The following is a 43263-nucleotide window of genomic DNA, read 5'->3' as shown; positions in this document are numbered from 1 at the left end:
GAAGAGAACCCGCACCAGCTGCAGCAGCTCATCCGCCTGCCGGGTCAGCAGTATGATGAGGAGTCCGGCCTGTATTACAACCGCCACCGCTATTATGACCCGCTGCAGGGGCGGTATATCACTCAGGATCCGATTGGGCTGAAGGGGGGATGGAACCTGTATACATATCCGCTGAGCCCGGTGAATGGCATGGATCCATTGGGATTATATGAATTTAAATCAAAAAATATAGATGATATTGGAATATTTGCATTGGCAATGTGTAATGGAGAATCAATTAACGAGATTAAAGAATATGGTGGACTAATATGTAAGAAGCAAGGTGAATATTTTCCCATGAATCCGATAAGTTCAAATGATAATGATAGTGTAGACTTGCGAAATATAAAATGCCCTGAAGGTTCAGAGAGAGTAGGCGATTATCACACTCACGGTTTTTACTCTGACGATAAAGGAAATAAAGTAACAAAAGAAAATGATGTTTATGATAGTCTAAATTTTTCAAGCAAAGATTTAACGAATTCTTATATGAATGGAATGGGAAAAAAAGAATACAGTAGTTACTTGGGAACACCAAATAACACCTATCTAAAATATAATCCCAAAGCTAAAGGGAATGGAGTTACAATTATCAGGCAAGGGAGTAATTAAAATGAAGGCAATACAATGTTGTTATTTCCTTGCTTTAGTCTCCAGTCATTTAATGGCTGGAGTTATGAGTGATGACAATGTATTTTTAAGTAATTCGGATTTAGCTGCTTTATATTGTGTGGCTAAAATATTTCCAGATGGAGAAAATATTTTAATATATAAAGTAAATATAATTAATGCTAGTTCAAAAAAAGATGTATTTTTTTATGAAAGCCCAACATCAACCCACAATGACATAATGGGGGGCGGGGGAATGTCATATGCCTATGAATATGATGTAAAATATAATATATGTCATTTGAGAAAAAAGAGCAGAATGAGGTAAAAATCTTTGGCTGTGTATTCAGTCTGGTAATCATCCAAGGAAAGCTCATCAGAAGGGTGATGACTCCAATTAGTAGAACATATATTTTCGATAAAAGCACCGATGACTTTTTCATGAAGTTCTACAGAACTCGAGAAACAGATGGTTTTGCGGGCCAGACGTTTGATTCGGGTTCTCAGGGTCAGATTGTTACGCTCAATGTGCTGAGTAAAAATCTTACCAGTCAGATGCTTCTCCTTTGGTAACTCTCTAGCGTAACTACCCCATTCGTCAGTGGTCAACATGCCGATGGTAAAAGGGTAAGCAGCGCCAGCAATTCACGACAGGTTTCATCAGTCCGGGGGCCAAAAGTGTAGGCCAGAACACCACCAGTTTTCGTGTTGTACACGTACCAGAGCCAGTGCTGTCGCGCTTTACTGCCGACAAAGCTCCATTGCTGACTAAGTTCGCAGATGAGTGCCACATCAGCATGAGCGACCGGGGATGACGTTATTCTTCGTGGCGAGAGTTTTTTAAAGTTCGGATGACTGTATTAATGCCGATTTTCAGCGTACGGGCAGTATAGCGAACCCCGGCACCGTTGAAAGCCATTTCAGCGATTTGGTCTTTAACTCCCGGTTTACGGGGCTCGTAACAGTAACTGAGCTGAAATACCCGGTGACAGTCACGGCCGCGGAATCGATCATGTCTTTTGGGGTTCTGCCCGTGACGGTAAACCTGAACGGACTGGCAACGGGGACAATGAAGGTTAACTGTGACCATGAAACAACCTTAAAAGCGAGTATTATATCCTTAATTCAACTAATTGGAGGCATCACCGTTTACCGGAGCGACAGCTTGCGGAAAGGTCGTGCAACTACAAAGCAACAAACAGACTACGGCGGGAATTATTTTTTTTATCATCCATTACCACGAAAACAGCGGCCATTCTTTGGCGACCGTGGTGAGTTGTGGCGCGTCGAAAACGGCTTGTGGTGAAACTACCGTTTCCTCAAGCGGAATATTTTTGCCGTAGCGTTCTTTGAGCTTCGCCTGGACCAGCGGGTTGCTGAGATCAAACTCTTTCAACTTCTGCTGTTCGCCCACGCGCATTCCCAGCGCATTCTGATAAACCTTCCACACCACTTCCGAACAGTACTGGCGATCGTCGCTCCATGAGAAGCTGAAATCGTACGGTTTGCCGAGATAACGTTTCGCCGTTTGCGCCAGTTTTTGCTGTTGTTCAACACTCAGTCCGCCTTCAACGCGGCGAACAACGTATTTGCCCTTTTCACCATGGGCAATCCACTGCTTGAGCGGGGTGTATTTCACCGGGCCGACCGCTTCAAAAACGTAGGGCTTTTTGTTACGCATCACCAGCATACCGGTGTGGCTGTAATCGGAATGGGTCGCCAGTTGGATCGCTTTACTTTGCGATGAGCGAGAGATTTGAAAGATGATGTCGCCAGTTTGCGGCTGCCAGGCAAAGGCAGGCACAGAAACCAGCAGGCTGAGGATCAGTAGCCTGATTTTCATCGTTAAACGTCCTTGTATGAAAAAAGCGGCAGGTTAACTCCGCGCCGCTCTTTTCCGCTTTAGTATTCCCACGTCTCCGGGTTAATCCCCATCTCACGCATGATCTCTTTTGCCGCTTCCGGGATTTCGTCGCTGCGCTCTTTACGCAGATCGGCATCATCCGGCAAAGGTTGCCCGGTAAAGGCATGCAGAAACGCTTCGCACAGCAGCTCGCTGTTGGTAGCGTGACGCAGGTTGTTCACCTGACGACGCGTGCGTTCATCGGTGAGGATTTTTAACACCTTAAGAGGAATGGAAACCGTAATCTTTTTGACTTGTTCACTCTTCTTGCCGTGCTCAGCGTATGGGCTGATATATTCGCCGCTCCATTCAGCCATGAGATACTTAATCCTCTTCGTCAATAAATTGAGACCAGACCACACAATTTATGTGGGTACTGACCGTAAACCCGCATAGTTTACCGTACAGGCGTTACCGTGACATCGTGTAATGCATCTGTCGGCGTGATAATGCATATAATTTTAACGGCTATTTGGGATTTGCTCAATCTATACGCAAAGAAGTTTAGATGTCCAGATGTATTGACGTCCATTAACACAATGTTTACTCTGGTGCCTGACATTTCACCGACCAAGCCCAGGGAACTTCATCACATGACGCGTAAACAGGCCACCATCGCAGTGCGTAGCGGGTTAAATGACGACGAACAGTATGGTTGCGTTGTCCCTCCCATCCATCTTTCCAGCACCTATAACTTTACCGGATTTAATGAACCGCGCGCGCATGATTACTCGCGTCGCGGCAACCCAACGCGCGATGTGGTTCAGCGTGCGCTGGCAGAACTGGAAGGCGGTGCTGGTGCAGTACTTACTAATACCGGCATGTCCGCGATTCACCTGGTAACGACCGTCTTTTTGAAACCTGGCGATCTGCTGGTTGCGCCGCACGACTGCTACGGCGGTAGCTATCGCCTGTTCGACAGCCTGGCGAAACGCGGTTGCTATCGCGTGTTGTTTGTTGATCAAGGCGATGAACAGGCATTACGGGCAGCGCTGGCAGAAAACCCCAAACTGGTACTGGTAGAAAGCCCAAGTAATCCATTGTTACGCGTCGTGGATATTGCGAAAATCTGCCATCTGGCAAGGGAAGTCGGGGCGGTGAGCGTGGTGGATAACACCTTCTTAAGCCCGGCATTACAAAATCCGCTGGCATTGGGTGCCGATCTGGTGTTGCATTCATGTACGAAATATCTGAACGGTCACTCTGACGTGGTGGCTGGCGTGGTGATTGCTAAAGACCCGGACGTTGTCACTGAACTTGCCTGGTGGGCAAACAATATTGGCGTGACGGGCGGCGCGTTTGACAGCTATCTGCTGCTACGCGGGTTGCGAACGCTGGTGCCGCGTATGGAGCTGGCGCAGCGCAACGCGCAGGCGATTGTGAAATATCTGCAAACCCAGCCGTTGGTGAAAAAACTGTATCACCCGTCGCTGCCGGAAAATCAGGGGCATGAAATTGCCGCGCGTCAGCAAAAAGGCTTTGGCGCAATGTTGAGTTTTGAACTGGATGGCGATGAGCAGACGCTGCGTCGTTTCCTGGGCGGGCTGTCGTTGTTTACGCTGGCGGAATCGTTAGGGGGAGTGGAAAGTTTAATCTCTCACGCCGCAACCATGACACATGCAGGCATGGCGCCAGAAGCGCGTGCTGCCGCCGGGATCTCCGAGACGCTGCTGCGTATCTCCACCGGTATTGAAGATGGCGAAGATTTAATTGCCGACCTGGAAAATGGCTTCCGGGCTGCAAACAAGGGGTAAAAATGAGTGTGATTGCGCAGGCAGGGGCGAAAGGTCGTCAGCTGCATAAATTTGGTGGCAGTAGTCTGGCTGATGTGAAGTGTTATTTGCGTGTCGCGGGCATTATGGCGGAGTACTCTCAGCCTGACGATATGATGGTGGTTTCCGCCGCCGGTAGCACCACTAACCAGTTGATTAACTGGTTGAAACTAAGCCAGACCGATCGTCTCTCTGCGCATCAGGTTCAACAAACGCTGCGTCGCTATCAGTGCGATCTGATTAGCGGCCTGCTACCCGCCGAAGAAGCCGATAGCCTCATTAGCGCTTTTGTCAGCGATCTTGAGCGCCTGGCGGCGCTGCTCGACAGCGGTATTAACGACGCAGTGTATGCGGAAGTGGTGGGCCACGGTGAAGTGTGGTCGGCGCGACTGATGTCTGCGGTACTTAATCAACAAGGGCTGCCAGCGGCCTGGCTTGATGCCCGCGAGTTTTTACGCGCTGAACGCGCTGCGCAACCGCAGGTTGATGAAGGGCTTTCTTACCCGTTGCTGCAACAGCTACTGGTACAACATCCGGGTAAACGTCTGGTGGTGACCGGGTTTATCAGCCGTAACAACGCCGGTGAAACGGTGCTGCTGGGGCGTAACGGTTCCGACTATTCCGCGACACAAATCGGTGCGCTGGCGGGTGTTTCTCGCGTAACCATCTGGAGCGACGTCGCCGGGGTATACAGTGCCGACCCGCGTAAAGTGAAAGATGCCTGCCTGCTGCCGTTGCTGCGTCTGGATGAGGCCAGCGAACTGGCGCGTCTGGCGGCTCCCGTTCTTCACGCCCGTACTTTACAGCCAGTTTCTGGCAGCGAAATCGACCTGCAGCTGCGCTGTAGCTACACGCCGGATCAAGGTTCCACGCGCATTGAACGCGTGCTGGCCTCCGGTACTGGTGCGCGTATTGTCACCAGCCACGATGATGTCTGTTTGATTGAGTTTCAGGTGCCCGCCAGTCAGGATTTCAAACTGGCGCATAAAGAGATCGACCAAATCCTGAAACGTGCCCAGGTGCGTCCACTGGCGGTTGGCGTGCATAACGATCGCCAGTTGCTGCAATTTTGCTACACCTCAGAAGTGGCCGACAGTGCGCTGAAAATCCTCGACGAAGCGGGATTACCTGGCGAACTGCGCCTGCGTCAGGGGCTGGCGCTGGTGGCGATGGTCGGGGCGGGTGTCACCCGTAACCCGCTGCATTGCCACCGCTTCTGGCAGCAACTGAAAGGCCAGCCGGTCGAGTTTACCTGGCAGTCCGATGACGGCATCAGCCTGGTGGCAGTACTGCGCACCGGCCCGACCGAAAGCCTGATTCAGGGCCTGCATCAGTCCGTCTTCCGCGCAGAAAAACGCATCGGCCTGGTATTGTTCGGCAAAGGCAATATCGGTTCCCGCTGGCTGGAACTGTTCGCCCGCGAGCAGAGCTCGCTTTCGGCGCGTACCGGCTTTGAATTTGTGCTGGCAGGCGTGGTGGACAGCCGCCGCAGTCTGTTGAGTTATGACGGGCTGGACGCCAGCCGCGCGTTAGCCTTCTTCAACGATGAAGCGGTCGAGCAGGATGAAGAGTCGCTTTTCCTGTGGATGCGCGCCCATCCGTATGATGATTTAGTGGTGCTGGACGTTACCGCCAGCCAGCAGCTGGCTGACCAGTATCTTGATTTCGCCAGCCACGGTTTCCACGTCATCAGTGCCAACAAACTGGCGGGAGCAAGCGACAGCAATAAATATCGCCAGATCCACGACGCCTTCGAAAAAACCGGGCGTCACTGGCTGTACAACGCCACCGTCGGTGCGGGCTTGCCGATCAACCACACCGTGCGCGATCTGATCGACAGCGGCGATACTATTTTGTCGATCAGTGGGATCTTCTCCGGCACGCTCTCCTGGCTGTTCCTGCAATTCGACGGTAGCGTGCCGTTTACCGAGCTGGTGGATCAGGCGTGGCAGCAGGGCTTAACCGAGCCTGATCCGCGTGACGACCTCTCCGGCAAAGACGTAATGCGCAAGCTGGTGATTCTGGCGCGTGAAGCGGGTTACAACATTGAACCGGACCAGGTACGTGTGGAATCGCTGGTGCCTGCTCATTGCGAAGGCGGCAGCATCGACCATTTCTTTGAAAATGGCGATGAACTTAACGAGCAGATGGTGCAACGGCTGGAAGCGGCCCGCGAAATGGGGCTGGTGCTGCGCTACGTGGCGCGTTTCGATGCCAACGGCAAAGCGCGTGTGGGCGTGGAGGCGGTGCGTGAAGACCATCCGCTGGCATCACTGCTGCCGTGCGACAACGTCTTTGCCATCGAAAGCCGCTGGTATCGCGATAACCCGCTGGTGATCCGTGGGCCTGGCGCGGGGCGCGACGTCACCGCCGGGGCGATTCAGTCGGATATCAACCGGCTGGCACAGTTGTTGTAATTTCAGAAATTTAATAATGTCCGGTACTCATGTTTTCGGGTCTATGGTTTCTAATGAAATATATTGAATTATCATAGGATTAGGCCGGATGAAGCGTTTACGACGAATCCGGCAAGAAGCAATAAGTACATGGTTAGTTAATATTTGCAGTCCGGTTTGCTTTGCATACCGGATTTTCTTTTTCTTACCATCCTGAAGTTTTTTCATCTTCCCTGATTTTTCCTCACCATCATTGGTCATTTTTCGGTTGACGCCCTTCGGCTTTTCCTTCATCTTTACATCTGGACGTCTAAACGGATAGATGTGCACAACACAACATATAACTACAAGCGATTGATGAGGTAAGGTATGAGCTTTTTTCACGCCAGCCAGCGGGATGCCCTGAATCAGAGCCTGGCAGAAGTCCAGGGGCAGATTAACGTTTCGTTCGAGTTTTTCCCGCCGCGTACCAGTGAAATGGAGCAGACCCTGTGGAACTCCATCGATCGCCTTAGCAGCCTGAAACCGAAGTTTGTATCGGTGACCTATGGCGCGAACTCCGGCGAGCGCGACCGAACGCACAGCATTATTAAAGGCATTAAAGATCGCACTGGTCTGGAAGCGGCACCGCATCTTACTTGCATTGATGCGACGCCCGACGAGTTGCGCACCATTGCACGCGACTACTGGAATAACGGTATTCGTCATATCGTGGCGCTGCGTGGCGATCTGCCGCCGGGAAGTGGTAAGCCAGAAATGTATGCTTCTGACCTGGTGACGCTGTTAAAAGAAGTGGCAGATTTCGATATCTCCGTGGCGGCGTATCCGGAAGTTCACCCAGAAGCAAAAAGCGCTCAGGCGGATTTGCTTAACCTGAAACGCAAAGTCGATGCCGGAGCCAACCGCGCGATTACTCAGTTCTTCTTTGATGTCGAAAGCTACCTGCGTTTTCGTGACCGCTGTGTGTCGGCGGGCATTGATGTGGAAATCATTCCGGGCATTTTGCCGGTATCTAACTTTAAACAGGCGAAGAAATTTGCCGACATGACCAACGTGCGTATTCCGGCGTGGATGGCGCAAATGTTTGACGGGCTGGATGACGATGCCGAAACCCGCAAGCTGGTGGGCGCGAATATTGCCATGGATATGGTGAAGATTTTAAGCCGTGAAGGAGTGAAAGATTTCCACTTCTATACGCTTAACCGCGCTGAAATGAGTTACGCGATTTGCCATACGCTGGGGGTTCGACCTGGTTTATAAATAGTGTGGCTTTTGTGAAAATCACACAGTGATCACAAATTTTAAACAGAGCACAAAATGCTGCCTCGAAATGAGGGCGGGAAAATAAGGTTATCAGCCTTGTTTTCTCCCTCATTACTTGAAGGATATGAAGCTAAAACCCTTTTTTATAAAGCATTTGTCCGAATTCGGACATAATCAAAAAAGCTTAATTACGATCAATTTGATCTACATCTCTTTAACCAACAATATGTAAGATCTCAACTATCGCATCCGTGGATTAATTCAATTATAACTTCTCTCTAACGCTGTGTATCGTAACGGTAACACTGTAGAGGGGAGCACATTGATGAGCACGTCAGACGATATCCATAACACGACAGCCACTGGCAAATGCCCGTTCCATCAGGGCGGTCACGACCAGAGCGCGGGGGCGGGCACAACCACTCGCGACTGGTGGCCAAATCAACTCCGTGTTGACCTGTTAAACCAACATTCTAATCGTTCTAACCCGCTGGGTGAGGACTTTGACTACCGCAAAGAATTCAGCAAATTAGATTACTACGGCCTGAAAAAAGATCTGAAAGCCCTGCTGACAGAATCTCAGCCGTGGTGGCCAGCCGACTGGGGCAGCTACGCCGGTCTGTTTATTCGTATGGCCTGGCACGGCGCGGGGACTTACCGTTCAATCGATGGACGCGGTGGCGCGGGTCGTGGTCAGCAACGTTTTGCACCGCTGAACTCCTGGCCGGATAACGTAAGCCTCGATAAAGCGCGTCGCTTGTTGTGGCCAATCAAACAGAAATATGGTCAGAAAATCTCCTGGGCCGACCTGTTTATCCTCGCGGGTAACGTGGCGCTGGAAAACTCCGGCTTCCGTACCTTCGGTTTTGGTGCCGGTCGTGAAGACGTCTGGGAACCGGATTTGGATGTTAACTGGGGTGATGAAAAAGCCTGGCTGACTCACCGTCATCCGGAAGCGCTGGCGAAAGCACCGCTGGGTGCAACCGAGATGGGTCTGATTTACGTTAACCCGGAAGGCCCGGATCACAGCGGCGAACCGCTTTCTGCGGCAGCAGCTATCCGCGCGACCTTCGGCAACATGGGTATGAACGACGAAGAAACAGTGGCGCTGATTGCGGGTGGTCATACGCTGGGTAAAACCCACGGTGCTGGTCCGACATCAAATGTAGGTCCTGATCCAGAAGCTGCACCGATTGAAGAACAAGGTTTAGGTTGGGCGAGCACTTACGGCAGCGGCGTTGGCGCAGATGCCATTACCTCTGGTCTGGAAGTAGTCTGGACCCAGACGCCGACCCAGTGGAGCAACTATTTCTTCGAGAACCTGTTCAAGTATGAGTGGGTACAGACCCGCAGCCCGGCTGGCGCAATCCAGTTCGAAGCGGTAGACGCACCGGAAATTATTCCGGATCCGTTTGATCCGTCGAAGAAACGTAAACCGACGATGCTGGTGACCGACCTGACGCTGCGCTTTGATCCTGAGTTCGAGAAGATCTCTCGTCGTTTCCTCAACGATCCGCAGGCGTTCAACGAAGCCTTTGCCCGTGCCTGGTTCAAACTGACGCACAGGGATATGGGGCCGAAATCTCGCTACATCGGGCCGGAAGTGCCGAAAGAAGATCTGATCTGGCAAGATCCGCTGCCGCAGCCGATCTACAACCCGACCGAGCAGGACATTATCGATCTGAAATTCGCGATTGCGGATTCTGGTCTGTCTGTTAGTGAGCTGGTATCGGTGGCCTGGGCTTCTGCTTCTACCTTCCGTGGTGGCGACAAACGCGGTGGTGCCAACGGTGCGCGTCTGGCATTAATGCCGCAGCGCGACTGGGATGTGAACGCAGCAGCCGTTCGTGCTCTGCCTGTTCTGGAGAAAATTCAGAAAGAGTCTGGTAAAGCCTCGCTGGCGGATATCATCGTGCTGGCAGGTGTGGTTGGCGTTGAGAAAGCCGCAAGCGCCGCTGGTTTGAGCATTCATGTACCGTTTGCGCCGGGTCGCGTTGATGCGCGTCAGGATCAGACTGACATTGAGATGTTCGAACTGCTGGAGCCAATTGCTGACGGTTTCCGTAACTATCGCGCTCGTCTGGATGTTTCCACCACCGAGTCACTGCTGATCGACAAAGCCCAGCAACTGACGCTGACCGCGCCGGAAATGACTGCGCTGGTGGGCGGGATGCGCGTACTGGGTGCCAACTTCGATGGCAGCAAAAACGGCGTCTTCACTGACCGCGTTGGCGTATTGAGCAATGACTTCTTCGTGAACTTGCTGGATATGCGTTACGAGTGGAAAGCGACCGACGAATCGAAAGAGCTGTTTGAAGGCCGTGACCGCGAAACCGGCGAAGTGAAATACACTGCCAGCCGTGCGGATCTGGTATTTGGTTCTAACTCTGTCCTGCGTGCGGTGGCTGAAGTTTACGCCAGCAGCGATGCTCACGAGAAGTTTGTTAAAGACTTCGTGGCGGCATGGGTGAAAGTGATGAACCTCGACCGTTTCGACCTGCTGTAATCTGACCTTCTTCAGCGACTGCCTTTCAGGCAGTCGCTGAAGTTTCTTTACCGGCGTATAGTGTCCACAGGAAAACTACACACTGGATCTCTCATGTCTGCCGCAGGAAAGAGCAACCCACTGGCAATCAGTGGCCTGGTTGTGCTCACACTTATCTGGAGTTATAGCTGGATTTTCATGAAGCAAGTCACCAGCTACATCGGTGCCTTCGACTTTACCGCCTTACGCTGCATTTTCGGTGCTCTCGTTTTATTCATCGTCCTTTTATTACGTGGTCGCGGAATGCGCCCGACACCGTTTAAATACACCTTAGCCATTGCCCTGTTACAAACCTGCGGGATGGTTGGCCTGGCGCAGTGGGCGCTGGTCAGCGGCGGAGCGGGGAAGGTGGCGATCCTGAGCTATACCATGCCGTTCTGGGTGGTGATTTTCGCCGCGGTGTTTCTCGGTGAACGCCTGCGACGTGGGCAATATTTCGCGATTCTGATTGCCGCTTTCGGCTTATTTTTGGTGTTGCAGCCGTGGCAACTCGATTTCTCTTCGATGAAAAGTGCCATGCTGGCAATCCTCTCCGGTGTTAGTTGGGGGGCGAGCGCGATTGTTGCTAAACGTCTGTATGCCCGTCATCCGCGCGTGGATTTATTGTCGTTAACATCCTGGCAGATGCTCTATGCGGCGCTGGTGATGAGTGTGGTCGCTTTACTGGTGCCGCAACGTGAAATTGACTGGCAGCCCACCGTGTTCTGGGCGCTGGCCTACAGCGCGATTCTGGCGACGGCACTGGCGTGGAGCTTATGGTTGTTTGTATTGAAAAACTTGCCTGCCAGTATTGCCAGCTTAAGCACACTGGCCGTTCCCGTTTGCGGCGTACTCTTTTCCTGGTGGCTGCTCGGCGAGAATCCGGGGGCCGTTGAAGGTAGCGGTATTGTGCTGATTGTGATGGCACTGGCGCTGGTGAGCCGTAAGAAAAAAGAAGCCGTTAGTGTAAAAAGCATCTGAATTTTTTCTTCATGTGGGGCGATCGCTTATTTAACAAAATAACGATAATGCCCCACCATGCGCCAGCTAAACAGCACATCTTCTTCCTGCGCACCTGCGCCAATGTTATGTATCACCAGCGGCGTACCGTCGCGGGCGAAGCCATCTGAAACCACCCCAATATGTGCCAGCCCGTTATCTAATCGCCAGGAGACAATATCGCCCGCTTGATAGTCACTGGGGTTCTTGCTGATGGGGCGTGTTTTATCGTGGCGGGTAAACCAGGTTTCCAGATTAGGCACCCGACGGTGATCGATGTTGCTGTCCGGGCGCTTTAACTGCCATTTTTGCGGGTACTCGGCAAAATTCTTCGCCATATCTTCGTGCACCAGTTTCTGCAAATCGACCTTCTGGCTGCGCAATGCACGGATCACCACATCGGAACATACCCCGCGTTCTTGCGGGACATCACCGCCAGGATAGGTAAGCTGCACATACGCCGGATCGTAAAATAGCGTGCTGCCGATTTGCTGTCTGGCACCGTCTGCGATGGTAAGGTTGGTATTGGCCTGGATTTGTACCACGGTTGGTGGAACGGCGGGAGATTTTAAGGAGTGGCTGGTAAATGCCGTTAGCAGGCTGACCAGCACCAGTGAAGCTTTCATCTGTTTCGTCCGTGAAAATAAGAGTCACAGATTCGACCTTCCGGGATAACGATTGTTCTGTAGAGAAAATGTCCAGAAGCGGATAAAAAACTCCTGAACAACGTAGGAGTTTCAGATTACTGGCACAGAGTGCCGGATGCGGCGTGAACGTCTTATCTGGCCTAAAAAGCACGCAAATTCAATATATTGCAGAGATTACGTAGGCCTGATAAGCGTAGCGCATCAGGCAATTTTGCGTTCAAACTCCCGGACAAGCCGGGAGTTTGGAGTAGGTTATTCCCACTCTTGCAGGAAACGTTGTCCATACTGGTCAGCTACCAGCAGTGCGGCGTAAACCTGATCTGGCGTCGCGCCGCCAGGCATGTTGTGAATGGTTTCACCTTCTGCACATGCCGCTTCTGCCACAATTCGCATTTTCGCCGGGACATCTTCTTTAATATCCAGTTGAGCGAGAGTTATTGGCAAACCTACCGCATGGCTAAGGGCAGCTACGGTTTCGATTTCCTCCACCGGCGCATTTTCCAGAACCAGCTGCGTCAGCGTACCGAATGCCACTTTTTCACCGTGATAATAGTGATGCGCGTCCGGGATAGCGGTCAGGCCGTTATGCACTGCGTGCGCCGCAGCCAGACCACCACTTTCAAAACCAACACCGCTTAAATAGGTGTTCGCTTCAATCACGCGCTCCAGCGCCGGAGTCACTACATGCTGTTCGGCGGCAAGCATCGCTTTTTCGCCTTCTTCCAGCAGAGTGTTGTAGCACAGTTCTGCCAGTGCCAGCGCCGCCTGGGTACACTTGCCGCCCGCCATAGTGGTAGCGCCGCTACGGGAACAGGCGCGTGCTTCAAACCAGGTTGCCAGCGCATCGCCGATACCCGCCGCTAACAGACGTGCAGGTGCGCCAGCGACGATTTTGGTGTCGACAATGACCATATTCGGGTTATTTGGCAACAGCAGATAGCGGTCAAACTCACCCTCATCGGTGTAGATAACAGACAATGCGCTGCACGGTGCGTCGGTAGAGGCGATAGTCGGTGCGATCGCTACCGGAACACCCATGAAATGTGCCAGTGCTTTGGCAGTATCGAGAGTTTTTCCGCCACCGATACCGAGAATTGCGCCACACTGCGCAGTCTCCGCGATGCCACGCAGACGGTCGATCTCATTTTGCGAACATTCACCGCCAAACGGCGCAATTTCTACTACCAGTCCAGCATCTTTAAAGCTTTTCTCGACAGTGGATTGAGCAAAACCTAAAACAAATTTGTCACCCACCACTAACCAGCGTTCTGCCAGCGGCTTCAGGTATTCGCCCAGACGATTAATCACATCAGCGCCCTGGATGTATTTACCCGGTGATTGAATAATGCGGTCCATAATTGCTCCTTTAGAGATGAGTAGTGCCAAATGCGGCATTCCAGTCGTGTTCGAACTTCTCTATAGCTGACTCTACCGCAGGGGTGTTGAGCATTTGTTGCGCTACATCTAAGGGCAGGGTGATGGACTCACATCCTGCCAGTAAACAGTCCAGCGCCTGACGCGGCGTTTTAAAGCTGGCCGCCAGCACCATGCTTTCTGGTGCGTGCATTTCTAACAGCGCTTGCAGCTCCTGAACCGTACGAATGCCGTCCCCCCCCTGGGCATCTACGCGGTTAACATACGGAGCAACGTATTTTGCCCCTGCCAGCGCGGCCAGTAACCCTTGTGCAGCACTGTACACTGCGGTGCCAAGCGTAGTAATACCCTCTTTTTTCAGCATCTTAATGGCGGCCAGACCTTCGGAAGTCACCGGGATTTTCACCACAATGCCCGGAATGGCGTCGCGCAGACGCTTCGCTTCTTCCACCATCCCCTGCGCGTCGCGGCTCATGGTCTGAGCAAACAGAATGCCCTCATCACCAATCGCTTTTTGCAGACGCGGCAGCACTTCCCATATGGACTCCTTGCTGGCAGCGATAATGCTCGGGTTAGTTGTCACCCCGGCAATCGGGAATATGCGTGCCAGACGTTCGACTTCTGCGACGTTAGCGGTGTCCAGATACAGTTCCATGATGTTTCCTTTTACAGTTCCAGTTCATGTTGCAGCAGGCTGGCGATAGCGTCGGCAGAGGCGGCGTTAACCAGCGCGTTACGGAATTCTTCGTGCATGATGCGGCGAGCGAGGCGCGAGAAAATGCGCATATGCTGATCGCCCGCAGCGTGTTTGTTCAGGGTTAACATAATGATGAATTGCGCTTCATCATCGCCCCAGCGCACCGGCGCTTGCAGACGCGCTACGCTGATGGTGGATTGCTCAATGTGTTCTGATTTGCTGTGGGGAATGGCAAAACTAAAGCCCAGACCGGTAGAGAAAACGGCCTCGCGCGCCCACAAGTCGGCTTCCAGTTTACGCGGATAGCGGCAGCGGCCCGCCAGCAGCAGGTTATCGGTCATGCCTTTGAGTACTTCTTCTTTGCTGCGCCAGTCGCTTTCCAGTGTGATGCACTCGGCGGTGACCAGCGGTGCGTCTTGTTGGGTCATGCGGAATTGCGCCAGCAGGTGTTCCACTTCCAGCGAAGTACGGCAGGCCATTGCCTGGTTGAGCAACTTGCGGCACTCACGGCTATCAAGTTGCGCCATCCGCGCTTTCGCCGCCGGAATTGATGGTGCGCTCATGCTGAGTTCATCCAGCCCTAAGCCGACCAGCAACGGCAGCACGGAACCTTTCGCTCCCAGCTCACCGCACAGACCAATCCATTTGCCCTGGCGATGCACCGCTTGCACGGCGTAATCGAGCGCCCGCAAGAATGCCGGATTCAGGCTGTTGTAGTGACGAGTAACCTTAGCGTTATCGCGATCCACTGCCAGCAGATATTGCGTCAGGTCATTACTACCAATACTAAAGAAATCAATCTCTTCGCAGCATTGATCGATGATGAACATCACCGACGGCACTTCCAGCATGATGCCGAGCTGGATCTTCTCATCAAACGGAATGTGTTCGTTACGCAGTTGCTGTTTGGCTTCCGCCAGTTTTTCTTTCACCCATAAGATCTCTTCCATTGAGGAGATCATCGGGATCATGATTTTCAGGCTGCCGTGAGCAGAGGCACGGAGGATCGACCGTAGTTGTGTGGTGAACAGCGAGGCGTATTCTTCATAAATACGCACCGCGCGATAACCGAGGAACGGGTTAGCTTCTGCCGGAATGTTCAGATAATCAACGGGTTTGTCACCGCCAATATCCATAGTGCGCACAATAATGCTGCGTCCGTTGGCGGACTCCAGCGCTTGACAAAAAATGTTGTACAACTCGCTTTCGCCCGGTGCGCTGGTGCGATCCATATAGAGCATTTCAGTGCGGAACAAACCGACGCCTTCCGCACCATTGCCGAATGCGGCCTGCGCTTCCACGGAGTGAGCGATGTTAGCGGCAATTTCAATGCGGATACCGTCAGCGGTACGGGCTTGTTGGGTCAGCCAGACACGCTGTTGCTCACGAAGGGCGTCCTGTACGCGGGCTTCTTGCTGATAATAACGAGCTACGGCTTCCCCTGGCTCAACCACAATCGCCCCGGCGTTGCCGTCGATATAAATCGTTTGATGCTGCCACGGAGTAAGGGCATCAATATCTACACCAACCAGTGTCGGAATGTTGAACGAACGGGCAAGAATTACGGTATGTGAGGTGGTGCCGCCACTTTTCAGTAACAGACCTTTGAGGTGATTTTTATCCAGTTCGAGGAACTGGCTGGGGGTCAGTTCATCAGCCATACAAATGGCGGGCTGCGTCAGTTTGCCCGGTGCCGGGAAGCGTTGCTCACCGTAGATTTGCTGGAGTAACTGGAAGCAGACGTCGCGTACGTCCAGGGCACGTTCTTGCAGGTAGCTGCTGCTGGAACGGGCGAACTCTTCGCAAAAGTGATTCGCGCTGGCAACAATTGCTTCGGCGCAGCTTAATCCGGCGCTGACGCCTGCCAGTAAATGTTCGTGCAGGGAAGTATCGCCAGCCAGGGATCGGTGCGCTTCCAGAATCGCGCTGGTGGCACCGTCGCTATCCAGCAGACGAAACTCAATGTTTTTCAGTACCAGCGTCAGGCCGTTTTCCAGTGCGGATTGCTCGGCGTCAACGTCTTTGGCTGCGGGAAGATTACCCAGCGCATTGAGATCTAAAGAAGAGATCGGCGTCAGAATGCCGCCTGCGCTACCGCTGCACACGGTGCGGGCGCGGATAATTTGCGGATTCAGATTGGTCAGTGAAACCGGCAGTGGTTCCAGTTCGTCAGATTTAACTTCCGCCAGCGGCGCATCGCAGTGGGGGAATTCATCGCGCAGCCATTGGCTTAAACGCTGGTGCGCTTCCTGTTCGTCGGCCCCGGAAATCAGTAACTGGCAGTTATCGCCCGCCAGCGTGTCGGTGCCAATCAGCGCAAGGGCGCTTTTGGCGTTGCCCTTGCGGTCAGTGCGCAGGTTATGCCACTCAATTTGTGATGAAAAAGTATTACACAGCGTTTCAACGTGGCTTGCCGGACGTGCATGTACGCCGTTAGGTAGCTCACAAATAAATTCCACAATCAGGGCCATTGCCTCTCTCCCGGTACGGTTTTCTGTTTACAGGATAAGAGCGCACGGCAACGGCCTGCCATGTGACAAATCTGCCAAAAGCTGGACAAATGTAATGTAACCGTCAATTTGCGACGCGTCTCACAAGACGCCGTTTTGCGGCATGCTTCCGGATTATCGCAAGTTATGAGGCGGATCGCATTTTTGTACTGATATTACAAAAGTCCAGTAAATGGCCTTTTTATCCACTGTTTGCTCCGCCTGCGATTGCCTATTGTTTCCTCCATCAAAAATATGGACATGGGCTTTCGCAAGCCCGGGAGCAGCTTATGAATGAGTTGATGCAGATCCTGAAAAATGCCCGTCAGCACTTAATGACGGGCGTTTCACACATGATTCCCTTCGTGGTATCGGGCGGTATTTTGCTGGCGGTTTCCGTCATGTTGTATGGCAAAGGCGCAGTGCCGGATGCCGTAGCCGATCCGAATCTGAAAAAACTGTTTGATATCGGCGTTGCAGGTTTGACGCTGATGGTGCCTTTCCTCGCCGCTTACATTGGTTACTCCATTGCAGAGCGTTCTGCGCTGGCTCCGTGCGCTATCGGTGCCTGGGTTGGTAACAGCTTTGGTGCGGGCTTCTTTGGTGCGCTGATCGCCGGGATTATCGGCGGCATAGTGGTGCATTACCTGAAGAAAATTCCGGTGCATAAAGTTCTGCGCTCGGTGATGCCTATCTTCATCATTCCTATCATCGGCACACTGATTACCGCAGGCATCATGATGTGGGGCTTGGGCGAGCCTGTAGGGGCGTTGACCAACAGCCTGACTCAGTGGCTTCAGGGGATGCAGCAGGGCAGCATTGTTATGCTGGCGGTGATCATGGGTCTGATGCTGGCGTTCGATATGGGCGGTCCGGTTAACAAAGTGGCCTATGCCTTCATGCTGATTTGCGTTGCTCAGGGTGTTTATACCGTGGTGGCCATTGCTGCCGTGGGTATTTGTATCCCGCCGCTGGGGATGGGGCTGGCGACGCTGATTGGTCGTAAAAATTTCTCCGCAGAAGAGCGCGAAACCGGTAAAGCGGCGCTGGTGATGGGGTGCGTTGGGGTTACTGAAGGGGCGATTCCTTTCGCCGCTGCCGATCCGCTGCGTGTTATTCCTTCCATCATGGTCGGTTCAGTTTGTGGTGCAGTAACTGCGGCGCTGGTCGGTGCGCAGTGCTATGCAGGCTGGGGTGGTCTGATTGTGCTGCCGGTGGTTGAAGGTAAGTTGGGTTATATCGCAGCAGTGGCTGTCGGGGCGGTTGTGACGGCTGTTTGTGTGAACGTGCTGAAAAGTCTGGCGCGTAAAAATGGGGCTTCGACTGATGAAAAAGAAGACGACCTGGATTTGGATTTTGAAATTAATTAATTGAGGAACGAGCCATGACGAAAATTATTGCAGTAACCGCATGTCCTTCAGGTGTTGCCCATACCTATATGGCGGCAGAGGCGCTGGAAAGTGCCGCGAAAGCGAAAGGCTGGGAAGTGAAAGTAGAAACCCAGGGCTCGATTGGTCTGGAAAACGAACTGACTGCGGAAGATGTGGCGAGCGCCGATATGGTGATTCTGACCAAAGATATCGGCATCAAGTTTGAAGAGCGTTTTGCTGGCAAGACCATTGTGCGCGTCAACATCAGCGACGCGGTAAAACGCGCTGACGCCATTATGAGCAAAATTGAAGCTCACCTGGCGCAAACCGCTTAAGTTCTTCTCCCGCTCGCAAGGGCGGGTTCGCTTTCCCACAGGAGTTCCTCATGACGAATCGTATCTCTCGCCTCAAAACTGCACTGTTTGCCAATACCCGTGAAATCTCGCTGGAGCGTGCGCTGCTTTATACCGCCAGCCATCGGCAAACCGAAGGCGAACCGGTGATATTGCGCCGGGCGAAAGCAACAGCGTATATCCTTGAACATGTTGAAATTTCGATTCGTGATGAAGAACTGATTGCCGGTAACCGCACGGTGAAACCGCGCGCCGGGATTATGTCGCCGGAAATGGACCCTTACTGGTTGCTGAAAGAGTTGGACCAGTTCCCGACGCGTCCGCAGGACCGCTTTGCTATCAGCGAAGAAGATAAACGTATCTACCGTGAAGAGTTGTTCCCGTACTGGGAAAAACGTTCGATGAAAGATTTCATCAACGGGCAGATGACGGATGAAGTAAAAGCCGCGACCAGCACGCAGATTTTCAGCATCAACCAGACGGATAAAGGCCAGGGGCACATTATTATTGATTACCCGCGCCTGCTGAATCACGGGCTGGGTGAGCTGGTAGCGCAAATGCAGCAACATTGTCAGCAACAGCCGGAGAATCACTTTTATCAGGCAGCGCTGTTACTGCTCGAAGCCTCGCAGAAACACATTTTGCGTTACGCCGAACTGGCGGAAACGATGGCGGCAAGCTGCACTGATGCCCAGCGTCGCGAAGAACTGCTGACTATTGCGGAGATCTCCCGCCATAACGCCGAACATAAGCCGCAGACGTTCTGGCAGGCGTGCCAGTTATTCTGGTACATGAACATCATTCTGCAATACGAATCCAACGCCAGTTCGCTGTCTTTAGGGCGCTTCGACCAGTATATGTTGCCGTTCTATCAGGCATCTTTAACCCAGGGCGAAGATCCGGCGTTCCTGAAAGAACTGCTCGAATCTTTATGGGTGAAATGCAACGACATTGTGCTGTTGCGCTCCACCAGCAGCGCGCGTTATTTCGCAGGTTTCCCGACTGGCTATACCGCACTGCTCGGCGGGTTAACCGAGAACGGACGTAGCGCGGTGAACGTGCTTTCGTTCCTCTGCCTCGATGCCTATCAAAGCGTACAATTACCGCAACCGAACCTAGGGGTGCGCACTAACGCCTTGATCGACACGCCGTTCCTGATGAAAACCGCAGAAACCATTCGCCTCGGCACCGGTATTCCGCAAATCTTTAACGATGAAGTGGTGGTGCCAGCGTTCCTCAACCGTGGCGTTTCGCTGGAAGATGCGCGCGACTATTCCGTAGTGGGCTGTGTGGAATTATCTATTCCCGGCAGAACCTACGGCTTGCATGACATCGCGATGTTTAATCTGCTGAAAGTGATGGAAATCTGCCTGCATGAAAATGAAGGCAATGCTGCGCTGACTTATGAAGGTTTACTGGAGCAGATCCGCGCCAAGATCAGCCACTACATCACCCTGATGGTTGAGGGCAGCAATATTTGTGATATCGGCCATCGCGACTGGGCACCTGTACCGCTGCTCTCGTCTTTTATCAGCGATTGTCTGGAAAAAGGTCGCGATATTACCGATGGCGGCGCGCGTTATAACTTCTCCGGCGTACAGGGAATTGGTATCGCCAACCTGAGCGATTCTCTCCATGCGTTGAAAGGGATGGTTTTTGATCAACAGCGTTTAAGTTTTGACGAATTGCTGTCGGTATTAAAAGCCAACTTTGCAACGCCAGAAGGCGAAAAAGTCCGCGCTCGCTTAATTAACCGCTTTGAGAAATACGGTAACGATATCGACGAGGTGGATAACATTAGCGCCGAACTGTTGCGCCACTACTGCAAAGAAGTGGAAAAATACCAGAACCCGCGCGGCGGTTACTTCACGCCGGGATCGTATACCGTTTCTGCTCACGTCCCGTTGGGATCGGTGGTTGGTGCGACGCCAGACGGTCGTTTTGCCGGGGAACAACTGGCAGACGGCGGCTTGTCACCCATGCTGGGCCAGGACGCACAAGGGCCAACAGCGGTACTGAAGTCAGTCAGTAAGCTCGATAATACGCTGCTGTCTAACGGTACGTTGCTGAACGTGAAATTCACTCCGGCGACCCTGGAAGGTGAAGCGGGATTACGCAAACTGGCCGACTTCTTACGGGCGTTTACCCAGCTTAAGTTGCAGCATATTCAGTTTAACGTGGTGAACGCCGACACGTTGCGGGAAGCGCAACAGCGCCCACAAGATTATGCCGGGCTGGTGGTGCGCGTTGCCGGATACAGCGCCTTCTTTGTCGAACTGTCGAAGGAGATCCAGGATGACATCATCCGTCGGACAGCGCATCAGCTGTAACGTTGTGGAAACGCGCCGCAATGATGTGGCGCGCATTTTCAACATTCAGCGTTATTCACTGAATGACGGCGAGGGCATTCGTACGGTGGTCTTTTTTAAAGGCTGTCCGCATCTTTGCCCGTGGTGTGCTAATCCGGAGTCGATCTCCGGCAAAATCCAGACGGTACGCAGAGAGGCGAAATGTCTGCACTGTGCGAAATGTTTGCGTGATGCGGATGAATGCCCCTCCGGGGCGTTTGAACGGATTGGTCGCGATATCAGCCTTGACGCGCTGGAACGGGAAGTGATGAAAGATGACATTTTCTTTCGCACGTCCGGCGGCGGCGTCACGCTTTCTGGCGGCGAAGTGTTAATGCAGGCGGAGTTTGCTACCCGTTTTTTACAGCGGCTGCGGTTGTGGGGCGTGTCATGCGCCATTGAAACTGCCGGAGACGCGCCAGCCAGCAAGCTGTTACCGCTGGCGAAATTGTGCGATGAAGTGTTGTTCGATTTAAAAATTATGGACGCGACTCAGGCGCGGGATGTGGTGAAGATGAACCTGCCACGCGTGCTGGAGAATCTGCGTTTGCTGGTGAGTGAGGGCGTCAACGTGATCCCGCGTTTACCGCTGATCCCTGGTTTCACGCTCAGCCGGGAGAATATGCAGCAGGCGCTGGATGTACTGATCCCGCTGAAAATCAGGCAGATCCATCTGTTACCGTTTCATCAGTACGGCGAACCGAAATACCGCCTGCTGGGGAAAACATGGTCGATGAAAGAGGTGCCTGCGCCGTCGTCAGCCGATGTGACAACGATGCGCGAAATGGCAGAACGGGCCGGATTTCAGGTTACCGTGGGAGGTTAAAATGGCATACCTGGTGGCAGTAACCGCCTGCGTAAGCGGCGTGGCGCATACATATATGGCGGCGGAACGGCTGGAAAAGTTGTGCCTGTTAGAGAAGTGGGGAGTCAGCATTGAAACTCAGGGCGCGCTGGGAACGGAGAATCGTTTAGCGGACGAGGATATCCGTCGGGCGGATGTTGCTCTGTTGATTACGGATATCGAGCTTGCCGGTGCCGAGCGATTTGAACATTGCCGCTATGTGCAATGCAGCATCTACGCATTCCTGCGTGAGCCGCAGCGGGTAATGAGCGCGGTGCGCAAAGTGCTTTCTGCGCCGCAGCAAACCCATCTTATTCTGGAGTAGTCGGTTTTTCTGTCAGTTGGCTGTGGTACTGCCGGCGATATTCCGACGGCGAGCGTTCGGTGTTTTTACGAAACAGACGGCAGAAGTAGTTGCTGTCGACAAAGCCGCAGGCGTGCGCCACTTCTTTTACCTTCAGGTCATAGCCTTTCAATAACGTCTTAGCGTGCTCCAGTCGCGTGTGATTCAGGTATTCGTTAAAACCAATGGCCCCCGTTTTTTGAAACAGGTGCGAGAGATAGTTTGGTGAAATATAGAATGCCTGTGCGACAGATTCGCGGGTAAGCGCGGAGGCATAGCGTTCGTCGATATAATCGCGAATAGCTTCGAATAGTGCCTGGCTGCGTGAGGCGGTCTGGATTTGGCTGCCAAGCAAATCGCGGCAGTGGCTAAGCAGGCTGGCGACGATAAGCCTTGCCGTTTGCTGCTCCTGCGGCTGCATTTGCATTTCATTGAGCGTTTGTAGCAGAAAAGAACCTATGCGTGGGCCGCGTCGGGCGACGTGTTGCTTCGCCAGATTTTGATATTGTTTGCCATCCCATTGCACGACGCTGAAGCCGAGTTGCTGTTTGCCAAACAGCACGCTAAAGGTAGTAGCGGGGGCTTGCCATTGTGGAAAATTCCAGCCACCAGCGGCAACGTACAGCACATCGCCGGGAACTAACGTTGCTCCAGCGCCGGTATCAACAAACTCACCTTCCAGCACAATTTCCAGCCGTGGAAAATCGACCTGATACGCAAGATCGGGCACCGGGCCGTTACTGCTGGCAAAGTAAATCTGGCGCAGGGACAGCGGGCCGTTGATCAGGCGGGAGAGCAGATAGCTGACGTCGTGATACATGTTATTCCCTTAGGTATGTAGACGGGAAAACAGTAACTGGCCTTATTAAAAAAGGCCACCTGAAAAGTGTGGCCTGAGGGGAGTTCGATGTAAACATTGCGGCAGTTGTATTGCCGGATGTGGCGTAAACGCCTTATCCAGTCTACCGCCGCGATCTGTAGGCCGGATAAGACGCGTCAAGCGTCGCATCCGGCAAATAGCGCCTGGCTGATAATTACTGATTACCCACCTGATCGCCATACGGCAGTGTGTCGTAATCGATCAGCGCGTTTTTCTTGTACGGGTTACCAATCCAGCGGGTAGTTTCTTTGAACTGCGGATTCACCACTGAACGGGTTGGATCGTAACCGTCGTAAGATAAGCCCGCCAAATCTGACCAGGTGTGGATCAGTTCCGCCAGGCTGTATTTACGATCGACATCCTGTGAGAAATCACGCGGATGAGTCGCTTGCCATTTTTCCGACGTCCACAGCAGGAACGGAATGGTGTACATATGACGCGTCGGGTTGTCCTCATTACGCCCCTGGGTTTTATGAGGCGGCGTGTCGTAAACCTCTTCACCGTGGTCAGAGAAGTAAACCAGGAATCCGTTCGGGTCTGCCGCTTTAAAGTCTTTAATCAGGCTGGCAACCACATGATCGTTATACAGGTTAGCGTTGTCATAATCGTTATATGACTCCAGCTCTTCCGCGTTTAATCCCGGCGGAATATGATCGGTATTGCCATCAAACTTGCCCTGATTTTCCGGGTAGCGGTATTTGTATTTGATATGCGTACCCAGCAGATGAACGATGATCAGTTTCTTCGGCGCAGGGTCCTTCAGCACTTCCTGGAACGGCTTCAGCACGTTGGTGTCGTATTCACGCGCACTCTGTGTACGTTGCTGGTTCATGTAGTACTGCTTGTCGGTCTGGCGCGAAAATACCGTCAGCATGGTATTGCGGGCGGTCATCGTCTGCTGGTTGGTGATCCAGAAGGTTTTATAACCCGCCTGTTTCATCATGTTCATCAGCGACGGCTGCGTCAGATACAGATCCGGGTTCTTTTCATTGGCAAAGGTCAGCGCCTGTTGCAGGATTTCAATGGTGTACGGACGAGACGTAACTACGTTATTAAACACGGTTAGATTCGGATCGGTTTTATGCAGCGCATCCAGCTCCGGCGTGGTTTCACGCGGATAACCGTACAGACTCATGCGTCCACGCTGGGTTGACTCGCCAATCACCAGCACTAAGGTGCGCGGTTCGTTACCCGATTCATCTTTGAAATTAGCCAGCGGCGGCAAGGCATTATTTTCATTCAGTAGCTTTGTTAGCGAGTTTAGTTGCTGACGATACTGATAATAGCCGGTCAGGAATTGCCACGGTGCGGCAGGCTCCATACGCGAGGCCAGGTTATCCAACGTTTTCTCAAACGGCTTGTTTTTGATAAACGTATTCATGGCGATCGGATGCAGAATCAAGCCATAAAGCAGGGCAAAAGAGACAACATAACGCCACGGCTTTGGAATATAGACCGGGCGCAGGCGTGTCCACAGCAGAACTGCCACCGCCGTATAGGCCAGCGCGATAAGCACAATTTTCAGGCTGAAATACTGGCTTAAATACTCGCTGGCTTCGTTGGTGTTGGTTTCGAACATCACAAACAGAACGCTCTGCGAGAACTCCTGACCGTAGATGACGTAGTAGCACAGCGCCGCCAGAGAGGCCGCCCATAGCACCACGCCGATCACTGCGGCAATAATTTTGATCCGCTTCGGAAAGAGGAATACCGGGATCAACCACAGCGAGCTGAATAACAGCGAGTCGCGAATGCCGTTGGTGCCACTATAACCACTGATGTAAATAATGGCCTGTAGCAGAGTAGAGAAAAACCAAAAGTAGAGCAGTGCCCAACCCAGGGCTTTCCAGCTAAAAAGAGGTTTAGCCTGGACTTCTGTGGAATGCATAGTAAGAACCTGTCTTGAAAAAATATCGCCGAATGTACCGACAATTCCTTAAGGATATCTGAAGGGATATCCAGAATTTGAATAAAATGCAGACAGAAATATATTGAAAACGAGGGTGTTAGAACAGAAGTATTTCAGAAAACCCTCGCGCAAAAGCACGAGGGTTTGCAGGAGAGGAAGATTAGCCGGTATTACGCATACCTGCCGCAATCCCGGCAATAGTGACCATTAACGCTTGTTCGACGCGAGGATCCGGTTCCTGGCCTTCTTTTTCTGCCTGGCGGGAGCGGTGCAGCAACTCGGCTTGCAATACGTTCAGCGGGTCGGTGTAAATATTCCGTAGCTGAATAGACTCTGCAATCCACGGCAGATCGGCCATCAGATGGGAATCGTTGGCAATTGCCAGCACCACTTTGATGTCTTCTTCTTGCAGATTGCGTAACTCTTTACCTAACGGCCACAGTGCTTTGTCTACCAGGCGTTGGTCATAGTATTCCGCCAGCCACAGATCTGCTTTGGCGAATACCATTTCCAGCATGCCGAGACGCGTCGAGAAGAATGGCCAATCGCGGCACATAGCCTCCAGCTCGCTCTGTTTGCCATCTTCGACCACTTTTTGCAGCGCTGTACCTGCACCCAGCCAGGCGGGGAGCATCAGACGGTTTTGCGTCCAGGCAAAAATCCACGGAATGGCGCGCAGCGACTCGACGCCGCCGGTCGGGCGACGTTTCGCCGGACGTGAACCCAACGGCAGTTTGCCCAGTTCTTGTTCCGGTGTAGCGGAGCGGAAGTAAGGCACAAAATCTTTGTTTTCACGTACGTAGCCACGGTAGAGATCGCAGGAGATGACTGATAGTTCATCCATAATGCGACGCCAGCTCTCTTTCGGCTCAGGTGGTGGCAGCAGGTTGGCTTCCAGAATCGCCCCGGTGTAAAGCGACAGGCTGCTGACGGTGATTTCTGGCAGACCATATTTAAAGCGGATCATCTCGCCCTGTTCAGTCACGCGCAGGCCACCTTTCAGGCTTCCTGGCGGTTGTGACAGCAGCGCCGCATGAGCAGGTGCGCCGCCGCGACCAATGGAACCGCCGCGACCGTGGAACAACGTCAGCTCAATACCCGCTTTTTCGCAGGTTTTGATTAATGCATCCTGTGCCTGATATTGCGCCCAGGAAGCTGCCATCACGCCCGCATCTTTTGCTGAGTCGGAATAGCCAATCATCACCATCTGTTTGCCCTGAATCAGGCCGCGATACCAGTCGATATTCAGCAGCTGGGTCATGACATCGTTGGCGTTGTTCAGGTCATCGAGGGTTTCAAACAGCGGAGCAACCGGCATTGCAAACCCGATACCCGCTTCTTTCAGCAGCAGGTGGACAGCCAGCACGTCGGACGGCGTTTTCGCCATCGAGATCACGTAGGCGGCAATGGAGCCTTGCGGCGCTTCGGCAATCACCTGGCAGGTATCGAGCACTTCGCGCGTTTCGGCGCTTGGTTGCCAGTTGCGCGGCAGAAGCGGACGTTTGGAGTTCAGTTCGCGGATCAGGAACGCCTGTTTGTCGGCCTCTGACCAGCTTTCGTAGTCGCCGATACCGAGGTAGCGGGTCAGCTCGCCCAGCGCTTCGGTATGGCGGGTGCTCTCCTGACGGATATCAATACGGACCAGCGGTACGCCGAAACATTTCACGCGGCGCAGGGTGTCGAGCAGATCGCCGTTGGCGATAATACCCATGCCACACGCCTGAAGTGACTGGTAGCAAGCGTAGAGCGGTTCCCACAGTTCTTCGTTTTGTGTCAGCAGGCCTTCTGGTTTTGGCAGTTCTTCGCCTTTCAGGCGCGCTTCCAGCCATGCCTGTGTCGCCATCAGGCGAGAACGCAGGTTTTTCATCAGATAGCGATACGGTTCTGCGGCACCTTCTTCGCCAACCAGCGCCAGCAGTTCAGGGGTCGCTTCAACCATCGACAGTTCAGAAACCAGCACCTGAATATCTTTCAGGAACAAATCGGTGGCTTTCCAACGGCTGAGCAGCAGGACGTGGCGGGTGATATCGGCAGTGACGTTTGGGTTGCCGTCGCGGTCACCGCCCATCCACGAGGTAAAACGTACCGGAACAAATTCGACGGGCAGTTTGTAGCCGAGGTTCTCTTCCAGTTGTTCGTTCAGTTCGCGCAGGTAATTCGGTACGCCTTGCCACAGGCTGTTTTCTACTACGGCAAAGCCCCATTTGGCTTCATCTACCGGGCTTGGACGCAGCTTACGGATTTCATCGGTATGCCATGACTGGGCGATCAACTGGCGCAGGCGGCGCATCAGCTGGTTGTGTTCGTAGTCAGCGATATCTTTGTTATCGAGCTGTTTTAAACAGGCGTTCACTTCCACCATTTTGTGGATCAGTGTACGACGGGTAATTTCGGTTGGGTGAGCCGTGAGGACCAGTTCCAGCGACAGCGATTCCACTGCTTTTTTGATGGTGTCTTCGCTCAGTTCCGGCTGGTTTTTCAGTTTACGCAGGGTGCGGGCGATCACTTCCGGGTTGCTGGCAGCTTCGCCTTTCGGCGAAATGCTGTGGTATTGCTCGGCGGTGTTGGCCAGGTTCAGGAACTGACTAAACGCACGCGCAACGGGCAGCAGCTCGTCGTTCGACAAATTTTGTAAGGTGGTGAGCAACTCCTGGCGGTTAGCATCATTGCCAGCGCGTGAAGATTTGGACAACTTACGGATAGTTTCTACGCGTTCAAGAATGTGTTCTCCCAACGCATCCTTGATGGTTTCTCCCAGCACTTTGCCGAGCATACTGACATTACTACGCAATGCGGAATATTGTTCGTTCATATTACCCCAGACACCCCATCTTATCGTTTGATAGCCCTGTATCCTTCACGTCGCATTGGCGCGAATATGCTCGGGCTTTGCTTTTCGTCGTCTTTTATAAAGCCACGTAAAAGCGGTGACGTCAAATGCTGCGAAATCGCTTCAGCAAACGAATAAATAGCAGGAATTTACGTCATTAAATTCACGACGCTTTAAATAAGCGTAACTTATGGGAATGTTAAAAAATCGCCTCAAGTAACACCAAAGGTGTAGGTCGGATAAGATGCGCAAGTATCGCATCCGACATTATTGCGGCACTGGAGTTTGGCAACAGTGCCGGATGCGGCGCGAGCGCCTTATCCGGCCTACGTTTTAATGCCAGCAAAAATGGTGAATCACCTGGGTGATCAGTTCGCGGGTGGGCTTGATAAACCTCGTCTCCAGATATTCATCAGGCTGATGGGCTTGATTGATTGAACCCGGCCCCAGAACCAGCGTCGGGCATAACGTTTGAATAAACGGCGCTTCGGTACAGTAATTCACCACTTCGGTCTTTGCTCCGAGCAATTTCTCAACCACTTCAACCAGTTGATGATTTGGCGGGCATTCATAGCCAGGGATCGGCGGATGCAGCTCGTCGACCGTCAGACGACCCGGCCAGCGTTCGCTCACCGGAGCCAATGCATCGTTGAGCAAACCATTAAGTTCATTGAGTGTCATGCCAGGCAGCGGACGAATATCCATATGCAACTCACAGCAAGCGCAAATACGGTTAGACGCGTCGCCACCGTGAATATGCCCGAGGTTGAGCGTAGGGTATGGCACGGTAAACGCGTTGTAGTGATAACGTTCTTTCAGGTTATCGCGCAATTGCAAAATATGCCCGATGGCGTCGTGCATTAGTTCGATAGCGTTAACTCCGCGTGCTGGATCGCTGGAGTGCCCCGACTGGCCCTGAATACGGATGGCGTTAGAGATATGACCTTTATGTGCGCGTACCGGTTGTAGTGACGTCGGTTCGCCAATGATGGCGCAATCCGGGCGCAGGGCAGTAGTTTCGGCAAAATAACGCGCTCCGGCCATACTGGTTTCTTCATCTGCAGTCGCCAGAATGTAGAGCGGTTTTTTCAGTTTCGTGACGTCGACATCGCGTAGCGCATCAAGGATAAACGCAAAAAAGCCTTTCATGTCGGCGGTGCCTAAGCCGTAAAGCTTGCCGTCATGCTCCGTCAGTGTAAACGGATCGCGCGTCCAGCGACCGTCATCAAATGGTACCGTATCGGTATGCCCCGCCAGCAACAAGCCGCCAGCCCCCTGTCCGGTACTTGCCAGCATATTAAATTTGTTGCGAGTTCCTGGCACAGGCTGCACTTCCACATTGAAGCCTAAATCTTTAAACCAGTCCGCCAGCAGAGTGATTAAATCTGCATTGCTTTGATCGAGTGCCTCTTCCGTGGCGCTTATTGAAGGTGTGGCAATCAGAGCACGGTAAATCTCGAGAAATGGCGGTAATTTGTTTTTCATTGTTGACACACCTCTGGTCATGATAGTATCAATATTCATGCGGTATTTATGAATAAAAATACACTAACGTTGAGCGTAATAAAACCCACCAGCCGTAAGGTGAATGTTTTACGTTTAACCTGGCAACCAGACATAAGAAGGTGAATAGCCCCGATGTTGAATACGCTGATTGTGGGTGCCAGCGGCTACGCTGGCGCAGAGCTAGTGACCTATGTAAATCGCCATCCGCATATGAACATAACCGCTTTGACTGTTTCAGCGCAAAGCAATGATGCGGGAAAGTTAATCTCCGATTTGCATCCGCAGCTAAAAGGCATCGTTGAGCTGCCGTTGCAGCCGATGTCGGATATCAGCGAGTTTAGCCCAGGGGTGGACGTGGTGTTTCTCGCCACCGCCCATGAAGTTAGCCACGATTTAGCGCCGCAGTTTCTTGAAGCGGGCTGCGTGGTGTTCGACCTTTCCGGCGCGTTTCGTGTTAACGACGCCACCTTCTATGAAAAATATTACGGCTTTACCCATCAATACCCGGAACTGCTGGAACAGGCAGCCTACGGTCTGGCGGAGTGGAGCGGTAATAAATTAAAAGAAGCGAATTTGATTGCGGTGCCAGGCTGTTATCCGACGGCGGCACAGCTGGCGCTGAAACCGTTGATTGATGCCGATCTTCTTGACCTCAATCAGTGGCCGGTGATCAACGCCACCAGCGGCGTGAGCGGTGCAGGACGTAAGGCAGCGATTTCAAATAGTTTTTGTGAAGTTAGCCTGCAACCGTATGGCGTCTTTACTCATCGCCATCAACCAGAGATCGCCACACACCTCGGTGCTGACGTTATCTTCACCCCACATCTGGGCAATTTCCCGCGCGGCATTCTCGAAACCATTACCTGCCGCCTGAAATCGGGTGTGACCCAGGCGCAAGTCGCGCAAGTGTTACAGCAGGCGTATGCCCATAAACCGCTGGTGCGGCTGTATGACAAAGGCGTTCCGGCGCTGAAAAATGTCGTTGGGCTGCCATTTTGCGATATCGGGTTTGCCGTTCAGGGCGAGCATTTGATTATTGTGGCGACCGAAGACAACTTACTGAAAGGCGCGGCGGCACAAGCGGTACAGTGCGCCAATATTCGTTTCGGCTATGCGGAAACGCAGTCTCTTATTTAAGGGTGCAATGATGAATCCATTAATTATCAAACTGGGTGGCGTACTGCTGGATAGTGAAGAGGCGCTGGAGCGTCTGTTTAGCGCACTGGTGAATTATCGTGAGTCACATCAGCGTCCGCTGGTGATTGTCCACGGCGGCGGTTGCGTGGTGGATGAGCTGATGAAAGGGCTGAATCTGCCGGTGAAAAAGAAAAATGGCCTGCGGGTGACGCCTGCGGATCAGATAGACATTATCACTGGAGCACTGGCGGGAACGGCAAATAAAACCCTGCTGGCATGGGCGAAGAAACATCAGATTGCGGCCGTAGGTTTGTTTCTCGGCGATGGCGACAGCGTAAAAGTGACCCAGCTTGATGAAGAGTTAGGCCATGTTGGACTGGCGCAGCCAGGTTCGCCTAAACTTATCAATACATTGCTGGAAAACGGTTATCTGCCGGTGGTCAGCTCCATTGGCGTAACGGACGAAGGGCAACTGATGAACGTCAATGCTGATCAGGCAGCGACGGCGCTGGCGGCAACGCTGGGCGCGGATCTGATTTTGCTCTCTGATGTCAGCGGCATTCTCGACGGCAAAGGGCAACGTATTGCCGAAATGACCGCCGCGAAAGCAGAACAACTGATTGAGCAGGGCATTATTACTGACGGCATGATTGTGAAAGTGAACGCGGCGCTGGATGCTGCGCGCACGCTGGGCCGCCCTGTGGATATCGCCTCCTGGCGTCATGCGGAGCAGCTTCCGGCACTGTTTAACGGTATGCCGATGGGTACGCGGATTTTAGCTTAAGTTTTGTTAGCCGGAGGCGTAGCTTTCCGGCATTGAATTCAAAATAAGGAAACAGAGTTATGGCACTTTGGGGCGGGCGTTTTACCCAGGCAGCAGATCAACGGTTCAAACAATTTAACGACTCACTGCGCTTTGATTACCGTCTGGCGGAGCAGGATATTGTTGGCTCTGTGGCCTGGTCCAAAGCCCTGGTAACGGTAGGCGTGTTAACCGCAGAAGAACAGGCGCAACTGGAAGAGGCGCTGAACGTGCTGCTGGAAGATGTTCGCGCCAGGCCACAACAAATCCTTGAAAGCGACGCCGAAGATATCCATAGCTGGGTGGAAGGGAAACTGATCGACAAAGTGGGGCAGTTAGGCAAAAAGCTGCATACCGGGCGTAGCCGTAATGACCAGGTCGCGACTGACCTGAAACTGTGGTGCAAGGATACCGTTGGCGAGTTGCTGACGGCTAACCGCCAGTTGCAATCGGCGCTGGTAGAAACCGCGCAGAATAATCAGGACGCGGTGATGCCGGGCTATACCCACCTGCAACGTGCCCAGCCGGTGACATTCGCGCACTGGTGTCTGGCCTATGTTGAGATGCTGGCGCGTGATGAAAGCCGCTTGCAGGATGCGCTTAAGCGTCTGGATGTCAGCCCGTTAGGCTGTGGCGCGCTGGCGGGAACGGCCTATGAAATCGACCGTGAACAGTTAGCTGGCTGGCTGGGCTTTGCTTCGGCGACCCGTAACAGTCTCGACAGCGTTTCTGACCGCGACCACGTGCTGGAACTGCTTTCTGCTGCCGCTATCGGCATGGTGCATCTGTCGCGTTTTGCTGAAGATCTGATCTTCTTTAACACCGGCGAAGCAGGGTTTGTCGAGCTTTCTGACCGCGTGACTTCCGGTTCATCATTAATGCCGCAGAAGAAAAACCCGGATGCGCTGGAGCTGATTCGCGGTAAATGCGGTCGGGTGCAGGGCGCGTTAACCGGCATGATGATGACGCTGAAAGGTTTGCCGCTGGCTTACAACAAAGATATGCAGGAAGACAAAGAAGGCCTGTTCGACGCGCTCGACACCTGGCTGGACTGCCTGCATATGGCGGCGCTGGTGCTGGACGGCATTCAGGTGAAACGTCCGCGTTGCCAGGAAGCGGCGCAGCAGGGGTATGCGAACGCCACTGAACTGGCGGATTACCTGGTGGCGAAAGGCGTGCCGTTCCGCGAGGCGCACCATATCGTGGGTGAAGCGGTGGTGGAAGCTATTCGTCAGGGCAAACCGCTGGAAGAGTTGCCGCTGACTGAGTTACAGAAATTCAGCCAGGTGATTGGCGAAGATGTCTATCCGATTCTGTCGCTGCAATCGTGCCTCGACAAGCGTGCGGCAAAAGGCGGCGTCTCACCGCAGCAGGTGGCGCAGGCAATTGCTTTTGCGCAGGCGCGGTTGGGGTAAGAACATTTATATGTATAAATTTGAGCCTGGCTTATCGCCGGGCTTTTTTATGGCAAAAAAAAGCGGATCCTGGAGATCCGCAAAAGTTCACGTTGGCTTTAGTTATTCGAGTTGAGAAACTCTCGAAACGGGCAGTGACTTCAAGGGTTAAAAGAGGTGCCGCTCCGTTTCTGTGAGCAATTATCAGTCAGAATGCTTGATAGGGATAATCGTTCGTTGCTATGCTACCTATCGCCGCGAACTATCGTGGCAATGGAGGATGGATAATGAATATTCGTGATCTTGAGTACCTGGTGGCATTGGCCGAACACCGCCATTTTCGGCGTGCGGCAGATTCCTGCCACGTTAGCCAGCCGACGCTTAGCGGGCAAATTCGTAAGCTGGAAGATGAGCTGGGCGTGATGTTGCTGGAGCGGACCAGCCGTAAAGTATTGTTCACCCAGGCGGGAATGCTGCTGGTGGATCAGGCGCGTACCGTGCTGCGTGAGGTGAAAGTCCTTAAAGAGATGGCAAGCCAGCAGGGCGAGACGATGTCCGGACCGCTGCATATTGGTTTGATTCCCACGGTTGGACCGTACCTGCTACCGCATATTATCCCGATGCTGCACCAGACCTTTCCAAAGCTGGAAATGTATCTGCATGAAGCACAGACCCACCAGTTACTGGCGCAACTGGACAGTGGCAAACTCGATTGCGTGATCCTCGCGCTGGTGAAAGAGAGCGAAGCATTCATTGAAGTGCCGTTGTTTGATGAGCCAATGTTGCTGGCTATCTATGAAGATCACCCGTGGGCGAACCGCGAATGTGTACCGATGGCCGACCTGGCAGGGGAAAAACTGCTGATGCTGGAAGATGGTCACTGTTTGCGCGATCAGGCAATGGGTTTCTGCTTTGAAGCCGGGGCGGATGAAGATACACACTTCCGCGCGACCAGCCTGGAGACACTGCGTAACATGGTGGCGGCAGGTAGCGGGATCACTTTACTGCCTGCGCTGGCTGTGCCGCCGGAGCGCAAACGCGATGGGGTTGTTTATTTGCCGTGTATTAAGCCGGAACCTCGCCGCACTATTGGCCTGGTTTATCGTCCTGGCTCACCGCTGCGCAGCCGCTATGAGCAGCTGGCAGAGGCCATCCGCGCAAGAATGGATGGCCATTTCGATAAAGTGTTAAAACAGGCGGTTTAAACCGTTTAACGCAGCTACCCGATAGGCTTCCGCCATCGTCGGGTAGTTAAAGGTGGTGTTGACGAAGTACTCAATAGTGTTGCCGCCACCTTTCTGTTCCATAATCGCCTGACCGATATGAATAATTTCGGCAGCGCGCTCGCCAAAGCAGTGAATGCCCAGAATCTCTTTCGTTTCCCGATGGAACAAAATTTTCAGCGTGCCCACGTTCATGCCAACGATTTGTGCGCGTGCCAGATGTTTAAACTGGGCGCGGCCCACTTCATATGGCACTTTCATCGCGGTCAGCTGCTGTTCGGTTTTGCCCACAGAGCTGATTTCCGGGATGGTGTAAATGCCGGTAGGGATATCTTCAATCAGATGCGCGGTGGCTTCGCCTTTTACCAGCGCCTGCGCGGCAATGCGCCCCTGGTCATAGGCCGCTGATGCCAGGCTCGGATAACCAATCACGTCGCCCACCGCGTAAACGTGCGGCTGTGCGGTCTGATACATGCTGTTGACCTTCAGCTGTCCGCGACTGTCAGTTTCCAGCCCAATGTTCTGTAATGCCAGCGAATCGGTATTACCGGTGCGGCCGTTGGCATAGAGCAGACAGTCGGCTTTCAGTTTTTTACCCGACTTCAGATGCATGATTACACCGTCGTCACAGCCTTCGATCTTCTCGTACTCTTCGTTGTGACGAATCACTACGCCACTGTTCCAGAAGTGATAGGAGAGAGAATCTGACATCTCTTGATCGAGAAATGCCAGCAGGCGATCGCGGGTGTTGATCAGATCCACTTTTACATCCATACCGCGGAAGATCGACGCATATTCACAGCCGATCACTCCAGCACCATAGATAAGTACATGGCGCGGTTCGTGGTGCATGCTGAGAATTGAGTCGCTGTCGTAAATGCGTGGATGGGTGAAATCAACATCTGTTGGATGATATGGACGAGAGCCGCAGGCAATAACAAATTTTTCAGCGGTTAGTGTTTCAACGCTGCCGTCCGGGCAATCCAGCGCCAACGTATGCTCGTCAACAAAGCGAGCGTTCCCCTGCAATATTTCACAGTGATTACGTTCGTAAAATCCCTGACGCATGCGCGTTTGTTGATTAATCACGTTATCGGCATGGTTAAGGATATCGGCAAAAGAAGAGCGGAGCAGTCGGGAATGGTCGCTGTATAGTGGGTTTTGATTGAATTCTATAATGCGGCTGACGGCGTGACGGAGAGCTTTCGACGGGATGGTGCCCCAGTGGGTGCAACCGCCGCCAACATTTTGATAACGCTCGATAACTGCGACGCGCGCACCTTGCTTAACCAGGCCCATTGCAGCGCCTTCGCCGCCGGGGCCGGAACCTATTACTATGGCATCGTAATCGTAGGAATGTGGCATGGTAGGGCTTACCTGTTCTTATACATAAAAGCAACAGAATGGTAACATTTTATCGCGGGTAAGCCAATTGATCCCCGTCATTAATCTGGCTATAGCGTGAGCGGCCTTTGCTTTGTCTGCCTCCTTCTTAACCCATTTATTCACTATTAATCGCTTTTTATTATGGCTGATAGTTTTATCTTGCCGAAGCGTGCTTTTTTGTTATTGTCTTTATGAAATATTCTTATAAAACAAACATATAAATATTTTATATTGATGGGTTATTTGTATTTATACCATCAATAAAATCCGTTAATTAGCCTGTTTATAAGTGAATAAAGGAATAGCCGATGATCGAACACTATATTCGAGGGTTTGAGGAAGAACTGCGTGAGATCCGCCATCAGATCCACGAAAACCCGGAGCTGGGATTACAAGAATTTAAAACCAGTGCTTTGGTTGCGGAAAAGCTGCGTCAGTGGGGCTATGAAGTAGAGCAAGGACTGGCGACGACGGGGATAGTGGCCACGTTAAAAGTGGGCGACGGAGAGAAAAGTATTGGCCTGCGGGCGGATATGGATGCGCTGCCGATTTATGAAAATAGTGGCAAGCTCTGGGCCAGTAAACATCCTGGTTTAATGCACGCCTGCGGGCATGACGGGCATACCACCATACTGCTGGGGGCCGCGCGTTATTTTGCCGAAACCCGCCGTTTTAACGGCACGTTACGTCTTATCTTCCAGCCTGCGGAAGAGATGATTAATGGCGGTGAGATCATGGTTAAAGAGGGGCTTTTTGATCATTTCCCCTGCGATGTCATTTTCGGCATGCATAACATGCCCGGTCTGCCGGTGGGTAAGTTTTATTTCCAGCCAGGGGCACTGATGGCGTCAATGGATCAGTTCCATATTACAGTTCGTGGTTGTGGCGGACACGGTGCGATCCCGCACAAAGCCATCGATCCGGTGCTGGTCGCGGCACATATCACCACCGCATTACAAAGCATTGTGTCGCGCAATGTCGATCCGCTGGAAGCGGCGGTAATTACCGTCGGCAGCATTGTTGCGGGTGAGGCGGCTAACGTCATTCCTGACAGTGCTGAGATGAAAATCAGCGTCCGCTCTCTTAGCCGCGATACCCGACAACTTCTTCTGACCCGTATTCCTGCTCTGGCACAAGCCCTGGCTGCCAGCTTTGGTGCTACGGCTGAGGTTACGCATGTTAACGGTACACCGGTATTAGTGAATGACGAGGAGATGGCGCGCTTCGCCTGGCAGGTGGCGTGTAAAACGTTTGGTGAAGAGCTGGCCGAGTTTGGCATCAAGCCTCTGATGGGCAGTGAAGATTTCTCTTTCATGCTGGAAGCCCAACCCAAAGGCGGTTTCCTGTTATTCGGTAATGGCGATGTCGGGGAAGGTTCCTGCATGGTGCATAACCCGGGTTACGACTTCAACGATGCAAGTCTGGTCCCGGCAAGCAGCTACTGGGGCGCACTGGTAGAAGCCTGGCTGCAATAAATAAAACAACACACAACAACACTTTTTGGCAAGGAACATGGAATGACGGCGATCGTAAATGAAACCGTGAGTGTGAAGAAAAAGCCCAGCGGCAGGCGGGTGATTTTTGCCTCGGCGTTTGGCAATGCGCTCGAATTGTTTGATTTTGGCGTTTACAACTTTTTTGTGGTCTATATCAGTACACTTTTCTTCCCACCCAGCGCTGATCACAATGTCGCGCTGTTACTGGCATTTGCAACGTTTGGCGTGAGTTTTTTTATGCGCCCGCTTGGTGGAATTATCGTCGGGGCCTGGGCCGATCGTTTCGGACGCAAACCCGCGATGGTGTTCACTATTGCCCTGATGAGCCTCGGCACGTTGATGATTGGCATTGCGCCGACGTATGCGACGGCGGGCTATTGGGGAACGGCAACTCTGGTACTTGCTCGTTTGATTCAGGGTGTTGCAGCAGGCGGTGAAGTTGGGGCTTCAATGTCGCTACTGGTGGAGTCAGCTCCGGCAAATCGTCGCGGTTTTTACAGCAGTTGGTCACTGGCGACTCAAGGCCTGGCAACAACTTTTGGAGGTGTTGTCGCTTTAGGTTTAAGTGCATGGCTGCCCTTTGCGACCGGTTCAGAAACCGTCATGGCTGAATGGGGCTGGCGTGTGCCGTTTTTTATTGGCGTGTTATTAGCGCCTGTCGGCTGTTGGTTGCGTTTGAGTCTGGAAAATGACGTACCTGAGCCTGTGCGCAATAAAAAAGCTGCTACCAGCGAAAGCGCGTTTTCTCTGCTCCTGCAACATAAGGCGACTATCGTTAATGGCGTTTTACTCGCTATTGGTAGCACGGTCGCAACCTATATCTCCCTCTTTTATTACGGCACCTGGGCGGCGAAGTATCTGGCGATGCCTCAACATTATTCTCATGCAGCGATGTTACTGGCGGGCGTTATTACGTTTGTGGGTGCGCTGCTTGTGGGGATGTTGTGCGATTCGGTCGGGCGTAAAAAGCTGATTTTAATCTCCCGTGTGATGGTGCTGATCTGTAGCTGGCCGTCATTCTGGCTGTTGGTGAATTACCCAAGCCCTGGCATGTTGCTGACGGTGGTTTTCGTGATGGTCAGCTTTACCACGCTTGGCGGTGTGCCAGTGATGTTGTTGATCTCTGAACTGTTGCCGAAACGGATTCGGGCATTGGGTTTTGCGCTGGTTTATAGCATTGGTGTGGCAATCTTTGGCGGTTTTGCTCAATATTTCGCTACGCAATCCATCGTGTTGCTGGATAGTTTGACGGCTCCGGCGTGGTATCTGGGTGGAGGCACGTTGCTGTCGATGTTGGCGTTGTTGTACGTAAAAGAACCGGCCAAAGAATTGCAGTAAATATGTTTTATTGCGTTACCGTTCATTCACAATACTGGAGCAATCCAGTATGTTCATTCTCTGGTATAGTGCCAGCAGTACTTTTGGCAAGGATTCAGACATCGTGATGGGCGTAAGAGCGCAACAAAAAGAAAAAACCCGCCGTTCGCTGGTGGAAGCCGCATTTAGCCAATTAAGTGCTGAACGCAGCTTCGCCAGCTTGAGTTTGCGTGAAGTGGCGCGTGAAGCGGGCATTGCTCCCACCTCTTTTTATCGGCATTTCCGCGACGTAGACGAACTGGGTCTGACCATGGTTGATGAGAGCGGTTTAATGCTACGCCAACTCATGCGCCAGGCGCGTCAGCGTATCGCCAAAGGCGGGAGTGTGATCCGCACCTCGGTCTCCACATTTATGGAGTTCATCGGTAATAATCCTAACGCCTTCCGGTTATTATTGCGGGAACGCTCCGGCACCTCCGCTGCGTTTCGTGCCGCCGTTGCGCGTGAAATTCAGCACTTCATTGCGGAACTTGCGGACTATCTGGAACTCGAAAACCATATGCCGCGTGCGTTTACTGAAGCGCAAGCCGAAGCAATGGTGACAATTGTCTTCAGTGCGGGTGCCGAGGCGTTGGACGTCGGCGTCGAACAACGTCGGCAATTAGAAGAGCGACTGGTACTGCAACTGCGAATGATTTCGAAAGGGGCTTATTACTGGTATCGCCGTGAACAAGAGAAAACCGCAATTATTCCGGGAAATGTGAAGGACGAGTAATGAAACAAGCAAATCAAGATAGAGGTACGCTGCTGCTGGCGTTGGTTGCTGGCTTATCGATTAATGGTACTTTCGCAGCGCTGTTTAGCTCCATTGTGCCATTTTCTGTATTCCCGATTATTTCCCTGGTGCTGACGGTTTACTGCCTGCATCAACGTTATCTTAATCGCACCATGCCGGTAGGCTTGCCGGGTCTGGCAGCTGCCTGTTTTATTCTCGGCGTACTGCTGTACAGCACGGTAGTTCGTGCGGAATATCCGGATATCGGCTCTAACTTCTTCCCGGCAGTACTCTCCGTCATTATGGTGTTCTGGATTGGCGCGAAGATGCGTAACCGTAAGCAGGAAGTTGCTGAGTAATCGGTATCATGCCGGATGCTGGCGCATCCGGCATGGGTTTTACTTCGCGGTCAGTAATACGCCGCACTCCATATGGTGCGTGTAGGGGAACTGATCAAACAGAGCCAGGCGTTCGACCTTGTGCGTCTGGCTTAATGTTTCCAGATTCTTGCATAACGTTTCCGGATTGCAGGAGATATACAGAATACGTGGATACGCCTGCACCATTTTCTCGGTTTCACTGTCCAGACCGCTGCGCGGTGGGTCGACAAAAATGGTTTCGCACTGATAACTCTTTAAGTCGATCCCTTGCAGGCGGTTAAACTCGCGCACGCCATTCATCGCCTGAGTAAATTCTTCTGCCGCCATACGAATAATTTGTACGTTATCAATATGGTTAGCGGCAATATTGTATTGCGCGGCAGCGACTGACGGCTTGGCGATTTCGGTGGCTAATACCCGATCAAAATTGCGCGCCAGGGCTAATGAGAAGTTACCGTTGCCGCAGTACAGCTCCAGTAAATCGCCTTTTGAGCCTTTGGTTACGTCCAGCGCCCATTCCAGCATCTGAATATTCATCGCCGCGTTCGGCTGGGTAAAGCTGTTTTCTACCTGACGGTAGATCATCTCTTTCCCTGCGACCGGCAGACGTTCGTCGATGTAATCTTGATCCAGCGCGATTTTGGTTTTCGTTGCCCGACCAATCAGATGCACATTCAGATTCTGTGCTCGCAGTGCATCGCGCAGGGCTTCCGCTTCCTGACGCCACTCATCATCCAGCTTTTTATGGTACAGCAAGGAAACCACCGCCTGATTACTCAGCGTGGTGAGGTAATCAATCTGGAACAACTTGTGGCGCAGAATGGGATTATTACGCACACCCGCAATCATCGCCGTCATCAACTGGTTGATGAGTTCACTGGCGGCGGGGAAGCTATCCACCCGGATACGGCTTTTGGTTTGTTGATCGAAAATGATGTGGTACAGGTCATCGCCATCGTGCCAGATGCGGAACTCCGCACGCATCCGGTAATGACTGACCGGCGAGCGAAACACTTCCGGAACCAGGTCAGAAAACGGTGCCATCATACTTTGCAAACGTACCACTTTTTCGGCTAACTGCGCTTCATACTGTTCTGTTGGAAGGTGTTCGGGGGTCATGATGTATCCTGAAAAATTAAAGTACGCGGCGATTGTAGGGATTGCTCATCAGATGTCCAGATCTTGATGAATTCCTATTTGTGAGCTACGTCTGGACAGTAACTTGTTACAACCTGTAGCATCCACTTGCCGGTCCTGTGAGTTAATAGGGAATCCAGTGCGAATCTGGAGCTGACGCGCAGCGGTAAGGAAAGGTGCGATGATTGCGTTATGCGGACACTGCCATTCGGTGGGAAGTCATCATCTCTTAGTATCTTAGATACCCCTCCAAGCCCGAAGACCTGCCGGCCAACGTCGCATCTGGTTCTCATCATCGCGTAATATTGATGAAACCTGCGGCATCCTTCTTCTATTGTGGATGCTTTACAATGATTAAAAAAGCTTCGCTGCTGACGGCGTGTTCTGTCACAGCCTTTTCCGCTTGGGCACAGGATACCAGCCCGGATACTCTCGTCGTTACTGCTAACCGTTTTGAACAGCCGCGCAGCACTGTGCTTGCACCAACCACCGTTGTGACGCGTCAGGATATCGACCGCTGGCAGTCGACCTCGGTTAATGATGTGCTGCGCCGTCTTCCGGGCGTCGATATCACCCAAAACGGCGGTTCAGGTCAGCTCTCATCTATTTTTATTCGCGGTACAAATGCCAGTCATGTGTTGGTGTTAATTGATGGCGTACGCCTGAATCTGGCGGGGGTGAGTGGTTCTGCCGACCTTAGCCAGTTCCCTATTGCGCTTGTCCAGCGTGTTGAATATATCCGTGGGCCGCGCTCCGCCGTTTATGGTTCCGATGCAATAGGCGGGGTGGTGAATATCATCACGACGCGCGATGAACCCGGAACGGAAATTTCAGCAGGGTGGGGAAGCAATAGTTATCAAAACTATGATGTCTCTACACAGCAACAACTGGGGGATAAGACACGAGTAACGTTGTTGGGCGATTATGCCCATACTCATGGTTATGATGTTGTTGCCTATGGTAATACCGGAACGCAAGCGCAGCCAGATAACGATGGTTTTTTAAGTAAAACGCTTTATGGCGCGCTGGAGCATAACTTTACTGATGCCTGGAGCGGCTTTGTGCGCGGCTATGGCTATGATAACCGTACCAATTATGACGCGTATTATTCTCCGGGTTCACCATTGGTCGATACCCGTAAACTCTATAGTCAAAGTTGGGACGCCGGGCTGCGATATAACGGCGAACTGATTAAATCACAACTCATTACCAGCTATAGCCATAGCAAAGATTACAACTACGATCCCCATTATGGTCGTTATGATTCGTCGGCGACGCTCGATGAGATGAAGCAATACACCGTCCAGTGGGCAAACAACATCATCATTGGCCACGGTAATGTTGGTGCGGGTGTTGACTGGCAGAAGCAGAGCACGGCACCGGGCACAGCTTATGTTAAGGATGGATATGATCAACGTAATACCGGCATCTATCTGACCGGGCTGCAACAAGTCGGCGATTTTACCTTTGAAGGCGCAGCACGCAGCGACGATAACTCACAGTTTGGTCGTCATGGAACCTGGCAAACCAGCGCCGGTTGGGAATTCATCGAAGGTTATCGCTTCATTGCTTCGTACGGGACATCTTATAAGGCACCAAATCTGGGGCAACTGTATGGCTTCTACGGAAATCCGAATCTGGACCCGGAGAAAAGCAAACAGTGGGAAGGCGCGTTTGAAGGCTTAACCGCTGGGGTGAACTGGCGTATTTCCGGATATCGTAACGATGTCAGTGACTTGATCGATTATGATGATCACACCCTGAAATATTACAACGAAGGGAAAGCGCGGATTAAGGGCGTCGAGGCGACCGCCAATTTTGATACCGGACCACTGACGCATACTGTGAGTTATGATTATGTCGATGCGCGCAATGCAATTACCGACACGCCGTTGTTACGCCGTGCTAAACAGCAGGTGAAATACCAGCTCGACTGGCAGTTGTATGACTTCGACTGGGGTATTACTTATCAGTATTTAGGCACTCGCTATGATAAGGATTACTCATCTTATCCTTATCAAACCGTTAAAATGGGCGGTGTGAGCTTGTGGGATCTTGCGGTTGCGTATCCGGTCACCTCTCACCTGACAGTTCGTGGTAAAATAGCCAACCTGTTCGACAAAGATTATGAGACAGTCTATGGCTACCAAACTGCAGGACGGGAATACACCTTGTCTGGCAGCTACACCTTCTGAACCACGTCCCACCGTGCTGGTGTTTGACTCCGGCGTCGGTGGGTTGTCGGTCTATGACGAGATCCGGCATCTCTTACCGGATCTCCATTACATTTATGCTTTCGATAACGTCGCTTTCCCGTATGGCGAAAAAAGCGAAGCGTTTATTGTTGAGCGAGTGGTGGCAATTGTCACCGCGGTGCAAGAACGTTATCCCCTTGCGCTGGCTGTGGTCGCTTGCAACACTGCCAGTACCGTTTCACTTCCTGCATTACGCGAAAAGTTCGACTTCCCGGTTGTTGGTGTCGTGCCGGCGATTAAACCTGCTGCACGTCTGACGGCAAATGGCATTGTCGGATTACTGGCAACCCGCGGAACAGTTAAACGTTCTTATACTCATGAGCTGATCGCGCGTTTCGCTAATGAATGCCAGATAGAAATGCTGGGCTCGGCAGAGATGGTTGAGTTGGCTGAAGCGAAGCTGCATGGCGAAGATGTTTCTCTGGATGCACTAAAACGTATCCTACGCCCGTGGTTAAGAATGAAAGAGCCGCCAGATACCGTTGTATTGGGTTGCACCCATTTCCCTCTACTACAAGAAGAACTGTTACAAGTGCTGCCAGAGGGAACCCGGCTGGTGGATTCTGGCGCAGCGATTGCTCGCCGAACGGCCTGGTTGTTAGAACATGAAGCCCCGGATGCAAAATCTGCCGATGCGAATATTGCCTTTTGTATGGCAATGACGCCAGAAGCTGAACAATTATTGCCCGTTTTACAGCGTTACGGCTTCGAAACGCTCGAAAAACTGGCAGTTTTAGGCTGATTTGGTTGAATGTTGCGCGGTCAGAAAATTATTTTAAATTTCCTCTTGTCAGGCCGGAATAACTCCCTATAATGCGCCACCACTGACACGGAACAACGGCAAACACGCCGCCGGGTCAGCGGGG

General features: G+C 52.4%; 35 protein-coding genes, 1 pseudogene and 1 riboswitch. Of the genes and pseudogenes, 22 read left to right on the top strand and 14 right to left on the bottom strand.

The genetic code is table 11. The features are described from left to right. Positions 1-651 (top strand): RHS repeat-associated core domain-containing protein (locus tag ACJHW7_RS22715; protein ID WP_263907626.1); only part of this gene is annotated, 651 nt, incomplete at its 5' end. Position 652: 1 nt separating this feature from the next. Next, entirely contained in the window at positions 653-976 is a 324-nt protein-coding gene (locus ACJHW7_RS22710) for an RHS element protein dsORF-f3 (RefSeq protein ID WP_021557388.1), read from the top strand. A gap of 69 nt (positions 977-1045) precedes the next feature. Here the strand turns inward: ACJHW7_RS22710 and ACJHW7_RS22705 are convergent. The 3 genes and pseudogenes from ACJHW7_RS22705 to metJ all read right to left on the bottom strand — a co-directional run bounded on the left by ACJHW7_RS22705 (position 1046) and on the right by metJ (position 2868). Continuing rightward, positions 1046-1738, bottom strand: a pseudogene (locus ACJHW7_RS22705) (IS1 family transposase). Between the two features lie 144 nt (positions 1739-1882). Beyond that, on the bottom strand, positions 1883-2491 hold the full coding sequence (locus tag ACJHW7_RS22700; protein WP_000702307.1) for a YiiX family permuted papain-like enzyme: 609 nt from the start codon (positions 2489-2491) through the stop codon (positions 1883-1885). Between the two features lie 59 nt (positions 2492-2550). Further along, complete coding sequence (gene metJ / locus ACJHW7_RS22695) at positions 2551-2868, bottom strand: met regulon transcriptional regulator MetJ (RefSeq protein WP_000852812.1); 318 nt, start codon at positions 2866-2868, stop codon at positions 2551-2553. A 276-nt stretch (positions 2869-3144) separates the two neighbouring features. Here metJ and metB point away from each other — a divergent pair, with 276 nt between their 5' ends. Both metB and metL read left to right on the top strand, forming a co-directional pair. Beyond that, entirely contained in the window at positions 3145-4305 is a 1161-nt protein-coding gene (gene metB, locus ACJHW7_RS22690; RefSeq protein WP_000197201.1) for a cystathionine gamma-synthase, read from the top strand. 2 nt (positions 4306-4307) lie between these two features. Then, on the top strand, positions 4308-6740 hold the full coding sequence (gene metL, locus ACJHW7_RS22685; RefSeq protein ID WP_021557389.1) for a bifunctional aspartate kinase/homoserine dehydrogenase II: 2433 nt from the start codon (positions 4308-4310) through the stop codon (positions 6738-6740). Between the two features lie 27 nt (positions 6741-6767). Here the strand turns inward: metL and ACJHW7_RS22680 are convergent, their stop codons facing one another. After that, positions 6768-7013 carry a hypothetical protein gene (locus ACJHW7_RS22680; protein WP_000660587.1) on the bottom strand — a complete coding sequence of 82 codons (246 nt, stop codon included), beginning with the start codon at positions 7011-7013 and terminating at the stop codon, positions 6768-6770. Positions 7014-7088: 75 nt separating this feature from the next. Here ACJHW7_RS22680 and metF point away from each other — a divergent pair, with 75 nt between their 5' ends. From metF to yijE, 3 genes are all read left to right on the top strand, one after another. After that, positions 7089-7979, top strand: coding sequence for a methylenetetrahydrofolate reductase (gene metF, locus ACJHW7_RS22675; protein WP_000007523.1), 891 nt, complete (start codon positions 7089-7091; stop codon positions 7977-7979). Positions 7980-8307: 328 nt separating this feature from the next. Continuing rightward, on the top strand, positions 8308-10488 hold the full coding sequence (katG, locus tag ACJHW7_RS22670) for a catalase/peroxidase HPI (RefSeq protein WP_001297636.1): 2181 nt from the start codon (positions 8308-8310) through the stop codon (positions 10486-10488). Between the two features lie 93 nt (positions 10489-10581). Further along, entirely contained in the window at positions 10582-11487 is a 906-nt protein-coding gene (gene yijE / locus ACJHW7_RS22665) for a cystine transporter YijE (RefSeq protein WP_021557390.1), read from the top strand. Between the two features lie 26 nt (positions 11488-11513). On the opposite strand, the gene ACJHW7_RS22660 is transcribed toward yijE, so the two are convergent. The 4 genes from ACJHW7_RS22660 to ptsP all read right to left on the bottom strand — a co-directional run bounded on the left by ACJHW7_RS22660 (position 11514) and on the right by ptsP (position 16694). Next, positions 11514-12131: a DUF1287 domain-containing protein gene (locus ACJHW7_RS22660; protein ID WP_000648014.1), complete on the bottom strand. Its 618-nt coding sequence runs from the start codon at positions 12129-12131 to the stop codon at positions 11514-11516. 273 nt (positions 12132-12404) lie between these two features. Further along, positions 12405-13508, bottom strand: a complete 1104-nt coding sequence (gldA, locus tag ACJHW7_RS22655; protein WP_000374004.1) for a bifunctional L-1,2-propanediol dehydrogenase/glycerol dehydrogenase — start codon at positions 13506-13508, stop codon at positions 12405-12407. Positions 13509-13518: 10 nt separating this feature from the next. Then, positions 13519-14181 carry a fructose-6-phosphate aldolase gene (gene fsa, locus ACJHW7_RS22650; RefSeq protein WP_000424845.1) on the bottom strand — a complete coding sequence of 221 codons (663 nt, stop codon included), beginning with the start codon at positions 14179-14181 and terminating at the stop codon, positions 13519-13521. Positions 14182-14192: 11 nt separating this feature from the next. After that, the gene (ptsP, locus tag ACJHW7_RS22645) at positions 14193-16694 is read right to left on the bottom strand and encodes a phosphoenolpyruvate--protein phosphotransferase (RefSeq protein ID WP_023308545.1); all 2502 of its coding nucleotides are present in this window, start codon (positions 16692-16694) and stop codon (positions 14193-14195) included. Positions 16695-17002: 308 nt separating this feature from the next. On the opposite strand from ptsP, the gene ACJHW7_RS22640 reads away from it, so the two are divergent. Genes ACJHW7_RS22640 through ACJHW7_RS22620 form a run of 5 tightly spaced genes read left to right on the top strand, consistent with a single transcriptional unit; the run spans position 17003 to position 21952 of the window. Further along, entirely contained in the window at positions 17003-18082 is a 1080-nt protein-coding gene (locus tag ACJHW7_RS22640; protein ID WP_021557392.1) for a PTS fructose transporter subunit EIIC, read from the top strand. 14 nt (positions 18083-18096) lie between these two features. Beyond that, entirely contained in the window at positions 18097-18417 is a 321-nt protein-coding gene (locus ACJHW7_RS22635) for a PTS fructose-like transporter subunit IIB (protein ID WP_000161265.1), read from the top strand. A 50-nt stretch (positions 18418-18467) separates the two neighbouring features. Further along, positions 18468-20765: a formate C-acetyltransferase gene (locus ACJHW7_RS22630; RefSeq protein WP_021557393.1), complete on the top strand. Its 2298-nt coding sequence runs from the start codon at positions 18468-18470 to the stop codon at positions 20763-20765. After that, a complete protein-coding gene (locus tag ACJHW7_RS22625) occupies positions 20731-21609 on the top strand; it encodes a [formate-C-acetyltransferase]-activating enzyme (RefSeq protein WP_021557394.1) in 879 nt (292 codons plus the stop codon). Before ACJHW7_RS22630 ends, ACJHW7_RS22625 begins: the two co-directional genes overlap by 35 nt. A gap of 1 nt (position 21610) precedes the next feature. Next, positions 21611-21952: a PTS fructose-like transporter subunit IIB gene (locus tag ACJHW7_RS22620; RefSeq protein WP_000323846.1), complete on the top strand. Its 342-nt coding sequence runs from the start codon at positions 21611-21613 to the stop codon at positions 21950-21952. On the opposite strand, the gene ACJHW7_RS22615 is transcribed toward ACJHW7_RS22620, so the two are convergent. The 4 genes from ACJHW7_RS22615 to argE form a co-directional block, all read right to left on the bottom strand. Further along, positions 21939-22790, bottom strand: a complete 852-nt coding sequence (locus ACJHW7_RS22615; RefSeq protein WP_000274629.1) for an AraC family transcriptional regulator — start codon at positions 22788-22790, stop codon at positions 21939-21941. The two genes, ACJHW7_RS22620 and ACJHW7_RS22615, sit on opposite strands and share 14 nt — an antisense overlap. Before the next feature lie 214 nt (positions 22791-23004). Beyond that, positions 23005-24738 (bottom strand): phosphoethanolamine transferase CptA, encoded by a 1734-nt coding sequence (locus ACJHW7_RS22610; protein WP_021557395.1) that lies wholly within the window; start codon positions 24736-24738, stop codon positions 23005-23007. Between the two features lie 181 nt (positions 24739-24919). Further along, positions 24920-27571: a phosphoenolpyruvate carboxylase gene (ppc, locus tag ACJHW7_RS22605; RefSeq protein ID WP_001005579.1), complete on the bottom strand. Its 2652-nt coding sequence runs from the start codon at positions 27569-27571 to the stop codon at positions 24920-24922. 351 nt (positions 27572-27922) lie between these two features. After that, complete coding sequence (argE, locus tag ACJHW7_RS22600) at positions 27923-29074, bottom strand: acetylornithine deacetylase (protein ID WP_021557396.1); 1152 nt, start codon at positions 29072-29074, stop codon at positions 27923-27925. A gap of 153 nt (positions 29075-29227) precedes the next feature. Between argE and argC the strand changes: the two genes are divergently transcribed. The 4 genes from argC (at position 29228) to oxyR (ending at position 33633) form a co-directional block, all read left to right on the top strand. After that, on the top strand, positions 29228-30232 hold the full coding sequence (argC, locus tag ACJHW7_RS22595) for an N-acetyl-gamma-glutamyl-phosphate reductase (protein WP_000935391.1): 1005 nt from the start codon (positions 29228-29230) through the stop codon (positions 30230-30232). 7 nt (positions 30233-30239) lie between these two features. Further along, positions 30240-31016, top strand: coding sequence for an acetylglutamate kinase (argB, locus tag ACJHW7_RS22590; protein WP_001362445.1), 777 nt, complete (start codon positions 30240-30242; stop codon positions 31014-31016). A 59-nt stretch (positions 31017-31075) separates the two neighbouring features. Then, positions 31076-32449, top strand: a complete 1374-nt coding sequence (gene argH, locus ACJHW7_RS22585; RefSeq protein ID WP_021557398.1) for an argininosuccinate lyase — start codon at positions 31076-31078, stop codon at positions 32447-32449. A 266-nt stretch (positions 32450-32715) separates the two neighbouring features. After that, positions 32716-33633: a DNA-binding transcriptional regulator OxyR gene (gene oxyR, locus ACJHW7_RS22580; RefSeq protein ID WP_001025939.1), complete on the top strand. Its 918-nt coding sequence runs from the start codon at positions 32716-32718 to the stop codon at positions 33631-33633. On the opposite strand, the gene sthA is transcribed toward oxyR, so the two are convergent. Continuing rightward, the gene (gene sthA, locus ACJHW7_RS22575; protein WP_001120810.1) at positions 33616-35016 is read right to left on the bottom strand and encodes a Si-specific NAD(P)(+) transhydrogenase; all 1401 of its coding nucleotides are present in this window, start codon (positions 35014-35016) and stop codon (positions 33616-33618) included. The genes oxyR and sthA overlap by 18 nt on opposite strands. 329 nt (positions 35017-35345) lie before the next feature. Between sthA and ACJHW7_RS22570 the strand changes: the two genes are divergently transcribed. The 4 genes from ACJHW7_RS22570 (at position 35346) to ACJHW7_RS22555 (ending at position 38984) form a co-directional block, all read left to right on the top strand. Beyond that, the gene (locus tag ACJHW7_RS22570) at positions 35346-36512 is read left to right on the top strand and encodes a M20 aminoacylase family protein (protein ID WP_021557399.1); all 1167 of its coding nucleotides are present in this window, start codon (positions 35346-35348) and stop codon (positions 36510-36512) included. A gap of 42 nt (positions 36513-36554) precedes the next feature. Beyond that, a complete protein-coding gene (locus tag ACJHW7_RS22565) occupies positions 36555-37871 on the top strand; it encodes a citrate-proton symporter (protein ID WP_021557400.1) in 1317 nt (438 codons plus the stop codon). A gap of 103 nt (positions 37872-37974) precedes the next feature. Further along, on the top strand, positions 37975-38625 hold the full coding sequence (gene fabR, locus ACJHW7_RS22560) for an HTH-type transcriptional repressor FabR (RefSeq protein WP_001309117.1): 651 nt from the start codon (positions 37975-37977) through the stop codon (positions 38623-38625). Further along, complete coding sequence (locus ACJHW7_RS22555; protein ID WP_000806411.1) at positions 38625-38984, top strand: YijD family membrane protein; 360 nt, start codon at positions 38625-38627, stop codon at positions 38982-38984. The genes fabR and ACJHW7_RS22555 overlap by 1 nt, the downstream gene beginning before the upstream one ends. Positions 38985-39023: 39 nt before the next feature. Here ACJHW7_RS22555 and trmA read toward each other — a convergent pair whose 3' ends face one another. After that, positions 39024-40124: a tRNA (uridine(54)-C5)-methyltransferase TrmA gene (gene trmA / locus ACJHW7_RS22550; RefSeq protein ID WP_000186999.1), complete on the bottom strand. Its 1101-nt coding sequence runs from the start codon at positions 40122-40124 to the stop codon at positions 39024-39026. 113 nt (positions 40125-40237) lie between these two features. Continuing rightward, positions 40238-40428, top strand: a riboswitch (cobalamin riboswitch). Positions 40429-40492: 64 nt separating this feature from the next. Between trmA and btuB the strand changes: the two genes are divergently transcribed. Both btuB and murI read left to right on the top strand, forming a co-directional pair. After that, entirely contained in the window at positions 40493-42337 is a 1845-nt protein-coding gene (btuB, locus tag ACJHW7_RS22545; protein WP_000591349.1) for a TonB-dependent vitamin B12 receptor BtuB, read from the top strand. Next, positions 42282-43139, top strand: coding sequence for a glutamate racemase (gene murI, locus ACJHW7_RS22540; RefSeq protein WP_000201819.1), 858 nt, complete (start codon positions 42282-42284; stop codon positions 43137-43139). The genes btuB and murI overlap by 56 nt, the downstream gene beginning before the upstream one ends. Positions 43140-43263: the final 124 nt, after the last annotated feature.

Source organism: Escherichia sp. WS1152 (genome assembly GCF_046487665.1).
Classification (GTDB): Bacteria; Pseudomonadota; Gammaproteobacteria; order Enterobacterales; family Enterobacteriaceae; genus Escherichia; species Escherichia coli.
This window is presented reverse-complemented; position numbering and strand designations above follow the sequence as displayed.

Coding starts and splice junctions, on each gene's coding strand:
- ACJHW7_RS22700 (WP_000702307.1), bottom strand. CDS start 2,491: ATGAAAATCAGGCTACTGATCCTCAGCCTGCTGGTTTCTGTGCCTGCC.
- ACJHW7_RS22660 (WP_000648014.1), bottom strand. CDS start 12,131: ATGAAAGCTTCACTGGTGCTGGTCAGCCTGCTAACGGCATTTACCAGC.
- oxyR (WP_001025939.1), top strand. CDS start 32,716: ATGAATATTCGTGATCTTGAGTACCTGGTGGCATTGGCCGAACACCGC.
- gldA (WP_000374004.1), bottom strand. CDS start 13,508: ATGGACCGCATTATTCAATCACCGGGTAAATACATCCAGGGCGCTGAT.
- ACJHW7_RS22635 (WP_000161265.1), top strand. CDS start 18,097: ATGACGAAAATTATTGCAGTAACCGCATGTCCTTCAGGTGTTGCCCAT.
- argE (WP_021557396.1), bottom strand. CDS start 29,074: ATGAAAAACAAATTACCGCCATTTCTCGAGATTTACCGTGCTCTGATT.
- argB (WP_001362445.1), top strand. CDS start 30,240: ATGATGAATCCATTAATTATCAAACTGGGTGGCGTACTGCTGGATAGT.
- metB (WP_000197201.1), top strand. CDS start 3,145: ATGACGCGTAAACAGGCCACCATCGCAGTGCGTAGCGGGTTAAATGAC.
- trmA (WP_000186999.1), bottom strand. CDS start 40,124: ATGACCCCCGAACACCTTCCAACAGAACAGTATGAAGCGCAGTTAGCC.
- ACJHW7_RS22610 (WP_021557395.1), bottom strand. CDS start 24,738: ATGCATTCCACAGAAGTCCAGGCTAAACCTCTTTTTAGCTGGAAAGCC.
- btuB (WP_000591349.1), top strand. CDS start 40,493: ATGATTAAAAAAGCTTCGCTGCTGACGGCGTGTTCTGTCACAGCCTTT.
- argH (WP_021557398.1), top strand. CDS start 31,076: ATGGCACTTTGGGGCGGGCGTTTTACCCAGGCAGCAGATCAACGGTTC.
- ACJHW7_RS22640 (WP_021557392.1), top strand. CDS start 17,003: ATGAATGAGTTGATGCAGATCCTGAAAAATGCCCGTCAGCACTTAATG.
- ACJHW7_RS22615 (WP_000274629.1), bottom strand. CDS start 22,790: ATGTATCACGACGTCAGCTATCTGCTCTCCCGCCTGATCAACGGCCCG.
- katG (WP_001297636.1), top strand. CDS start 8,308: ATGAGCACGTCAGACGATATCCATAACACGACAGCCACTGGCAAATGC.
- ACJHW7_RS22680 (WP_000660587.1), bottom strand. CDS start 7,013: ATGAAGGAAAAGCCGAAGGGCGTCAACCGAAAAATGACCAATGATGGT.
- metF (WP_000007523.1), top strand. CDS start 7,089: ATGAGCTTTTTTCACGCCAGCCAGCGGGATGCCCTGAATCAGAGCCTG.
- ppc (WP_001005579.1), bottom strand. CDS start 27,571: ATGAACGAACAATATTCCGCATTGCGTAGTAATGTCAGTATGCTCGGC.
- ACJHW7_RS22625 (WP_021557394.1), top strand. CDS start 20,731: ATGACATCATCCGTCGGACAGCGCATCAGCTGTAACGTTGTGGAAACG.
- metJ (WP_000852812.1), bottom strand. CDS start 2,868: ATGGCTGAATGGAGCGGCGAATATATCAGCCCATACGCTGAGCACGGC.
- argC (WP_000935391.1), top strand. CDS start 29,228: ATGTTGAATACGCTGATTGTGGGTGCCAGCGGCTACGCTGGCGCAGAG.
- ptsP (WP_023308545.1), bottom strand. CDS start 16,694: ATGGCCCTGATTGTGGAATTTATTTGTGAGCTACCTAACGGCGTACAT.
- ACJHW7_RS22710 (WP_021557388.1), top strand. CDS start 653: ATGAAGGCAATACAATGTTGTTATTTCCTTGCTTTAGTCTCCAGTCAT.
- murI (WP_000201819.1), top strand. CDS start 42,282: ATGGCTACCAAACTGCAGGACGGGAATACACCTTGTCTGGCAGCTACA.
- fsa (WP_000424845.1), bottom strand. CDS start 14,181: ATGGAACTGTATCTGGACACCGCTAACGTCGCAGAAGTCGAACGTCTG.
- sthA (WP_001120810.1), bottom strand. CDS start 35,016: ATGCCACATTCCTACGATTACGATGCCATAGTAATAGGTTCCGGCCCC.
- ACJHW7_RS22620 (WP_000323846.1), top strand. CDS start 21,611: ATGGCATACCTGGTGGCAGTAACCGCCTGCGTAAGCGGCGTGGCGCAT.
- ACJHW7_RS22555 (WP_000806411.1), top strand. CDS start 38,625: ATGAAACAAGCAAATCAAGATAGAGGTACGCTGCTGCTGGCGTTGGTT.
- ACJHW7_RS22570 (WP_021557399.1), top strand. CDS start 35,346: ATGATCGAACACTATATTCGAGGGTTTGAGGAAGAACTGCGTGAGATC.
- ACJHW7_RS22565 (WP_021557400.1), top strand. CDS start 36,555: ATGACGGCGATCGTAAATGAAACCGTGAGTGTGAAGAAAAAGCCCAGC.
- metL (WP_021557389.1), top strand. CDS start 4,308: ATGAGTGTGATTGCGCAGGCAGGGGCGAAAGGTCGTCAGCTGCATAAA.
- ACJHW7_RS22630 (WP_021557393.1), top strand. CDS start 18,468: ATGACGAATCGTATCTCTCGCCTCAAAACTGCACTGTTTGCCAATACC.
- yijE (WP_021557390.1), top strand. CDS start 10,582: ATGTCTGCCGCAGGAAAGAGCAACCCACTGGCAATCAGTGGCCTGGTT.